The organism is Aliiroseovarius crassostreae (genome assembly GCF_049803815.1).
GTDB lineage: Bacteria > Pseudomonadota > Alphaproteobacteria > Rhodobacterales > Rhodobacteraceae > Aliiroseovarius > Aliiroseovarius crassostreae_A.
Genome location: NZ_JBNAGI010000001.1, coordinates 684,841 through 739,760 on the forward strand (window position 1 = coordinate 684,841; position 54,920 = coordinate 739,760).

Genomic DNA, 54,920 nt, shown 5'->3' on the forward strand with positions numbered 1-54,920 from the left:
TTCGAAAAGCTGGGGTGAGGGCCGCCCCGCGATCAACACGCGTAAACATCAAAAAACCCCGACCAATGGCCGGGGTTTTTATCTGTCGTCTGGTCGGCGCGATTACAGCTGCGCCAGCACCTCGTCCGAGGCTTCGAAGTTTGTGGTCACGCGTTGCACGTCGTCGTCATCTTCCAGCGCGTCCACCAGTTTCATCAGCTTCTGCATACTGTCCAGATCCAGCTCGGTGGTGATGTTGGGCTGCCAGATCAGCTTGGTCGATTCACTTTCGCCCAGAACCGCTTCCAGCGCGGTGGACACGTCGTTCAGGTCGGTATCGGCGCAGGTGATGCGGTGGTTTTCCTCGTCGCTTTCGCAATCTTCGGCCCCCGCTTCAATCGCGGCTTCCATCACCGTGTCTTCGTCGCCGACCGAGGCCGGATAGATCACCTCGCCCTTGCGGTCGAACATGAAGCCCACCGACCCGGTTTCGCCCAGGTTGCCGCCGTTTTTCGAAAAGGTCGAGCGCACGGTGGAGGCGGTGCGGTTCTTGTTGTCAGTCATGGCCTCGACAATCACCGCAACACCGTTCGGGCCATAGCCCTCATACCGGATCTCGTCATAGTTTTCGGCGTCGCCACCCTGCGATTTCTTGATCGCGCGATCGATCACATCCTTGGGCACCGATTGCGATTTCGCTTCTTTCACGGCCAGGCGCAGGCGCGGGTTTTTATCCGGGTCCGGGTCGCCCATCTTGGCGGCCACGGTGATCTCTTTTGCCAGTTTCGAGAAGAGTTTCGAGCGCAGCTTGTCCTGGCGACCTTTGCGGTGCTGGATGTTTGCCCATTTTGAGTGGCCCGCCATGGCGACCTCCGTAAATCATGCATGTCTGTATCAGTTGACGCGTTCAATACCCCATGCGGCGGGCGGGGGGCAAGGGGGGCATGGTCGCACAGGGATGGCCCCGGTCCTCAGGCCCTGCGCGCAAGGGCCTGACGGCGCTTCGCCGTCATCCGCCGCCCATCGCGAATGTTCAGCCCCATCAGGGTCAGGTTCATCCCACCGGCCAAGAGTTCGATCCCCTGCACCGTGTAGAACAGCGCGTCAAATTCCCCGGCATGGGCCTTGTGATCAAGGAAGAAAGCGGCGGGCAAGAGAACCCCCAGCCCGGCCAGCGCAATCACCGGCATCCGTTTCTGCTTGACCGCGATGATCGGCCCTTTGCGGGTTTTGCCCAGGGCCATGCCGGTGGCCCCCACGGTCGCCATTGCGGGGATCAACACGATCAGCCCGTAAAGCACAAAACGTTTGACCAAGGTGACGGTGTCATGGCCCGCGAACAGCTCGGTGATCAGGGTCGAGGACCAGAAGGTCAGGATGCAAAGGAAGGCGATGGTGCCTGCGGCGGCGTGCAATTTCGGTGTCATGACGGATCCTTTCCTATCGTGCACGATTCTTTTACATAGCTTGCTATATAATATTGCATAGCAGGCTATGTAAAGCTAAAACCCGTACATGCGGTTTCAAAAAGACATCTCGGCCGGCTATCTGGTCAATCACGTGGCGCGGCTGTTCGCCAAAGCCCTGCAACACCAGATCCGCGATCTGGGGCTGAGCGTGGGCCAGTTCCCGATCCTGTTGGAGCTGTGGGAACAGGACGGGCAAAGCCAGAAAGAGCTGGTGCAAAAGCTGGATCTGGAACAGGCCACGGTCGCCAACACGCTAAACCGCATGGAACGGGACGGGTTGTTGCGCCGGATGAAAGACCCCAGCGACGGGCGGGCGCAACGGATCTGGTTGACCGATCCGGCCAAGGCGCTGCGGGACCCGGCCTATGCGGCGGCCCACGCGGTCAACGCGCAGGCGCTTTCGGATTTGTCCGCCGACGAACAAGCGCAGTTTCTGGCGCTGACCCAGCGCGTTGTCACCCGGCTGCGTGAGGCATCCGATTAATCTGTTTTGGTTTTCCCGCGTGTCCGGTGAACCCCGCCCCCCCTTAGGCGCGCTCATCCTTGGGGGACCCCATCACCACATGGGTCACAATCTGGTGGACCTGCGGCAGGGTGCCGAGCTTTTCGGTGTGAAAGAGTTTGTAACTCGCCAGATCCTCGGTCTCGACCCGGAGCAGATATTCAACGGTGCCGGTGATATTGTGGCACTCGCGCACCTCGTCAAACCGGGTCATTGCCCGTTCAAACGCGTCCTGTGACGCCTTGGTGTGGTCATTCAGCCCGACGGTCACATAGGCGGCAAAGCCGTGGCCCATCGCCACCGGGTCCAGCACCGCGCGATAGCCTTTGATCACCCCTGCCCGTTCCAATTCCTGCACCCGGCGCAGGCAGGCGGAGGGCGACAGGCCCACGCGATCGGCAAGGTCGGTATTGGGCAGGCGACCATCGCGGGCGAGTTCACGCAATATTCTGCGGTTTATCTGATCAATCTTCGTCATCAGTTGCAAAGATAGCGCCATACTGCACAACTTTGCAATTCAGATGCGCGGGTTTTCCTCAACACTGATGTGGCACTCCAACAGCAAGGTCTTCCCCGTGAACTTCGACCTCTTTTCTGCCTTCCTCGCCTTCGCCTTTGTCTCGTCAATCACGCCGGGGCCAAACAACCTGATGCTGATGTCATCGGGCGCGAATTTCGGGTTTCACCGCACCATCCCGCATATGTTGGGCATCGGCATCGGGTTCACGGTGATGATTGTGCTGGTGGGCGCGGGGTTGATGCAGGTGTTTGACGCGGTTCCGGTCAGCTATCTGGTGCTGAAGGTATTGTCGGTCGCCTACCTTCTGTGGCTTGCCTGGAAAATCGCCCGCGCTGGCGAGCCGGGCCGGGGCAGCGCCGGGGCAAGGCCGATGACATTTTTACAGGCGGCGGCGTTTCAATGGGTCAACCCCAAGGCCTGGGCGATGGCGCTGACCGCGATTTCGGTCTATGCGCCGGACCGGTCGCTGCAGGCGGTGCTTCTGGTGGCGGTGATCTTTGGCGCGGTCAACCTGCCCAGCGTGTCGACCTGGACCCTTCTGGGCCAACAGATCCGCCGCGTTTTGACCAACCCCACGCGCCTCACCGCCTTCAACATCACCATGGCGGCGCTTCTGGTGGCATCGCTCTACCCGGTGCTTTTCGGCTAAGGTGTCACCTGCTGCCGCATTTTCCCCATGGTCAGAACTTCCCCCCGCGAGAAATGCGCAGTATCCCTAGGGCATGACCACAGATCAGATCATTCTTTTTTCGCTTTTCACCGCCGTCTTTGCCCTGCTGTTGTGGGGGAGGTTTCGATATGACCTTGTCGCCTTCAGCGCGCTGATGTTGGGGGTGGTTTTGGGGGTTGTGCCCACCAAAGACGCGTTTTCCGGCTTCGGGCATCCGGCCACCCTGGTGGTGGCGCTGGTCCTGGTGGTGTCGGCCGGGCTGGTGCGATCGGGGGCGGTGTTTCTGATCACCCGCACGCTTGTGGATGCCAGCCGGTCTTTGGGGGCGCATATCGCGCTGATGGGCGCGATTGGCGGCATCCTGTCGGCCTTTATGAACAACGTGGCGGCCCTTGCGCTTTTGATGCCGGTCGACATGCAAACCGCCAAAAAAGCCAAGCGTGCGCCGGGGTTATCGCTGATGCCGCTGAGTTTCGCGACCATCCTTGGCGGCATGGTCACCTTGATCGGCACGCCGCCCAACATCATCATCGCGTCGATACGTGGCGAAGCCCTGGGCGCGCCGTTTTCGATGTTTGATTTTGCCCCGGTGGGTGGGGTGACCGCCATTGCCGGCCTGATCTTTGTCGCCCTCATTGGCTGGCGCATGATCCCGCAGCCCGAGCTGGGCAAAGGGGGCGCTGACGTGATGGAGGGGTTTGGGCAATACGTGGCGGAACTGACCCTGCCGGACGACAGCAAGCATATCGGCAAACGCCTGAAAGAGCTGACAGAGGTGGCCGAGAAGAACGATGTCGCGATCCTGGGGCTTGTGCGCGGCGGCACCCGGCGCTACGGCACCCAGCGCAACACGATGTTGGAGGCGGGGGATGCGCTGGTCCTGGAGGCGCGGCCAGAGGCGCTGGACGAGTTTCGCGCGGCCCTCGGTCTGGCCTTTGCCGAAGACGCGCGTCAGGACAAGGTGACCGCCGAGGGGGCGGGTCTGTCGAGCATCGAAGTGGTGGTGCCGGACGGCGCGCGCATCGCGGGTAAGACGGCGCAGAGCATTGGCCTCAACTGGCGGCGCAACACGGTGCTGATGGGCATTTCACGCGCGGGCAAACGGATCACCAAACAGGTGCGCAAGACCCCCGTGCAGCCGGGCGATATCCTGCTGCTTCTGGTGCCTGCGGGCAAAGAGGGCGATGTCACCGACTGGCTGGGCTGCCTGCCCCTGGCAGAGCGGGGCCTGACGGTGACGCAGGACGAAAAGGTCTGGTGGGCCATTGGCATGTTTGCCGCCGCCGTGGCCGCGGCGAGCGTTGGCCTGATCTATCTGCCCGTGGCCCTGGGGCTGGTGGTGGTGGGGTATGCGCTGACCAAGATCCTGCCGATTTCCGAGATTTACGACCATATCGAATGGCCGGTTGTGGTGCTGTTGGGGTCAATGATCCCGCTCGGGGCGGCGCTGGAAACCTCGGGCGGCACCGAACTGATTGCCGGAACTCTGGTGGGGCTGACCGATGGCTTGCCCGCCTGGGCGGTGCTGACGGTTCTGATGATCGTCACCATGACGCTCTCGGATGTCCTGAACAACACCGCCACCACCATTGTCGCCGCCCCGGTGGGCATCCAGATGGCGCAGACCCTTGGCAAAAACCCCGATCCGTTCCTGATGGCGGTCGCGGTGGCGGCGAGCTGCGCGTTCCTCACCCCCATTGGCCACAAGAACAACACGCTGATCCTTGGGCCGGGCGGGTACAAATTTGGCGATTACTGGCGCATGGGCCTGCCTTTGGAGGTGTTGGTGGTGGCGGTTTCGATCCCGGCCATTCTGGTGTTCTGGCCACTTTGAGGGGGCTAGGGGTCTTAGGCACTCCCGCGCCTTTACGACCTGTCGGTCGACTGGCTTGGGGAACGCCATTCCGGCACAAACCCAAAAGGGACAGGCAACTCGCGTTTGAGCCGTAGGCGAAAGGCAGCGAATTGACTGCCCAATTTGCCGGAATGGCGTGGCCTCGCTTCGCTCGGCAAGACAGGGGCGTTGCCCCTCGGACTGCGTCCTCACCCCAGGATATTTCCGATTAGAAAATGAAGAGGAGGGCACCCTCTTTTCCTTGTTTCAAATATCCCGGGGTGAGCGAGCTTGCCTCGCGAGGGGCAGCGCCCCTTCAGGCTCACAACGTGAGCCACCGACGGCGCGGCGGAGCGCAGCGGATGCCGCCCCTGCCCCTGCCATTTGACCTGTGGATCTTATCCCGCCAGCCCTGTGGGGAGTGGGTGGCTGGTCAACCAGTCCTGCGCGGCAGCGGTGAGCCGTTCGCTCCAATTCTCGCGTGTCAGCCCCGGCACATGACGCTGCTGACCCGTCAGCTCCACCTCGCGGATCGCGTGTTTCAACCGGTAAAACACCTCCAGATCCGGTGTTTCGTGGTCAAACCACAGGCGCGAGACTTTCTTGAGTGCGGAGAAATCATCGCCATTTGTTGCCACAACATCACTGAGGTGACCATGGGCGAGCCAGCGCGTGGCAGCGGCCTCCCCCTCTGGCAGGGGCCAGGCAAAATCGCGGGCGATCTGGTCGATCAGGCCATTCAATTCAGCCCAATGCACAGGTGGGGTCAGCGCCGTCAGGGCGTAAAGCGCATCGCTTTCCCGCCGCGCATCCATCAGAGCCCAGCCCCACGGGATCGCCTCGGTGCTCATCTCGAAATTCAGCACGCGTTTTGCGAGGATTTCGGCCGTCTGGCGCGCCTGTGTCATGGTGATGTCAAAGCGGCCAGATGAACGGGATGATGGCCGAGGCCAGAACACCGATGGACAGGTTCAGCGGCACCCCTACCTTGAGGAAGTCTGAGAACTTGTAGCCCCCCGGACCGTAAACCAGCGTGTTGGTCTGATAGCCAATCGGCGTGGCAAAACTGGCCGACGCCGCAACCATCACCGCCACCACCAGCGGGCGCGCATCAAAGCCCAACGCATCGGCCAGACCGATGGCAATCGGTGTCACAACCACCGCAACCGCATTGTTGGACACCAGTTCCGTCAGCACCGATGTGAGCAGATAGATTGCCCAGACGATCAGGAAGGGCGGCAATTTGGCCAAAATCGGCGCCAACGCATTGGCGATCAGCGCCACCGCGCCAGAGCTTTCCAGTGCGGCCCCAATCCCAAGCATCGCAAAGATCAGCGCCAGAAGCCGCCCATCCACGGCGGCAAATGCCTCATCCGCATCAATACAGCGGGTGATCAGCACCAGCGCCACAGCCAGAACCGCCAGCAGAAAGATCGGCGCAACGCCAAGCCCGGCCAGCGCCACTAACGCCACGAGTGCAACGATGGCAACGGGCGCATGGCCGCGGCGGTATTCGCGTTCTGACGGGTGCGAGACATCCGCAAGATCCATTTCCTGCGCCAGGCGCGACAGGTCCTCGGGGGCGCCTTCCAGCAACAGCGTATCCCCCACTTTGACCACCAGCGTATCGAGCTGCCGGCCAATGTTTTGATTCTTACGATGCACCGCCAGCGGATAGACCCCAAAACGACGCCGCAGGCGCATCTTGCCCAGCATTTTGCCGACCATCTTGCAGCCCGGCGTGATCAGCACCTCAACCGTGGTGGTTTCCACCGCCGACACCTGATCAACCCGTTTCAGGCTTTTGTCTCGTTGCAGGGACAGAAGCTCGGTCATCGCGGTGCGCAGCACCACCCGATCCCCGACCTGAAGCGTGACCCCGGTCAGATCGCGGCGCAACGAGGCATCACCGCGAATAACGTCCACCAGCCGCACCCCTTCGCGTTTAAAAAGCTGCACCCCGGTGACTTCGCGGCCAATCAGATTTGACTCTGGCGGGATCACCGCCTCGGTAAAGAACTTTTTACGCGCCTTATCCCCGCCCAGCATCGCCGCCATCGAGGTGCGGTCGGGCAGGATATTGGGCGCGATGAAATAAAGATAAACCATGCCCCAGGCGACCAGAACAATGCCCAGCGGCGTGACCTCGAAAATCGAAAACGGTTCCATCCCATGGGCGCGCGCCACACCATCGACCAGCAGGTTGGTGGACGTCCCGATCAACGTCAGCGTGCCGCCCAGAATGGCGCCGTAGCTGAGCGGGATCAGCAGCTTCGACGCCGACTGGCCGATCTTTTTCGACAGCTGCACAAAAACCGGGATCATCACCACCACAACCGGCGTGTTCGACACGAAGGCCGAGGCGACAATGACAAAGCCCATCAGGGCGGCCAGGGCCTTCATCGGACTGCCCTCGGCCTGTTTCTCTGCAATTTGCGTGAACCATTTCAACGCCCCGGTCCGCACCAGCGCACCCATCACGATGAACATGCCTGCGATGGTCCAGGGGGCCGGGTTGGACAGCACGCCCAGCGCAGTTTCATAGGGCAGGATCCCGGTGACCAGCATCACCGCCACCCCGGCAATCGCCACCACTTCGGTCGGAAAAGTTTCGCGGATAAACAGCGCGAACATGCCCAGAACCACAAAAAGCGACAGGATCGCCTGTGTGGTCTGGCTCAACTCGAATAACCCCATACCCTGTCCTTATCCCGGTTCTTTTCAGGCGTCTTCACACCAGTTTTGCCCATTGCAGCCCATGGGGGCAAGCGTGACGTTCATTCCCGTGCGGTTTCGCGGGTAGTCGGGGGGCGTGGCGGAGGCACGGTTGCATCAGAAACAGCCCCAAAACCATCTCGGCAAGGGACAGGTACACCCAGCCGGAATACCGCGCGCCCCACAAATCCATGGCCCGGATCACATTAAACCCCGTGAGAAGAGAGCTGACCTAGGCAGCGCAGCTGACCCCGGCCCGCCCCGAGGAGCGCCAGAAACGCGGTCAGGCGCAACTGCAGCTCAACCGTCCAGCGGGGTGGATTGCGCCAACCGCCCGCCCTCGCGCACCATTTGCACGCGCGTCGCCAGACCGGTTCGGTCGTCGGTTTCCACATATAGGCCAGACAAGGTCGCTTCGCCCGCCGCCGGTTCGAACCGCCCCTTGGCCATACCGGTAATGAACCGGTTCAGCGGCTCGTCCTTTTTCATGCCGATGACGGAATTATAGTCGCCGCACATGCCCGCATCCGATTGGAACGCCGTGCCTTTGGGCAGGATCTGCGCGTCGCCTGTTGGCACATGGGTATGCGTGCCGACGACAACACTTGCGCGCCCGTCACACCAATGGCCCATACCCATCTTTTCCGAGGTCGCCTCGCAATGAATATCAACCAGCGCCGCCTGTACCGCGCCGCCGATCCGGTGCTTGTTCAGCACCAGATCAATGGCGGAAAACGGATCGTCAAAGGCGCGTTTCATGAAAACCTGCCCCAGAACCTGCGCCACCAGGATCTTGCGCCCGCGCGCATCGGTGAACACCCGCGCGCCCACGCCCGGCGCGCCCTTGGCAAAGTTCAGCGGCCGGATGATCCGCTTGTCCTGTTCGCAAAAGGTCAGCATGTCACGCTGGTCAAATGCATGATCGCCAAGGGTGATCACATCCACCCCCGCGTCAAACAGCGTCTTTGCGTGCCCGCCCGACAGCCCATGACCCGAGGTGGCGTTTTCGCCATTGGCCACAACAAAATCCAGCTTCCACGCCGCGCGCAGCTTTGCCAAACGTTCCGTCACCGCCCGGCGCCCGGCGCGGCCCATAATATCGCCAAGAAAGAGTATTTTCATGAAGGATAGCCCTAGGCGTCTTGCGCCAAAAGGGCAAGGGCGAAGCGGCAGAGCTGATGCTCCCGCCCATCGTTGATCCCTGCGGGATTGCCTCTGGTTGGGGGTGGCCTCGCTTCGCTCGGCAAGAAAAGGGGCGCTGCCCCTCGCGCTTTCGCGCTCACCCCGGGATGTTTAAAGACCAAAGATGACAGGCGTTCTATCTTTGGTCGTCAAGTATCCTGGGGGAGCCACGCCCGAAGGGTGGGGCGGGGGCAAAGCCCCGGCGGTCAGGCTCACGTCAGTGAGCCACCGACAGCGCGGCGGAGCGAAGCGGATGCCGCCCCTGCCCCATGTGTGAGGTCAGAAGCGGATCACGCCTTCATCGGTCACGATCATATCCAGTGGCTGGTCGGTGGGTTCCAGCGGCAGGTCTGTTGCCTCTTGGGCCGCATAGGCGTACCCGATCGCCAGGGTCGGACGCTTGGCACGCAGGCCTTCCAGCGTACGGTCGTAAAAGCCGCCACCATAGCCAAGCCGCCCGCCATTGCGGTCGAACGCCACAAGGGGGACAATCACCACTTCCGGGTCAAAAAACTCAAGCGTGGCGGGCACCTGCGCCCCAAACGGGCCTTCCACCAGATCACTGTCCGGGCGCCATTTGGCGAATTTCAGCGGCATCCCCTTCCCTTCGATATAGGGCACGCCAAGGGTGGACCACGCCGCCATCGCGGCCATGGCGGGCTGCGGATTGATTTCGGTCCGGATCGGCATATAGCCCGACATGGGTTTGCCTTTATGGGCAGTGAGTTCGCCAATCAGATGCGCCACCCCCAGCGCGGAGCGCGTTTCGCAATGGGCCTCTTTGCGGCGGGCAAATGCGGCTTTGCGAGCGGCCGCTTTCAATTCGGTCAGGTCGGTCATGTCGGATCCCATGGTCAGGAAGGGTCAGATAAGCATCACGGCAGCAAGGCCCAGGAACGCGAAGAAGCCAACCACATCCGTGACCGTGGTCACAAACGCGCCAGAGGCGAGCGCCGGGTCGATGTCCAACCGTTCCAATGCCACCGGGATCATAACCCCTGCCAGCCCGGCCACCACAAGGTTCACGACCATCGCAACGCCGATGACGACGCCCAGCAGCGGTGTGCCAAACCAGATCACACCAACGATGCCCATGACCACGGCAAAGATCACCCCGTTGACCAACCCCACAATCGCTTCGCGCCGGATCACGCGCCACACGTTCCCGGTGGTCAGGTCTTTGGTGGCCAGCGCGCGCACCGCCACGGTCAGCGATTGGGTGCCCGCATTTCCGCCCATCGAGGCGACAATCGGCATCAGGACCGCCAGCGCCACGAACTGCGCAATAACCGCATCGAACTGGGCAATCACCAGCGAGGCCATGATCGACGTCACCAGGTTCACGGCAAGCCAGGGGAAGCGCCGTTTGGTTGTTTCGATCACCCGGTCCGACAGCGAGCTTTCCTCACCCACACCGGCAAGCCGCAGAATGTCTTCTTCGTGTTCTTCGTCCAGGATCCCCATCGCGTCATCGATGGTGATCACGCCAACCAGACGGTCATCTTCATCCACCACCGGGGCGGAGATCAGGTGGTACTGGTTGAACGCATAGGCCACTTCGCCTTCGTCCTGCAGCACGGGGATGGTGCGGAAACTGTCTTCGATGATATCGGTCATCGCGGTTGCCCGCTTGCTGCCCATCAGGCGACCAAGGGTGACGTAACCGGTGGGTCGCATGCGCGGATCGACCAGAATCACGTGATAGAATTGCTCCGGCAGGTCGTCCTGATTGCGCAGGAAATCAATGGTTTGACCGACATTCCAATGTTCCGGCGCCACCACCAGTTCGCGTTGCATCAAACGGCCCGCGGATTCCTCGGGGTAGGACAGCGACTGTTCCACCACCACCCGGTCATCATCATCCAGCGCCTCAAGGGCGGCCTCGGTATGGGGCTCGTCGAGGTCTTCGATCAGGTCGACGACATCATCGGTTTCCAGCTCGCGCACCGCTTCGGCAAAGACCTCGGGCGCCATGTAGGAAATGATGTCTTCGCGCAGCCCCTCTTCGAGTTCGGTGAGCACTTCCCCATCAAACTCGCTGCCATACAGGCGCACAAACGCTTCGCGGTCATCCGACGACAGCTGTTCCATAAGGTCGGCGATATCGGCGGGGTGCAGCGGGGCCAGCGCCAGGGCCAGCGCGCCGGCATCTTCGGCATCCAATGCGGTTTTGACCGAGCCAAAGACGCCACGGTCCAGCCGGTAATCGCCATCCCCGGGCTGCACGTCATCTGTGGTCTGGTCATCCAACATCTGCTGCCCTCCTGCCGGTTTGGCCTGACCATAGGGCATGGGCGGGGGCAAGTGAACCAGCAAAGGGGGCAAAGCGGACCATTGCGGTGTTAATTTTTCGGGCGTAGGTTGGTGGGCGCCGATTGTTAACAATGGACATCATATTGGGAAGCGTGCCATGCAGCTGCTTTTGGGCCAGACCCTGAGTTTTACCGAGGACCCGTTCACCACCCGCCCGACCGAGGCGGTGACCCATCACGAAAGGGGTGCGGTGCTCGTGGAGGGCGGCAAGATCGCCGCGGTCGGCCCGGCCGATGATCTGCGCGCAGCCCACCCGGACGCCCACGTTCAGGATTACGGCAACGCTTTGATTTCACCGGGGTTTATCGACGCCCATGTGCATTATCCGCAGACCGCCATCATCGCGTCCTGGGGCAAGCGGTTGATTGACTGGCTGAACAGTTACACCTTTCCGGAAGAAAGCCGGTTTGGCGACCGGGCGCACGCGGATGACATTGCGAACACCTATTTCGACCTGGTGACCGCGGCGGGCACCACCACCACGGTCAGCTATTGCACCATCCATCCTGAAAGCGTCGACGCCTATTTCACCGCAGCACAGGCGCGCGGGATGCGGGTTCTGGGCGGCAAGACCTGTATGGATCGCAACGCGCCTGACACGTTGATCGACACGGCGCAGTCCGCCTATGACGACAGCAAGGCGCTTTTGGTCAAGTGGCATGGGGTGGACCGGTTGTCTTATGTGATCACGCCGCGATTTGCGCCGACCTCGACACCCGAACAGCTTGAGGCGCTTGGCGCGCTGTGGGCGGAACACCCCGAGGTGCTGATGCAGACCCATATCAGCGAACAGCACGAGGAGATTGCCTGGGTTCAGGATCTGTTTCCCAAAGCCCGCGATTATCTGGATGTGTATGAAAGCTTTGGACTGGCCCGCGACGGGGCGCTGTTTGGCCATGCCATCCACCTGACCGAACGCGAACGGGACCGGCTGCGCGAAATGGAGGCCAGCCTGATCCATTGCCCCACCTCAAATATGTTCATCGGATCGGGGTTGTTTGACATGTCAGGTCTGATGGCGTCAGGGCACCGCATCGGGCTGGCCACAGACACCGGCGGCGGGTCGAGCTTTTCGATGCTGCGCACCATGGCGGCGGCGTACGAGGTCGGGCAGCTGGCGGGCACCCCTCTGCATCCGGCGCAATTGTGGTGGCTGGCCACCGCAGGATCTGCGCGGGCCATCCAGATGGGCGATACCATCGGCACCCTTGCCCCGGGATATGAGGCGGATCTGACGGTGATTGACCTGGCCTCCACCCCGGCGATTGCCCAGCGTGCCGCGCGGGCGGAGGATCTGTGGCAGGCGTTGTTTCCCACCATCATGATGGGGGATGACCGGGCGATCCGCTCGGTCTGGGTCGGTGGGAAAAAGCTCATCTGAACCGGATCCCTCCCGCGCCTTTACGCCCTTCGGGCGACAGGCTTGGGGGTGGCCTCGCTTCGCTCGGCCTGTCATCAATACAGCGTTTCGGGGTTTGCCCCGGGAATAGGGGCTTTGCCCCCGGGCCTTCGGCCCTCCCCCAGGATATTTTCAACCAGAAAATGAGCCTATCCGTAGGGACGTGATCACGGCGCTCAGGCCCTGGAGAGGGTTTCCAGCGCGGCGGCGTGGATGTCGGCATTGGCGGCGGCGACCACGCGCCCGCCTTGATGCGCCGGGCCGCCCTGCCAGTTGGTCACGATGCCGCCCGCGGCCTGCACCACGGCCATTGGTCCCTGAATGTCATAGGCTTGCAACCCCGCCTCGACCACCAGATCCACTTGCCCGGCCGCAACCAGTGCATAGCCATAGCAATCCATACCATAGCGGGTCAGGCGGCACTGGGCCGCGAGATCGTGAAAGGCGGTTTGTTCGACGGTGTCACCGACTTCGGGGAAGGTGGTGAGGATTGTGGCCTCTGCCAGCGGGCGGGCCCCGCGGGTTTTCAGGCCACGACGCCCCAGCGGGCCATCCACCCAAGCGGCGCCGAAGCCGCCGAGGAACCGCTCTTTGATATAAGGCTGGTCAATCACGCCGAGTTTCGGGCCAGTGTCATCGCCCACCGCGATCAGCACGCCCCAGGTGGGGGTGCCGGAGATAAATCCTCGTGTGCCATCAATGGGATCCAAGACCCAGGTCAGGCCAGAGCGGCCCTGGGTGGTGCCAAACTCCTCACCCAGAATGCCATCATCGGGACGCAGTACAGCCAACAGCTCCCGCATGGCCTTTTCTGCCGCGCGGTCGCCTTCGGTGACGGGATCAAAACCTGCATCAAGCTTGTTATCGGCATCAAGCCCGTCGGCACGGAAATAGGGCAAGACAGCCAAACGCGCCGCATCAGCCAGGGCTTCTGCGACGCGTGTCAGGTCTTTGCGGGTCTCATCATTCAACATCGTCATCCCGGCCCTTCCAGCGTGATCTTATGATCCGATACGGGGACGGGCGGGGTGCGTCAAGCGGCACCCGCTCGGGATTGGGATCACGCGGCGTCGGACAGGACACGTGCCAGTTCAAACAGGCGACGGCGCTGGTTTTCCGGAATGGCGTAATAGCTGCGCACCAGTTCCAGGGCTTCTTTATCGGCCAGAATGTCGCTGGGAAGGTTCTGTTCCCCTTCTGCAGCGCTGTTTTCCAGCCCTTCGAAATAAAAGCCGATCGGCACCGACAAAGCGGCCGAGATATCCCAAAGGCGGGAGGCCGACACGCGGTTCATACCGGTTTCATATTTTTGAATTTGTTGAAATTTGATACCAACTTTTTCGGCCAGTTGCTGTTGGGTCATCCCCACCATCCAACGACGGTGACGAATACGTTTACCAACATGCACATCCACAGGATGTTTCATCGGCTTGCTCCTCGTTACTTAGATTGCGTATATTCAAGAACCATAATGCGGCCCACAACCACAACCTGTCTTTTTGGACAGAACGCTCAACTCGTGGCCTTGTTTGCGTGGGGTTGATACAGGGCCTGGATATGCAATCCATTGATATTTAATACCTATTCAGATGATTTCTATACTCTACTTTTGCGTGTTTTGCATTTTGCAAAACATCCCCCAGGGTGATCACCATTCAGTGAGCGCGCGCCCGATCCGGCAAATCCGAGTGGCAGATCAAATCTTCTCGCACCTGCAGCATTGATCCGATAGGATCCTGCCAAAACAGGTTCAGCATTGCAGGAGGGGACATGCGCGCCATTCAGATCACCGACCATACGGGACAGCCTCAGCTGGTACAGGTTCAGCCGCCCGCGCCTGCCAATGCCGGGCAGGTGCTGGTGGAGATCAAGGCCTGCGGGTTGAACTTTGCCGACCTCCTGATGTCACGCGGCAAATACCAGGAACGGCCCGACCTGCCGACCGTGCTGGGCATGGAGCCCGCAGGTGTGGTGCGTGCGGTTGGACCTGACGTGGATGGGTTTGCCGAAGGCGACCGGGTGGCGGTGTTTTCCGGCTTTGGTGGGTTGGCTGAGCGGGGTGTATTTGACGCAAACCGCTGTGTGCCCCTGCCTGATGGGATGAGTTTCATCGACGCCGCCGCCTTCCAGATCGCTTATGGCACCAGCCATCTGGCGCTGGACTACAAGGCGCGGTTGCAACCGGGTGAGACGCTATTGGTGCTGGGCGCTGCGGGTGGCGTCGGCCTGACCGCGGTTGAGATCGGCAAGCTGATGGGCGCCACTGTGATTGCCTGCGCACGCGGGGCCGAGAAGCTGGCGATCTGCAAAGAGGCCGGGGCCGACCATGTGATCGACAGCGACAGCGAAGACATTCGCGAAGTGGTGAAAACGCTGGGTGGCGCGGATGTGGTTTATGACGCGGTGGGTGGCGCGCAGGGCGAAGCGGCGTTTCGCGCGATGAACCCGGATGGGCGGTTCCTGTTCATCGGCTTTGCCTCGGGCGACATGCCCAATCTGAAACCCAACCACATGCTGGTGAAAAACATCACCGCGATCGGGCTTTACTGGGGCGGCTACCTGAAATTTGCCCCCGACGTGGTGGTGGACAGCCTGCGCCAGCTGTTTCAATGGCATGTCGACGGCAAGCTGAAACCCCATGTGGGCCAGACCTTCCCGCTGGAGCAAGCACTGGACGCGCTGGAGCTTTTGCGGGCGCGCAAATCAACCGGCAAGGTTGTTGTGACGATGGGGGAGGAGTGAGGATAAGTTGTTTTGTAGTCAGTGCGAGTCAACGTTGTGTTAGGGATGCAGTCTGAAAGGGGGCAAAAGTCAGTGATAAATTTACCTTTCTTGGCCGCAGCAGTCTTGGGCTTGTATTTGAGCGGTTTTCGGCTGCACCCGATATGGCCCTGGCGTCCCCCAATGTTTGTGGGTCTCACCGATCCATTGCTTGCACTCAATGATTTCTTTTGCGAGCTAGCCAAAATACCAACTCTTTCAGAACGCGTCGCAGATGATCACAATCCTCAAGATCTTATGGGGAGATTTGTTCAGCTTTTCCTGCGACACGATACAGACGGCTATTCAACGGAACAGAAAGCCGCGCGCTTTTTATACGCAGTAAACTCAATTGGCCTATTTGTGATGTTTGTGCTTCCAAATATCTTTCCACCTCAATAGGCTGCGCCCTTTCGGCCCGGAACTACTAGCCCTCTGGATCGATGCCCCCCTCACAAATCCAAAAACGCCGTGCGGATCAGCGCGAGCAGGTCGGTGGACGCCTGATCCTTGGTGCTTTCGGCGGCATACATGTTCACATTGGTGGTTTTGAGTTCGGGCAGTGCGCCGCCATGATCGATCACCTCCAGTTGGGCCGAGGTTGTGCCGTCGATCACGGCATGGACGGCAAGGTCGGCAGAAAGCGACGCCTCGATGGTGCGGGTCGAATCGCTCTCGACCGCCATTTCCCAGGCAATCCCCACATCATCCAGCGCCTTCTGTGCGCTGGTGCGAAAGATGCAACCATGCTGAAACGCCAGGCGCAGCGGGCGCATTTTCCACGCCAACCCATCGGGGGCACCAACCCAGACCAAAGGCAGGGTTGTCAGGGTTTCTCCGCCCCCATCCAGTGTGTCTTCCGTGGTCAGGATGATGTCACATTCGCCGCGCGCGAACATGGATTTCAACCGGCTGGTATAGGATGAAATCAGCTGCACCTTCATGCGCGGATATTCCGCGTGGAAGGTTTTCAGCACTTTGGGAATGGCCGGATAAACCACGTCTGACGGCACGCCCAGGACAATCTCGCCCTCATAGGCGTGGTCGGTGAGCCGCGAAAACACCTCGTCATTCAGGTTGAGCATCCGGCGGGCATAACCCAGAAGCTGCTCGCCATCCGCGGTCAGCGTCACCCCCCGGCCCGAGCGATCCAGAAGCGCGCGGCCCAGGCTTTCCTCAAGCCGCTTCAGTTGCATCGACACCGCAGATTGCGTGAGGTTCAACAGCCCCGCCGCCCGCGTCACCCCACCGGCATCCGCCACGGTGGCGAAGCTGCGCAAGGCGGTCATGTCCAGATTTCTCGGCATATCACACTCCTTGATATGTCATTCCATAAACATTCATTTCCATTATCTATCGCAATGAGTCATAACGATCAAGAAATGTGATGCTAACGGGTCAAATGATCCGTTTCAAGAAAGGAGTAGAGAAGATGTCTGCTGTAACCTGTACCAATGCCCCCACCCAAAAGCGCAGCTTCTCGTTGCTCGCTTGGATCTCTTACGTCCTGCAGATCCGCAGCGAACGCAAAGTGCTGGCCGACATGAGCGATACGCAGCTGAATGATATCGGCGTGACCCCGGCCCAGGCGCACCAGGAATCGCAAAAACCGATCTGGGACGTGCCGTCGCACTGGGTGTGCTAAGCAAATATCGCCCATAATTTCGGCATTTCGCCTTTGCCCCTGCACCCTTTCCCCCTGCACAGGGGAAAACCGAAACAGGGCGCGTGATATCAATGGTATAGGTGTTTCTGCCGGCCCTTGGGACACGTGTTAATCCAGAAACAATTTAACGCGTCAAACACACGCCAATCCCCTTGAAAAACCCGCCGCCCTTGCCGATATTGGGGTTAAGGGCGGTTTCCGTTTGGGGCTGCCGACATGAGATTTGTTGGAGGCAAATATGGCTGAATTTGACACGATTCGTTCCGGCGTCGGTACACGCGCCGCGATCGACGAAGGGCTGCGCGCCCATATGAACAAGGTGTATGGCACCATGTCAGTGGGTCTGTTGCTGACCGCCGGGGTTGCCTGGGCTGTTGGGTCAAACGACGCTCTGCTGTCGATTTTCCGCGATCCGGTGACCCTGTCGCCGAATATCCTCGGCTGGATCGTCATGTTCGCGCCGCTGATCATGGTCTTCGCATTTGGCGCCGCGATCAACCGCCTGTCGGCGGCTGGGGCCCAGACCTTCTTCTACCTGTTCTCGGCCGTGATGGGCCTGTCGATGGCATGGATCTTTGCTGCCTTCACCGGCATTTCCATCGCCCAGACCTTCCTGATCACCGCGATCGCCTTTGCGGGTCTCAGCCTCTATGGCTACACCACCAAGCGCGACCTTGGGCCGATGGGCACGTTCCTGATGATGGGTCTGATCGGCATTATCATCGCGTCGATCGTGAACATTTTCATCGGCTCGTCGATGATCCACTTCGCCGTATCGGTGATTGGCGTTCTGATCTTTGCCGGCCTGACCGCCTATGACACGCAGAAGATCAAGACCGAGTACCTGGCCCACGCCCATGCGATGGACAGCGAATGGCTGGCGAAATCGGCCATCATGGGGGCGCTCAGCCTCTATCTCGATTTCATCAACCTGTTCATGTTCCTGCTGCAGTTCCTCGGCAATCGCGAGTAAGCTGGACGTGACCTGACCGCGCCGGATCGCAAGATCCGCGCCGTTGATACGAAATTCACGAGGGCCGGTCACAACGACTGGCCCTTTTTTTGACCCACCTCTTTTGTGAGGCAAAATCATGTTTGCCATCCTGGAAACCATCGCCAAGCTGCTGCTCAGCCCGCTTCTGACGGCGCAGGCGCTGAAGGTGCGCAAAACCGCCCGCATCCTGCCCGAACCGAGGGGGCATCGCGCGGGAAGGTATGGGGCCGGGCCCGTGTTGAAACTGTTGATCGCCGGGGACAGTTCCGCTGCCGGGGTGGGGGCCCAACATCAAACCGAGGCCCTTTCAGGCCAGCTTGCCCATGCGCTGGGGGGGTCTTACACCGTTGACTGGAAATTGATCGCGCGCACCGGAAACACCACCCGCACCACCCTGCCCTTGCTGAAATCCCAAACGCCCGAACCTTTCGATGTGGCGCTGGTGGTGTTGGGGGTGAACGACATCACCAGCCAGATCCGGTTGCAAAAGCTGTTGCAACTGCGCACCGAACTCTATCGCCACCTGCGCGAAGACTGGGGCGCGCGGCGCGTGATTGTCGCGGGTATTCCGCCGCTGGGCCATTTTCCCCTGCTGCCACAGCCGTTGCGCTGGGTGCTGGGGCTGCAAGCCCGGCGATATGACCGGGCGCTGGAACGCCATGCCCGGGACCATGGGGCGGATTACATGCCCTTCGACCTGCCGATGACCGCCGAAATGTGGGCCGAAGACGGGTTTCACCCGGCCCCGAACACCTATTATGTCATGGGGCAGCGCGTGGCCCACCAGATCCTGCACCGCTGATCCGCAGACCGCAGACCGCAGACCGCAGACCGCAGACCGCAGACCGGTCGGCGGCGCCCCAAAACCCAAAAATCGCAACCCCAAAACGCAAAAAGCCGCCCCAGCGGGACGGCCTCTTCCGTAGGATGAGCAGATCTTACTTGATCTTGCCTTCCTTGTATTCCACGTGCTTGCGGGCAACGGGGTCATATTTGCGCACAACCATTTTCTCGGTCATGGTGCGTGCGTTTTTCTTGGTCACATAAAAGTGGCCGGTATCCGCAGTCGAGTTCAGGCGGATCTTGATCGTGGTCGGCTTCGCCATATCAATTGCTCCTCATCGGGCACGGGCGGGTGCCCGGGTGTATCTCTGGAACCCGCCTTTTAGCGCCCCCAGCCCGCGAGTCAACCGCAAAGCCCGGTACAATTCACGGAAAACCCGCCCCCTTCCTCATTTTCTGGGTAAAAATATCCCGGGGGAGGCTGAAAGCCGGGGGCAGCGCCCCCACCGAGCGAAGCGAGGCCACGCCCAAGGGCAATGACCAAAGGGAAGACGCCCGCGGGAGCCCCGGCCGGCGAGAATCAGGGTGTAAACGCGGACGGCCTGTAAGCCGGATTCTGTCCGGGTGCCGGATCTTGCGACCCCACACCCTGGATGACCATTCCTCTAGGCGGCCTGTTGCCAGGACGCTCAAGCTGCCAACCCGAATCTGCAAGGGCCAAGGCAGCCCCGGAACTTGCGTTCCTTGCGATCCCTATTTGGCATTGCTCCCGGTGGGGCTTGCCGTGCCGCCGCTGTTGCCAGAAGCGCGGTGGGCTCTTACCCCACCGTTTCACCGTGACCCGGACATGCCAGGCCGTCTGATCTCTGTGGCGCTTTCCCTGGGGTTGCCCCCGCCGGGCGTTACCCGGCACCGTTGCCTTATGGAGTCCGGACTTTCCTCGCGTCACGATGAGGCACGCCCCACCAGTCACCCGCGGTCATCCGGCCATCCGCGTGAGGGAGGGGATAGGAATATCGACGGGCCGGGTCAAGCCTGAACGCGGGAAAGGGGCGCAGCCCCTCGCAGCAATGACGGCTAGGGCTCCGCCCGTTTATCGGGCGAATTGATCCCCCGGACCAATTCCAAGAAGCCCTCAAACCCCGAGGTATTTAAAACAAGAAAAAGAGGCGGGCGGGTCAAACGGGCAGCGCTGAGAGGTCTTCCGGGGCAAGTGGACCTTTGGCCCAGGGACGATGGCGCAGGCGCACGGTGGCGAGCAATGTGTCGTCGTCTGTGTCAGCAGTGTATCCGGCAGCGCGGGCATGGACGCGGAAGGTTTCCCAGGTGGGTGGCTCTGCGGCGGGTGTTTTTCTGGTCGGGGCTGCAAGGCCTTGCCGGGCAAGCCGCGCCCAGTCAAAGCGCGGGCCGGGGTCGGCCTTGCGGCCCGGGGCCATGTCACTGTGGCCGATCACGCCTTCGGGTGGGATGGTCCAGCGGGCCATGATGCCCGGCATCAGCGCCTCAAGCGCTGCCATCTGCGGCTCAGAAAAGGGCGTGGTCCCGTCATTATCGAGTTCGATCCCGATCGAGCGCGAATTGATGTCGGTGTTTCCATCCCATTCGCCCGCGCCCGCGTGCCAGGCGCGCATCTCTTCGTCGACGAGCTGATACAGCGCGCCAGTGCGGCAGATCAGGTAATGGGCGGAGACTTCGAATTCCGGCGCGCATAACCGCTCCAACGCGGCCTTGGCGCTGCCCATCGCGGTGTAGTGCAGGACGATCAGCGTGGGGCGCAGCCCATCGCGCCGCGGCCCGAAATTGGGCGACGGGCGTGGAAAAACAGTCAGGGTGGTCATTTTACTCGGACGAGATATTCAGCGCCTCACCCGGCAGCGGCGCGGGGGGCACCGCGGGGGCGGTGGCGGGGGCCTCTGGTGTGCCGGTGATCCCGGCAGCGGCCAGATCCGCCGCGCTGACCGCGCCCGTGCTGCTGGGCACGGGGGTCGGGGCTGCACGCACATTGCGGAAGGGGGCCGGGTTCCAACCACAGGCGAAGCCGTCGCCATCCGGGTCAATGCCGTACCGGTCACGCTGCGGGCCTCCTGCATTTAGGAACGCCTCTTGCGCGATATCAGGCGAGCCATAGCTGGCGCAATTGCGATCAAATCGTTTCTGCCCGCCGAGGCTGAAGCGTTTATACTGCGACTCACCCACAGTGTTGGTGGTGGAGAGGGCGTAATCGACGATGGACACCCCTGCCCCTTTCGGGCGATCGGGCACAGCGGTGGGCTGCACCTGTTCGTATTGGGCACGGTTGCTGGCGATGCGGGCGGCATCGCTTTCGATGCTTTCACGCGCGGCCACGGCCTGGAAATCCTGCTCGTCCGAGATGCCGGTGCTGTTGGGCGCGGGGCTGGTTGGGGTGGGGGCAGCGGACGTTCCGTCAGCGGAAAGCGCCACCACCGCCCCGTTTTGCAGCGGCTGCGTCGACACGGTGCTGCCTTCGACCATCGCCGAAAGCGGCACGGTTGTATCAACCGGTTTGTTGGGCAGATGTGCCGCACTGTCAGGGATCCGCGTATCGACACAGGCGGTCAACGCCGCCATGGAAACCGTTACGATGACCAGACCAACATGTTTGCGCATCAGAGCCGTCCTTTTTTAAAGCGTTTCGGCATAAACTTGAGACACATGTTTATTCCGAAACGCCCACAACATTGATATCTCTTGCTGCGTTTCGACTTTCCTCTGCCTCAGATTAAAGTCGAAACGCTTTAGCGTCACATCCTGTGAGGGGCGGTATTTACCACCATTTCGAAGGCTTCGCCACAAACCCTGCGCGGGCCTCGACCTCATGAGCGATATTCAGCAGATCGCCTTCTTCCCACGGCCGACCAATCAGTTGCAGCCCCAGCGGCAAGCCCTGGGCATCCAGTCCGGCAGGGATCGAGATGCCGGGCAGGCCCGCAAGGTTCACGGTCACGGTGAAGACGTCATTGAGATACATCTTCACAGGATCGGCGTTTTCCATTTCGCCCAGGCCAAAGGCCGCCGACGGGGTCGCCGGGGTCAGGATCGCGTCAATACCGGCGGCAAAGACATCATCGAAGTCTTTCTTGATCAGCGCGCGCACGCGGCGGGCGCGGTTGTAATAGGCGTCATAGAAACCGGCGGACAGCACATAGGTGCCGACCATCACGCGGCGCTGCACCTCGGCCCCGAACCCTTCGGCGCGGGTCTTTTCATACATGTCGTTGATGCCGTCGCCCGCCTCCAGCGTGGCGCGGTGGCCGTATTTCACCCCGTCATAGCGCGCAAGGTTTGACGATGCCTCAGCCGGTGCAATCACGTAATACGCCGGCAGCGCGTATTTGGTGTGCGGCAGCGAGATATCGACAATCTCGGCGCCCGCATCGCGCAGCATGTCAGCCCCTTTGGCCCAGAGCGTTTCGATTTCCTCGGGCATCCCGTCCATGCGGTATTCTTTCGGGATGCCGATTTTCTTGCCCTTGATGTCGCCGGTCAGCATGGCCTCGAAATTCGGCACAGGCAGGTCGGCGCTGGTGCTGTCTTTCGCGTCATGGCCGCACATCGCTTCGAGCATGATCGCCGCGTCGCGCACTGATTTGGTCATCGGACCCGCCTGATCCAGCGACGAGGCAAAGGCCACCACCCCCCAGCGCGAGCAGCGCCCGTAGGTGGGTTTGATCCCGGTGATGCCGGTGAAAGCGGCGGGCTGGCGGATCGAGCCGCCGGTGTCGGTGCCGGTGGCGGCCAGACAGAGATCCGCGGCCACGGCAGAGGCCGACCCACCCGAGCTGCCGCCCGGCGTGAGTGCGGTGTCTTCATTGCCACGACGCCACGGGTTGACCGCGTTGCCGTAACAGGAGGTTTCGTTCGACGAGCCCATGGCAAATTCGTCCATGTTGAGCTTGCCCAGCATGACGGTGCCATTGTCCAGCAGGTTCTGCGAAACGGTCGATTCGTACTCGGGCGTGAAGCCGTCGAGGATCTTCGACGCGGCCTGCGAGGGCACGCCTTTGGTGCAGAAGAGATCCTTGATGCCCAGCGGGATGCCGCACATGTCCGGCGCGTCCCCGGCCTGAAGGCGGGCGTCCGCCGCCTTGGCCTGTTCGCGCGCCAGATCGGGGGTGTTGTGCACAAACGCGCCCAGCGCACCCGCGCCTTCGATCGCCGTCAGACAGGCGTCGGTCAGCTCTGCCGAGGTCAGGTCGCCCTTGCGCAGGGCGTCGCGGGCGTCGGCAATGGTCAGTTTGTTCAGCTCGGTCATTATTCCACCACCTTCGGCACGGCAAAGAACCCTTCGCGGGCATCGGGGGCGTTGGACAGCACCTTTTCGGGCATGCCCCCATCGGTCACCACATCTTCGCGGCGTTTCAGGCGCATCGGCGTGACCGAGGTCATCGGTTCGACGCCTTCGACATCGACTTCGTTCAGCTGTTCGATAAAGCCAAGGATGGCGTTGAAATTTTCGGCAAGCTCCGGCAGGCGGTCTTCTTCCACCTTGATCCGGGCCAGATGCGCAACCTTGCGCGCGGTTTCGATGTCGATCGACATGGGGGACCCCCGATGAGTTTCGCGAGATATTTGGCGACCCGTTTAGCCCGTGGGGGGCCAAGGGGCAAGCGCCTGCGACCTGTTAGACGGGTGACAGGGGCGGATTAGGCGTTAGTCTGGTCTGGCAGATCGGAGTTGGGAGGATATCATGAAGATCACATGGCTGGGCCATTCAGGCTTTCGGATTGAAATTGGCGACGCGGTTTTGCTGGTCGACCCCTGGCTGACCGGCAACCCGATGTTTCCCGAACACCGGCGCGACGAGGCCCTGCAGGGCGCGACCCATGTGCTGTTGACCCACGGCCATGGCGATCACGCGGGGGATGCGGTGGACATCTGCCGGACGCTCGAAATCCCCTGCGTGGGCATTTACGACCTGATGAGCTGGTGGGAAGGCAAGTATGAGATCCCGGTGGTGGGCTTCAACAAGGGCGGCACGGTGGATCTGCTGGGGGTCAAGGTGACCATGGTAAACGCGGCCCACAGCTCGTCCATGGCGGGGGCGAACGGGCCGATTTACACCGGTGGCGAAGCGGGCTTCATGATCGACGGCGGCGGCCATGTGACCTATGTGTCGGGTGACACGGATATCATGGCCGACATGGCGTGGATGGGGGATCTGCACAAACCCGATATCGGCATCCTATGCGCGGGCGGCCATTTCACCATGGATATGGCGCGTGCGGGATACGCGGCAAAGCGGTATTTTGATTTCAAGACGGTGATCCCCTGCCACTATCGCACCTTCCCGATCCTGGAGCAGTCGGCAGAGGCGTTGATAACGGCGTTGCCCGATGTGAATGTGGTGGAGCCCGAGGTGATGGGGGCAATCGAGATTTGAGGCAAGGGGGCTCCCGCGCCTTTGCGACCTGACGGTCGACAGTCTTGGGCGTAGCCTCGCTTCGCTCGGCAGGGGCGCTGCCCCTCGCCGCCTACGCGGCTCACCCCGAGGTATTTGGCGCAAGAAAAAGAGGAGGGCCATTCTTTTACCCCCAAAGATCCTGGGGGGAACGAGCCTCGTAGGGGACAGGTGGGGGATAGCGCCCCTGCTCGGTTTCACCGCCCGGAGACGGTCGTTATCAGGGCAGCAACCAGATTGCCGTGGCGGGAAGTAGGATGAGGGACAGCACCGTCTGCCAGGTCATCACATCCGCATAGAGGTCGGCGTCACCGCCCATCTGCCGCGCCACTACATAGCCGTTGGTGGCGCAGGACACACCGAAGACAAAGATTCCGGCCAGGGTTTCTTCGGGTGTAAGGCTGAAGATGGGCGCCAGAACAAGGAAGACCCCGGCGGTCAGCCCGGGGCGCAGCATGACCCCCAGCAGCGTGCGCCAATGGGGCAGCAACAGACGTTTAAGCGAGATCCCTGCCCCGATGGCAAGGATCCCAACGCCAAGCCCCGCCCGGCCAATCAGTTCCAACGTGTCATCAATCGGTTTCGGGAGAGCCAGACCGGACAAGTTGATCAGAAGCCCCAGCGCGCCGCCTTGCACCAGAGGGTTTTTCGCAATGTCGAGCGCGATTTTACGGGCAGAGGCCTTGCCCGGGCCAAACGCGGCCAGGACCGACACGTTCACCACATTCAAAGGCGCGACCAGCACCGCCATGGCCAGCGCGATCAGCGCCACGCCTTCGGGGCCCAGAAACAGCTCTGCCGCCGCAAGCCCGACAAACCCGTTCCAGCGCGTGGTCGATTGAAACAGCGTGGTGAAAGACGGGTTGGGCAACAGGCGTTGCGGCAACAGGCGCAGGGCAAGCACCACCCCGCCCGCAACGCTGACCGTGCACATCAGTGCCAGCGCAAAGGGCCCGACACTGGCCGCGCTGAAATCGACCTGCGAGATGATGCGCAGCAAGATTGCCGGGATCAGCAGGCGGAAGGACAGGGTTTCGATGGCGGGCCAATGTGCGCGCGGGATCGTCCCGGTTTGGACCAGCACGTAGCCGGTCATCAGGGTCAGAAGGATCGGCAGGATTGCCAGCGCCAGATCCATGCCTATCCCCGCCTGGCTTTGAAGAACCCGGTCAAAAGCGCCGCACATTCCGCCTCGGAAATACCCTCATAGACTTCCGGCACATGGTGGGACTGCGGATGGGCAAAGACACGCGGCCCCTGCGCAATGCCACCGGATTTCGGATCGGACGCGCCGTAGTAAAGCCGCCGAATGCGCGCGGCGGAAATCACCGCGGCGCACATCGGACAGGGTTCCAGCGTGACGTAAAGATCATGATCGGGCAGGCGTTCTGACCCGGCAGCGGCACAGGCCGCGCGAAGGGCCAGCATCTCTGCATGGGCCGAGGGGTCATTCAGCTCCCGCGTGCGATTGCCGGCCTGGGCGACGATCTGTCCGTCAGGCGACACCACCACAGCCCCCACCGGCACTTCGCCCCGCGCTTGGGCGGCGCGCGCTTCGGACAGGGCGATTTGCATATGGGGTGCGAAGGGTGTCATGGCGCCTTGATGCCCGCGAAATCCCGCTTTGCCAAGCCCCGCCCACGCCAATCAGTTGGCTCAGCGCCGATTTCCATCTGGCCCTTTCGGCCCGCGCGCGCTATGGCGGGGTATGAGCAAAGAACCCGAGAAAACCCCGGCCACGCTAAAATCCGGGCCAAAATCCGGCGACCGGATTGCCAAAGTGCTGGCGCGCGCCGGTGTCGCCAGCCGCCGCGACGCCGAACGCATGATCGAGGCCGGGCGCGTCAGTGTGAACGGCAAGGTGATCACCAGCCCCGCCCTGAATGTGACCGACAAGGACCGGATCATCGTGGATGGCAAACAGCTGTCTGACCCGGAACCCGCGCGCCTGTGGCTGTACCACAAGCCCACCGGCCTCGTGACCACGGCGAAGGACGAAAAGGGCCGCGAAACCGTGTTCGACGCCCTGCCCGAGGATCTGCCGCGCGTGATGAGCGTGGGACGGCTCGACCTCAATTCCGAGGGGCTGTTGCTCTTGACCAATGACGGCGAGATCAAGCGCAAGCTGGAACTGCCCTCGACCGGGTGGGTGCGCAAATATCGCGTGCGCGTCAAAGGCGCCCCGACCGACGATATGATCGCGCCCATTCGCAAGGGGATCACCATCGAAGGTGAACGGTTTCAGCCGATGACCGTGTCAATTGACCGGCAACAGGGATCAAACGCCTGGCTGACCGTGGCGCTGAAAGAGGGCAAAAACCGCGAAATCCGGCGCGCGATGGAGGCGGTCGGCCTGTCGGTCAACCGTCTGCTCCGGGTCAGCTACGGGCCGTTTCAACTGGGCACACTGAAGGCCGGAGAAGTTGAAGAAGTGCGCCGCCGCGTGCTGCGCGACCAGCTGGGGCTGGACTCCGAAACCGACCAGTCCGGCACGGCGAAACGCACGCCCGTCCGCAACCGCAAGGGCAAGGCCGCCGCGCTGAACCAGAAAACCGACCGCGCCAAAGAACGCGCCGATGCCCGCAGCGGGCGCCCGGTGTTCAAAGGCAAAGGCAGCGGGAAACCGGGCGGCACGCAAGGCGGCAGACCCGGCAGTCAATCCGGGGGCAAAACCGCGGGGAAACCCGGTGGCAAACCGTCCGCCAAAGCGGGTGGGAAACCAAGCGGGAAAGCTGGCGGTAAACCTTCTGGCAAACCGTCAGGACCGCGTGGACCGAAACGGTAAAGGGGCGCTGCCCCTCGCCGCCTGCGCGGCTCACCCCGGGATATTTGACGACCAAAGATGTGAGGCCGCGCTGCCTGTGTTCTATCTTGGGTCCGCAAATATCCCGGGGGAGGCGAAGCCGGGGGCAGCGCCCCCTACCACACTCTCAATCAAAACAATGACCCCTGATCGGGGCTCTCTTTGGGCGGTTTGGAGGACATTGTCTTCTTCGACACCTTTGATGGTTTGGAAGCGGGTTTGGAAGCGGCCGGTTTAGGGGGCGGCGGGGACCCATCCCCAGCGCCCTTCAATGCCAAACGCCCATCGGCAAATTCGATCTCCAGCGCCTGCGCCGCGCGGGCTGTGGCGGCGCTTGTGACCAATGCCCCATCCCCACGCACCACGGCATAGCCACGCTTTAGTGTTTCCGTATAGCCCAGCGTCTGGCGCATCCGCTCCAATGCAGTCAATCGATCGCGGTGGCGGCTGGTGTTGGCGTCAAAGGCGCGGGTCAGGCGGGTGGACAGCTCGGCCAGGTCGTCGGCGTGGCGCGCGGCGGACGCGCCGATCCGTTCGGTCGACAGCCGGGCCGCGACCCGCGCAAACTCGCGGCGTTTTTCCGCATTGGTGCGGGTCAGCGCCGGGGCCAGACGGTGGCCCAAGGTGGCCAGCCGGTCGCCCTTTTGCGTCATCATTCCGGTTAGGGTCTGGGGCCGCAGCCCCGCCGCCACCTGCGTCAGCTGCACCTTGCGGCTTTGCGCCACGTGTCTGAGCGCCGCGGGCAAAAGCGCCTCTGCCCGGTCCAACCGTTGACGCGGCGCATCCAGCAGCGCCTCTGGGCGCGGCAGCGCACGAGACAGATCGCGCAACCGCTGGCCACGTTGCGTCACCCCTTGCCCGATGGCGCGGGACAATCGCGCGCCGGCCTCATCCACCCAGGCCATCAGCTCCAGCCGCACCGGCACCGCGTGTTCGGCGGCGGCGGTGGGGGTGGGCGCGCGCAGGTCGGACACGTAGTCGATCAGCGTGGTGTCGGTTTCATGCCCCACCGCCGAGATCAGCGGGATGTGCGAGGCCGCCGCGGCGCGGGCCACCTCTTCTTCGTTGAACCCCCAGAGGTCTTCGATTGACCCACCGCCCCGGGCAACAATCAGCAGATCAGGCCGGGGCAGCGCACCACCCGGCGTCAGGCGATTGAACCCTTCGATGGCGCGCGCCACCTCGGGCGCGCAGGCCGCGCCCTGCACCGCCACCGGCCAGATCAACACCTTGCGGGGAAAGCGATCGCGCAGCCGGTGCAGGATATCGCGAATGACCGCCCCCGAGGGCGAGGTGATCACCCCAATGATCTCCGGCAGGAACGGGATTTTCTGTTTGCGGCCTTCGTCAAACAACCCCTCGGCGGCCAGTTTCTTCTTGCGCTTCTCCAGCATCGCCATCAGCGCGCCTTCGCCCGCCACGACCACGTCGTCCACGTTCATGTTGTATTTGGACTGGGCGCCAAAGGCGGTGAGCTTGCCGGTGACGATCACCTCCATCCCTTCTTCGGGCTGGACCGACAGCCGCGCCGCCTGCCCTTTCCAGGTGGTGCAGGCCAGCACGTTTCCATCATCCTTGATGTCGTAATAGAGGTGACCCGAGCGCGCCTTGAAGACCCGCCCCACCTCGCCGCGCACGCGGATCCGGCCAAAGGCGCCTTCGATGGTTTTCTTCACCGCGCCAGAAATTTCCGCCACGGAGTATTCGGGTGTGTTCTGGCCGGGAACGGGATCGTCGATCAGGTCGGACATGGGAATTCTCGCGCGCTCGTTTGGTTCCAGGTCAGACCTTAGCCGGGGTGTCGCAGGAGGGAAAGCGGTCAGTGACGGCGCGCCCCTTCCTGGTGCAATGCGCAATGTGATCTTTCCCCGGATGATAGCGCCGCAACAGACTTGTTTCGAAGGGCGATGGCCGTTATGCCCCCGGTAACAGACGCGACTTGAGGGGACAGCCATGAACATCCTTATTCTCGGCAGCGGCGGGCGTGAACATGCGCTGGCCTGGGCGGTGAAACAGAACCCGAAATGTGATCGGTTGATCTGTGCACCGGGCAATGCGGGGATGGCGGCGATTGCCGAATGCGCGTCGATCAATATCGAAGATGGCGGTGTTGTGGTGCAGTTCGCGCAGGAAAACAGCGTGGATTTCGTGATTGTCGGCCCCGAGGCCCCGTTGGCGGCGGGGGTCGCAGATCGTCTGCGCGAAGCGGGCATCAAAGTGTTTGGCCCGTCTGCCGAGGCGGCCAGGCTGGAAGCCTCGAAATCTTTCACCAAGGAAATCTGTGACGCGGCGGGCGCGCCGACGGCGGCCTATGGGCATTTTACCGATCCCGGGTCGGCCAAGGCCTATATCCGCAAGCAGGGCGCACCGATTGTGGTCAAGGCCGACGGGTTGGCCGCGGGCAAGGGCGTGATTGTGGCGATGGACGAACAGACCGCTCTGGACGCCATCGACGACATGTTTGGCGGGGCCTTTGGCGGCGCGGGCGCCGAAGTGGTGATCGAGGAGTTCATGGAGGGCGAAGAAGCGTCCTATTTCATTCTCTGCGACGGGAAAACCGCGCTGGCCGTGGGCACGGCGCAAGACCACAAGCGCGTGGGCGACGGCGACACCGGGCCGAATACCGGCGGCATGGGGGCCTATTCCCCCGCCCCGGTTCTGACCGACGAAATTGCCGCCAAGGCGATGGACGAGATCGTGATCCCCACCGTGGCCGAGATGGCCAAACGCGGCACGCCCTACCAAGGGGTGCTGTATGCGGGGCTGATGATCAAGGACGGTCAGCCGCGCCTTGTGGAATACAATGTGCGCTTTGGCGACCCGGAATGCCAGGTGCTGATGATGCGCCTTGGGGCGCAGGCGCTGGATCTGCTGTTGGCCTGTGCCGAAGAACGGCTGATCGACGCGCAGGTCAACTGGGCGGGTGACCACGCGATCACCGTGGTCTATGCCGCGAATGGCTATCCGGGATCTTACGAAAAAGGCACTGTGATCAAGGGGCTGGACGACCTGCCCGAGGACAGCAAGAACATGGTGTTTCACGCGGGCACCACCGAGAAAGACGGGGTGATCACCGCCACCGGGGGACGCGTTCTGAACGTGACCGCACGCGGTGACAGCCTGGCCGAGGCCCGCGACCGCGCCTATGCGATGCTGGACGGGATCGACTGGCCGGAGGGGTTCTACCGGTCGGATATCGGTTGGCGCGCCCTGTAAGCGGTCCCAGGACAAACAAGAGTTCACACCCCGCACCAGATGGTTGCGGGGTGTTTTTTTGTCAGGCCTGTTTTTTATCGTCAGGCTTAGGCCTCGCTGTCGCTCGGCGCTTTCGGTGGCTCACGTCGTGAGACATTTTTGTCCGCGCCGCTGCGCGTCGCGAAAGAGGGGCTTTGCCCCCGAGCCTTCGGCTCTCCCCCAGGATACTTACGGGCCAAAGATGGGATGCCGACAAAGCGTTCTTCTTTTTCTTGCCAAAAATACCTCGGGGTGAGCCGCACATGCGGCGAGGGGCAGCGCCCCTTCGGACGGATCAGTTTTGGCAGGACAAGGCGGATCGAATCGAGGCAGTTCCGTCAAATGGTGCAAGCGCACGGGAGGAGAGTTTTCCGCTGGCTAGCCGGGTCACCATGATGTTTTGCCAGCTCGCATCCACGGTGACCATCTGTGGCCCATCCCCGCAATCGCGAATGCCGCCGGTGATGAAATCCTGCCCGATCTTGTGGTTGGTCAATCCGGGTTTTGAGGCAATTTCGGTAAGGCTGGCACCATCTCCATCCCGTTCAAGCCGCCAAACGCGCAGGGTTTTGACCAGATGCGGGCGGTCGATATAGGCGATTTCAACGTGACCGTCGCCGTCGAGGTCCGCCGCCCCGATGGGGGCAAGCCAGCGAAAACGGGTCCCGATGAAGGGGGTTGCAGCGATTTTTCCCGTCTGGTCATAAATCGCCAGCTGCGCGCCCTTTTGGGCGTCACTTTCCACCACCAGCACTTCGGGGCTTTGGTCCCCGTCCAGGTCAACAAGACGCGGTGTCAGATCTTCAAACACGCGGTGGTCTGGCAGGGTCATCCGAATGAGCCGGGACGTGCCCCCGACATCCGTGGTGATCAGGAGTTGCCCCCATTCCAGATCATCCCCCAATACGCCATGTGGATATCGGGCGGTGGGGCCTGAAAATCGTGCCTCGGTGATGCGTTCTGCGACGGCGGCCTGCCCGGCCACGAGCGCCATCGCCAGCACCACGCCGCGCACGCCCCATCGCCACAGGCGGGCGGGCAGACGCGGCGCTTGTGCGCTCATCAGATCTGTTTTTCCGGCAGATGCACCACCAGACCGTCCAGCGCGTCGGTGACTTTCAGCTGACAGGTCAGGCGCGAGCGGTTGGGGTCGGGTTCATAAGCGAAGTCGAGCATATCCTCTTCCATCGCATCCTTGGCCGGCACTTTCTCGACCCAGGCTTCGTCCACATAGACGTGGCAGGTCGAACAGGCGCAGGCGCCGCCGCAATCGGCTTCGATGCCGGGCACATTGTTGTCGCGCGCGCCTTCCATCACGGTCAGGCCGGGGGCAACATCGACGACATGTTCGGTGCCGTTGTGCTCGATATAGGTGATCTTTGCCATCTGGCTCTCTCTCCAATTTGCTGTGGCGGATCTCGCGTCCGGATTATTCCTAATCTGCCCATATAAGTCACGCAACGCGGATTTGCGACTTAAGCGTAGAAAACGTCAGGAAACGCAGCATGATTGGCCCGGCGCGCGCCCGTCAGGCCGGTCGCAGCTTCTTGCCGGAGCTATGCCGCGGGCTATCATCCCAGGGTCAAACCCGCTAGGCTTCGCCCAACAGGCCGTGAACGCGGCAGATAACCAAGAGCAGTCATGACACGCACCATTCTTTCCCTGATGTCCGTCACCGCCCTGATTGCGATCCTGTCGGCCTGCACCCCGCACCCTGCCGCCACGAAACTGCCCGAAGGGGCAATCCTGATGAAACCCGGAGAGCGCCCGAAAGGGGGTCGCATCGGGGCCTGCTATGGCAAGGACATGACCCCTGCGGTCATCGATACGATCACCGAGACCAAACAGGTGGCCCCGGCCAGGTTCTCGCCCGATGGCAGCACCATCATCACCCCGCCACAATATGAAACCACCACCCGACAGGTGGTGCGTGCCGGGGGGCAGGTCTATTATTTCGAAGTCCCCTGCCCGCCTGCCTTCACGCCAGAGTTCATCGCATCCCTGCAACGTGCCCTGCAGGTGCGTGGGTTTTATTCGGGAGAGATCAACAGCCGGATGGATGCCCCTACCCGGGCCGCGATCCGGGCCTTCCAGCTGCCGGGGTTCAACAGCGATATCCTGACACTTGAAACTGCCCGCAAACTGGGGCTGGTCGCTTTTGCCCCACCACCGATCTACGAAGACAGTGACACGTAGAAAACTCCCGGCGAAAACCCCCGGCCTGACAACAGGTCGAGGGTTCACACAGATCCTGCTCCTGGCCCCACCAGAAGCCCTCTTCCGGGCGGATCTATCTTAGATCCAGGTTTTGATCTGCTGTGCAATCCACTGGGAAATCGGGTCAGTGCGCATGACCCAGGCGCCGATTTGTTCCACCTGTGATCCGGCAGACAGTTTCGCCACACGCTCGTCATAAATGGACGTGCCAAGCTGCACCATCAGGAACCCTTTGAACACAAGGAACAGGGCCAGCAGCATGGCCAGCCCGCGCACTGGAAATTTACGGTGAAGGGTGCGGCGCGATTTCGGGACCAGTATCCCTTCACGCTCGACCAACTGCACATAGCCGCGCGACAGCTTGCGATGCTGTTTTTCAATGGCGCGCGTGCGCTTGCTGAAATTCGCGTAGTTGGCATCAGCCATAATTCTACCCTCGTGTTGGCCCCCACCAACAATCGAACACGTTCAATTTATCAAAAAAAGGCAGATTTCGCGAGGAAACGGACTGTTTCCGCCACAATTCAGTCCAATTTGCGCAAAATCAGCGTGGTCCAGTCAACAATCTCGTCGCGCGACACCAGATTGAACCCGTTTTCGCGATAAACACGGATCACCTCGTCCGCCTGCGGGTTCAGAATACCGGACAGAATCGCATAGCCACCGGGGCGAATCGCCCCCGCCATATCCGGAGCCAGGCCAATCAGCGGACCTTTCAGAATATTGGCGAACACCAGGTCAAAAGGTGCCGCGGCGCGCAGGTCCGGCGCGTCGAACCCGGCGGCTTCCACGCAGGTTACACGCCCGTCAAGCCCGTTGGCCGCCACGTTGGCCCGCGCCACATCCACGGCCACCTCGTCGATATCCGAGGCCAGAACCGGGTTGGGCCAGATCTTGGCCGCGGCCATCGCCAGCACCGCAGTGCCACAGCCAATATCGGCGACGCTCTCGCCAACGAACCCTTCGCCTGCCAGCCGGTCCAACGCGCGCAGACAGCCCAGCGTCGTGCCATGGTGCCCGGTGCCAAAGGCCATGGCGGCGTCGATCAGCAAGCCGATCTTGCCCTTGGGCAGTTGATCCGCGTCATGGGTGCCATGCACAAAGAACTGTCCGGCCTCAACCGGGGCCAGCTCGCGTTTCACATGGGCGACCCAATCGGTTTCCGGCAGTTCGGATACGGTGAACTCCTTGGCATGGTGCATCGCGGCCAACAGCGCCAGCCCGGCGGCATCGGGTTCTTCGGTGAAATAACCGCCCACTTCCCACAGACCGCTGTCATCCTCGACCTCAAAGACGCCAACCCCGGTGGGTTCCGGCATCAGGTTTTCCATCGCAGCGCCCAGCGCTTCGGCGGCCTCTTGGCCAGAGAGGGTGGTCAGGGCGGTCCAGGTTGGCATGATCGGTCCTTTCGAATGACAGGACGGGCCTAGCCTTGGATCCGCGCCGGGTCAAGCGCTCCCGCCCCCCGCTGCCCCGAAGGGGCACCTTGGGTTGGGGGTGGCCTCGCTGCGCTCGGCAGGGGCTTTGCCCCCGAGCCTTCGGCTCTCCCCCAGGATATTTATGACCAGAAAATGGAGAGCCTGCTCACCTCTATTTTCTGGTCAATAATATCCCGGGGTGAGGGCGTAGCCCGAGGGGCAGAGCCCCTGTCTTGCCGAGCGAAGCGAGGCCACCGCCGCCAAAAGATCTCGGGCACAGCCCGGGGGCTTTTGGCGGCCGCCCTCCTGCGTCCTAGGCGCCGGTTCCAATCGGGCAGGTCACGCCGGTGCCACCGATCCCGCAATAGCCCCCTGGGTTTTTCGACAGGTATTGCTGGTGATAGGCCTCCGCCGGGTAAAACGCCCCGGCCATCTCGATCTCGGTCGTGATGTCCCCGTATCCCTGTGCGGCCAGCCGTGGGCCATATCCGGCGGCCGACGCGCGGGCCGCGGCCAGTTGCGCCTCGGTCGTCGCATAAATCGCCGAGCGGTATTGCGTGCCCCGGTCGTTGCCCTGCCGCATCCCCTGCGTCGGGTCATGGTTTTCCCAGAACACTTTCAACAAGGCGTCATAGCTGGTTTTTGCGGGGTCATAGACCACGCGCACCACTTCGGTGTGACCGGTCTGGCCGGTACAGAGTTCGTCATAGGTCGGGTTGGGCGTAAAGCCCCCCGCATTGCCCACCATGGTCAGCCAGACGCCGGGTTGCTGCCAGAAGATCCGTTCGACGCCCCAATAACACCCCATGCCAAATACCGCGACCTCGTGCCCCTCTGGCACCTCAAGCGTCAGCGGGCGGTGAAACACGTGGTGGGTGTCGCCAAAGACCAGCGTATCCTCACGCCCCGGCAGGGCGGTGGTGGCATCAACCATGACCTGTTTCTTCTTTTGTCCAAAGAGCATCGCGCGTCCTCCTTCTATACCCCGAAAAGGTGGGGCTACTCGGCCGGGTTGGCAAGGGGGCGGGCAAACACGGTCTCGTGACCTTTTTCCGGGTGGCGTGGGATCAACAGCGCAAGCCCGAGCGAGACGCAGGCCATGCCCGCCGCCAGCCCAAACACCGCGCCGGGCGAGACGACCCAGAGATAGCCCAAAAGCGCGGGCAGGAACACGGCGGCGATGTGGTTGATGGTAAAGGCCACGGCGGCGGTGGGGGCAATATCCTGCGGATCGGCGATCTTCTGAAAATAGGTTTTCAGCGCGAAGGCCAGCGCAAAGAACAGGTGGTCGAGGATGTAAAGCCCCATCGCCAGCATCACCCCCCAGCCAAAGAAATAGATCCCGCCATAGGCCAAGAACACGCCCACCAGCCCGACATATTCAAACACCAGCGCACGACGTTCGCCCCAGATGGCCACCGCTTTGCCCATCAGCGGTGCAAAGACCATGTTGGCCACATAGTTGATCAGAAAAAGCGCCGTCACCTCATGCACTTCAAAGCCAAAGCGTTCCACCATCATGAAGGCGGCAAAGACGATAAAGATCTGCCGCCGCGCGCCCGCCATAAATTGCAGCGCGTAATAAAGCCAATAGCGCCGGCGCAGCACAAAGGTTTTCAGCTGCGGCTCCGGGCTTTCGATCTTGGGGTAGGCAAACCAGCAGAACGCGGCAATCGCCAGCGTCAGGCCACCCGACAGCAGGTAGACAAAGTTGTAACTCAGCCCCAGGGTCTTCCAGGTCAACACCAGGAACCCATAAGCCAGAAGCGACGCGCCCGAGCCCACGGCGGTGATCCAGCCCAGCATCTGCGGCGCGCGTTTCTTGTCGATCCACTGCAGCTGCAACGACTGCGCCACCGTTTCATAATAGTGAAACCCGATCGAACTGAGCATGGTCACGATGAGCAGACCAGAGAAGGATGGGAACCAGGCGGTGATCGCCGTGGCCGCCCCCAGCAGCGCCAGCGCCCCCACCGCCAGCGTCTGTTCGCGCATGATCCAAAGCAGGGCAATCACGCCAATGGCCAGAAAGCCCGGGATCTCGCGCACCGTGTGCAGCCAGCCGATTTCGACCCCGGTGAACCCCGCCTCGCCAATCACGAAATTGTTCAAAAGCGCAAGCCAGGTGGAGAACGCCAGCGGCATGGCGGCGGTCATCAACAGCAGCAGAAAGATCGGACGGCGCCAGAACGGCAGCGCGCGGGTTTCTTCAAGGGTCAGGGTCGTGTGTCGCATGTCCCCGCCATACGCCTGTTTGATAGTTAACACCACAAGTAATACACATTCATTAAACATGTTTTGTTTATGATATAGGTCAAGGCGCGGGCTGCCCCCTGCGGGTAGAATCGTCGAAACCCTAACAAACCCGCCAGAACCCACCGCAAATCCGGAGGTCCAGCCTTGTTTGATATCGTTCCCCTGATGGATCGCATCGGCGAAAGCCCAACCGCCGCCCTGTTTGGCCTTCTGACCGGGCTGGTGTTTGGCGTGGCGGCGCAACGGTCGCGGTTTTGCCTGCGCGCGGCAACGGTGGAATTTGCCCGGCGCAGCATGTCGTCCAGCGTGGCGATCTGGCTGTTGACCTTTTCCACCGCGGTGGTCTGGGTGCAGGGCGCGGCGATGCTGGGGCTTTTGCGAACGGAAGACGCTCGGATGATGGCAGTGACCGGCAGCTGGTCGGGGGCCATTATCGGTGGTCTGATGTTTGGCGTCGGCATGGTGCTGGCGCGCGGCTGTTCGGGGCGGCTTTTGGTGCTCGCGTCCACCGGCAACCTGCGCTCGGTCATGTCCGGGATGCTGATGGCGATTGTGGCGCAGATGTCGCTGCATGGCTATCTGGCGGATATGCGCACCTGGCTGGCGTCCTTGTGGATGACCAAAGGCGGCACCAATGTGAACCTTTTGACGCTGGTGGGTCTGCCCGAATGGTTTGGCCTTGCGATGGGGTTGTGTACGGCGGTGTTGGCGCTGTTTTTGGCGCGGCGGTCCAACTTGGGCGCGCGGCGTCTGATCTTTGGATCGGGCGTTGGCTTTGCCGTGGCACTTGGCTGGGTTCTGACCTTTCAATTGTCGCAAGCCGCCTTTGACCCGGTCACGGTGACCTCGGCCACCTTCACCGGCCCCTCGGCCAACACGCTGATGTTTTTCCTGACGGCAGACCCAGTGTTGGAATTTGACGTGGGCCTGATCCCCGGCGTGGTGATCGGTGCCTTTGCGGCAAGTTACTTGTCGGGCGAGTTCAAGTTCCAGGGCTATGAAGGCGAAGCCGTGATGCGCCGGTCAATGACGGGCGCGGTGATGATGGGCTTTGGCGGCATGCTGGCGGGCGGCTGCGCAATTGGCGCAGGCGTAACCGGCGGGTCGATCTTTGTCGCCACCGCCTGGCTTGCGCTTTTGTGCATGTGGATCGGGGCGATGGTCACCGATTACCTGGTGGACCAGCCCAAAGGCGGCGGCGTGGCGCAGCCGGCGGAGTAAGAGGACAGAAGGGGCGCTGCCCCTCGCGAGACAAGCTCGCTCACCCCGGGATATTTCTGATTAGAAAATAAGCTGTCAGCACAAATTATTTCAGACTGACTTCGGCTTCGGTGGTGCCACGTCGGATGTGGTCAAAGTAAACCAGCTGTGTCGGGACCTTGCGCCCGATGCTACGCAGCTTGTGCAGGCCCGAGCGATAGACACCGAACTTGAAGCTGGGCGCGACATTTCGGTTCAGGTTGCGGCCGCGATGGTCATGGACCTTCCGGCCATCCACCCAGACCCGGATCATCCCATCCTGCTGCACCGACCAGATCGCTTGCACCTTGAGGTCAATCCAGCGGCCACGCAGGCGCGACGGTGGGGTGACGATCTTGATCACCATCGGTTTCGGCGGATCCATGTCATCCACCTGTTGCGTATTCGGGTTGTCCTGGCTCAATTCGAGCCCTTCTTTGAACAGGTTGAAGCCGAGGGTGATTTCGCCCGATCCCTTGGTGTCCTGAAACTGCGCCAGGATTGTGGTTGCAGGGTCAATCGACGGGGTGGATTTCGGGATAAACAAGGAAAACGCGTACCAGTATTCCTTGCCGGTTCTGATCTTGGAGCGGTCGACAATTTCGGACCGTTCACGCGAACCTTTGCAGTCGTTATAGCTCCGGTTGCCTTTGCACTGCCCATCTTTCACCTGAAAAGCCAGAGCCGTATCGCCACTGCGCACGGGGTGCGGGGCCGAAACCGATATGGCTTTGTTCTTGCGATTGGCGTGTTCAACCTTGAGGCCGGAGATATCCGTCGCCCCTGCGGTGTTTGCAGCAAGTCCCAACGCCAAAATGGCCCATAGAATCCGCGTCATGTTGCCCCCTAAAAAGAACTTGCGACATAATCTGTCGATGGGTGTCAGATTGGCGGGGGGAGGCGGCTTCCGTCAAGGGGGGCTACAAAGGTCGCCCCGCCTCAATAAAAACTCTGCGGGTCGATATCGACCTGGATGCGCAGGTCGCCTTTGACCGGGAACTGGGTCAGCCATTTGCGGATGGCGTTTTGAATGGGCGCGGTTTTGTCGGCCTTGATCAGCAGCCGCACCCGGTGGCGGCCGCGCACGCGGGCGATGGGGGCGGGCGCGGGGCCGTAAAGCTGCGCGCCGATCTCTTGCAGAGGCGCGGACCGGCGCGCCATGTCTGCGCCGAGGTCGAAGACGGCTTGAATGTCCGTACCTGAGAGCACAATCCCGGCCATGCGCCCGTAAGGCGGCACGCCCGCGTGGCGGCGCTCACCGGCTTCGGCGCTCCAGAATTTCTCTTCATCGCCTGACAGGATCGCGCGGATCACCGGGTGTTCGGGTTGGAAGGTTTGGAGGAGCGCGGTGCCGCGGGCCTCGGACCGCCCGGCGCGGCCTGCCACCTGCCGGATCAGTTGGAAGGAGCGTTCGGCGGCGCGCAGATCCGACCCTTGCAGACCCAAATCTGCGTCGACCACCCCCACCAGCGTCAGATGCGGAAAGTTGTGCCCTTTGGCGACCAGCTGCGTGCCGATGATAATGTCAGCCTCGCCCGCCGCGATCCGTTCAATCTCGGCCTTGAGCGCACGGGCGGAGCCAAAGAGGTCGGACGACAGCACGGCGATGCGCGCATCGGGGAAGGCCAAAGTGACCTCTTCCGCCAGCCGCTCGACCCCCGGGCCAACCGGGGCCAGCTTGCCTTCGACTTCGCATTCGGGGCAGACCTCTGGCATCGGTTTTGTTTCGCCGCACTGATGGCAGACGAGGCGCTTTTGAAACCGGTGTTCGACCATGCGCGCGTCGCAGTGGTCACAGCCGATCTGGTGGCCGCAGGCGCGGCAGATAGTGACGGGGGCATAGCCGCGCCGGTTGATGAACAGGAGCGATTGTTCGCCCTTGGCGATCCGCCGGGTGATCGCCCCTTTCAGGGTGGGAGAGATCCAGGAGTTCGACGGCAGGTCCTCGGCGCGCATATCAATGGCGCGCATGTCCGGCAGCACAGCGGGGCCGTAACGGCTGGTCAGTTCAATCCGCTGGTATTTCCCGGCCTCGCAATTGGCCCAGGTTTCAAGCGACGGCGTGGCTGAGGCCAGCACCACCTGCGCATCCACAATCGAGGCACGCAGCACCGCCATGTCGCGGGCGGAATACAGCACGCCATCTTCCTGTTTGTAGGAATTGTCATGTTCTTCATCGACAATGATCAGACCAAGGTCGCGAAACGGCAGGAACAGGGCGGACCGCGCCCCGACCACCAGCTGCGCTTCACCCTCACCGACCATGCGCCAGCAGCGCCGGCGTTCGGTCATGGTCACGCCGGAATGCCATTCGGCGGGGCGTGCGCCGAACCGCTCTTCGACACGTTTGAGAAATTCAGAGGTCAGCGCGATTTCCGGCAACAGCACCAGTGCCTGACGCCCTTTGCGCAGGCAGTCCGCCACCGCCTCCATATAAACTTCGGTCTTGCCCGCGCCCGTGACGCCGCGCAACAGCGTGGTGCCGTAGGTGCCGGACCGCACGCCCTCGCACAATTGGCGCGCGGCGGCGGCCTGATCTTCGGTCAGGGTTTTGCCGGGTTTCATGGGGTCGAGGAACGAATATGGCAGATCGCGCGGCGCGTCTTCTTCGCGCAGCGCGCCCAGTTTGACCATGCCCTTCACCACCGACGTGGACACATCGGCCAGCCCCGCGAGTTCGGATTGCGTGAACGCCGCCCCCGCATTGTCATCCATCGCCGCCAGCACCTTGGCGCGCGCATCGGTCAGCCGGTTGGGGCGAAACCCCGTGGCGCGCAACACTTTGCGCATCGAGGGCGGATCCATCAGGCCGGGCGCGCGGGTGGCCAGCCGCAGCATGTGGGTCATCGGCGTGATGGTGTAATCGCCGACGCGGGTCAGGAACTGCGCCATCTCCAACCGCATCGGGGCCACGTCGATCACCTTCGCAACCTTGCGCAGCTTGGACGCGTCAAAGCCCCCCTCGCCCGGGCCCCAGACCACCCCCAACACCTTGCGCGGACCCAGCGGCACCTCGACATAAGCGCCCTGCACGCACCCCCCTTCCGGGGCTTTGTAGGTCAGGATACGGTCCAGCGGTTGGGTGGTCAGCACCCCCACCCGTTCACCTTCCGCAAAATGGCGCACATCCATGCTCATGGGGATTTCCTGCCTTGTCCCGATTGCCGTGAGGGGTTTCTGCCCGTTCCTTTCTGCGCTATGAGAACGCCAAGAACAAGCCACCCGGGCCAGGTTCCGGGCCAAACCACCTTAAGGAAACGCGCATGAAATTCTTTGCCGATACCGCCGACATCGACGCCATCAAGGAACTTGCCGCCACCGGCATGTTGGACGGGGTCACCACCAACCCGTCGATCATCAAGAAATCGGGCCGTGACATTATCGAAGTGACCAAGGAAATCTGCACCATCACCGATGGTCCGGTTTCGGCCGAGGTGACCGCCACGGACGCAGAGACCATGATTGCCGAGGGCCGCAAACTGGCGCAGATCGCAGACAATATCGCGGTGAAAGTGCCGCTGACCTGGGACGGGCTGAAGGCCTGTAAAACCCTGTCGGACGAAGGCACCATGGTCAACGTGACCCTGTGTTTCTCGCCCAACCAGGCGCTGCTGGCGGCCAAAGCTGGCGCCACCTTCATCTCGCCCTTCATTGGCCGTCTGGATGATATTTCGCTCGATGGGATGGAGCTGATTGCCGATATCCGCACCATCTATGACAACTACGGGTTTGAAACGCAGATCCTGGCCGCGTCGATCCGCAATGTGAACCACATGAAGGATTGCGCCATTGTCGGCGCCGATGTGGCCACCGCGCCCCCGTCGGTCATTCAGGCGATGGCGAAACACGTGCTGACCGACAAGGGTCTGGACGCGTTCCTGGCGGATATCGCAGCAGCCGAGATCAAGATCCTGTAAGGGTAGCGCCCCATCTGGGGCAAAAAACATGTCGCGGTGGGGCCACGGCCCTGCCGCATTTACGTTATTTTAACCAAAAACATGCGGTAATCGCCGCGAACTTCGTGTATACACACGGGAAACTATAAAACAAAAATACCTGAGGCAGTGATGGCAACTTCTCTTTCCATTGCGGATGATTTGCGCGAGGCGTTGATCTCGCAACCCGAAGTTATTCTGGACGATCAAGACCTTATGAACGCTCTGATCGCGGCGAACGAACGCGCGATGGGGGCCAATATCGTGGACCTGCGCGGCATCGCGATGGAGCGGCTGGAGACACGGCTGGACCGGCTGGAAGACACCCATCGCTCGGTGATCGCAGCGGCTTATGAAAACCTTGCGGGCATGAACCTGATCCACCGCGCCGTGTTGCGGATGCTGGATCCGGCGGATTTCGAAGATTTCATGACCGATCTGGGTGGTGAAGTGGCCGAGATCCTGCGCGTGGATGCGGTGCGGCTGGTGCTGGAAACCGTACAAAGCGAGACGAACCCCGCGGTGCAGAAACTGGGCAAGGTGCTGGCCACCGCGCAGCCCGGGTTCATCGACGACTATCTTGGCGGGCCGCGCGACCAATCGGGGCGCACGGTGTTTCTGCGGCAAATTCAAGAACAAGAACCCGCGATCTACGGCGATAGCGGGTTCTGGGTCCGGTCAGAGGCCTGCATTCGCCTTGACCTTGGCCGTGGCCGCCTGCCCGGCATGTTGGTGATGGGGGCCGAAGACCCACATCAGTTCAAACCGGGCCAGGGCACGGATCTTCTGCAATTTTTCGGCGGGGTGTTTGAACGCGCCATGCGCCGCTGGTTGTCGTGAGCGGCGACGGGATCCTGATTTCCCCCGGCGCGCGTGATGCGCTGTCCAATTGGCTTGACCATCTGCGCGCCCTGGGCGGCGCGTCTGAAAACACACTGGCCGCCTATCAAAACGATCTGACCGGGTTTCTGGCCTTCATGGCGACGCATCTGGGCGGGTCACAAGGGCGGGCGGCGCTGGCGCGGGTGACCCTATCCGACATGCGCGCTTGGATGGCACATGAACGCGGACGCGGCGTGGCGGCGCGGTCTTTGGCGCGATCTTTGTCCGCGGTGAAAAGCTTCTATCGTTGGCTATCAGAGCGTGACGACTTTGACGCGACCGCCGTTTTGTCGGTGCGCAGCCCGAAGTTTTCCAAGAAACTGCCCCGCCCGCTGGCGCAGGATGCGGCGAAGGCGGTGCTGGATCTGGTCGGCGATCAGGCGCGGCAGGACTGGGTTGGCGCGCGTGACATCGCCGTGGTCACACTGCTTTACGGCTGCGGGCTGCGGATTTCCGAGGCCCTGTCGCTCACCTGTGCGGATGCCCCCCTGCCAGACATGCTGCGCATTCGCGGTAAGGGTGGTAAGGAACGGCTGGTGCCCGTGCTGCCCGCCGCACGTGACGCGGTCGAGGCCTATCGCCGGATCTGCCCGCACCCCGAAACCCCTGACGGTGCGCTGTTCAAAGCGGTGCGTGGTGGGGCGCTGGCCGCACGCGCCGTGCAAAAAGTGATGGAACGGACGCGGATGCAGCTGGGACTGCCCGCAACGGCCACCCCACACGCGATGCGCCACAGCTTTGCGACCCATCTTCTGAACGCCGGTGGTGATCTGCGCGCCATTCAAGAGCTGTTGGGGCACGCATCGCTTTCCACCACACAGGCCTATACCGCTGTCGACACGGCCCGCCTGATGGAGGTCTATGACGCCACCCATCCGCGCGCCGACCGCCGATCCTGAGCCGCCCCACGCTTTCCCCTTTCAACCTAAGGCAATTTCCGGCAAAAGGGCGCAATGGATATTCGGACAAAAGCCCTTCTTGTACATCTGCTCACCGCCACCGGTGCCGTTTTCGCCATGCTGGCCATGCTGGCCGCTGTGGATGAGGAATGGGGGCTGATGTTCATCTGGCTGGTGATCGCCTTTGCGGTGGACGGAATCGACGGGCCCCTGGCACGTCATTACGAGGTCAAGGTCAATGCCCCGCAATATGACGGCGTCTTGATGGATCTGATCATCGACTATCTGACCTATGTGTTCATCCCGGCCTATGCGCTGTTCAAATCGGGCCTGATGCCCGGCTGGACCGGCTGGGTGGCGATCATTGTGATCACCTTTACCTCTGTGGTCTATTTCGCCGACACGCGCATGAAAACAAAGGATAATTCCTTTTCCGGCTTCCCCGGGTGCTGGAACATGCTGATCATCGTGCTGTTTGCGACCGAACCGAGTTTCTGGCTGATGCTGGGCTTGATTGTGGCGCTTGCCGCCGCGATGTTCCTGCCGCTGAAATTCATCCATCCGACCCGCACCAAACGCTGGCGCATGGTGAGTTTTCCCGTTGCGTTGGCCTGGACGTTCTTTGCCGGCTGGGCCGCCTGGGTTGAATTCCATCCTGAAAGCTGGGCCCATTGGGGGTTGGTCGTCACATCGATCTACCTGCTGGTCGCTGGCATCGCCCAACAGATCATCCCCGAACGCGCATAGCCCAGCGCCTCTCGGGCATTGCTGCGCAATACCCTGACGGAGCGAAACTGCGTTTCACCTTTGAAAGCTGGGCCCATTGGGGGCTGGTCGTCACGTCGATCTAGCTGCTGGTCGCGGGCATCGCACAACAAATCATCCCCGAACGCGCATGATCCTGCCGGACAGCGCCCAAGACCCATCAGTCATCTTATCCTTTCGAATACCATGTCGCCAAACGCGAATTCATCATGTAAGATGCAACCTGATCACGAGATAAGACGCTTTTTGAAAGAGTACCAGCCGGAGAACCGCATGTGCCGCCTGTTTGTAGGAGCCGACAAGTCACTATGGGACAAGATCAGTCGCAGCTTTCGTGTTGATGGCGTCGACCTGACCTTGGATATCGAACGGTTCTATTGGGATGTGCTGGACCGCATTGCCCGACGAGATGGGATGAGCACCGGAGAGCTGATCAACACACTTTATTTCGAAGCCATCGAGGCCGATCACACCGAGGGCAGTTTCACTGCGTTTTTGCGGGTCTGCTGCGGACGATTTCTGGATCTGTTGCAACGCGGAGAGATCCCGGATGATGACACTCCGATCCGCGAGTTGGATGCGGACGCGATCCTGGAACGTGAAATGAACAAAACCCCAAATCTGCGCATTGTACACACTGCGTCCGGGGCCGATCAGGACTAGCTGATCAGAAAACGGGTGTCATTCCGCCCAGCGTTTCAACGCCTCTTCATCATTGACCTTGGCATCGACCCAGGAAGTGCCGCCCGCTCGCGTGAACTCCTTTTTCCAGAACGGCGCGCGAGATTTCAGGTAGTCCATCAGGAATTCGGCAGCTTCAAACGCGGCCACCCGGTGTTTGGCGGCGGTGGCCACCATCATGATCTGATCGCCGGGGCGCATGGCCCCGTGGCGGTGAATGACCAGGCAATCCGCCAGATCCCAACGCGCGGTCGCCGTATCCACCATGGCGGCAATCGCCTTTTGTGTCATGCCCGGGTAGTGTTCGATTTCCATCCGGTCGAGCGTGCCGTCATCGTCACGCACCACACCGGTAAAGCTGACCACGGCGCCCACATCATTTCGACCCCGGCCAAAGCCCTGCAATTCGGCAGACGGGTCAAATTCTTCGGTCTGCACGCGCACGGGCATATCAACCCCCGGTCATCGGCGGGAAAAAGGCCACTTCGCGCACGCCTTTCAGGGGGGCGTCGAAATCGGCCAGTTCCTGATCCAGCGCCACGCGCAGCGCCGACAGATCCTTGAACGCCTCGGCGTAACGCGGTTCGCGCGCGCGCAGCTCGTCCACCAGTTCGGCCACGGTGCTGGCTTCGGTCGCCACCTGTTCGCGGGGTTCCCCCACGCGTTCACGCACCCAGGCGAAATACATTACGTCAATCATCGCACATCCTCCTTCAGATGTGGCAGCGCCTTGCGGAAGTAATCCAGGCCGGTGATCAGGGTCAGGAACCCGGCAATCCACAAAAGCAAAAGCCCCACGCGCCCGGACCAGATCATGCCATTGTAATGATCCCGCAGACCGTTCACGTCTTCGACCTCGCCTAACATGATCTGATCGACCATGATTTGATCCATGCCAAACGACCCCATCACAAGGTGGTGTTCAAAGATACCGCGTGAAAACAGAACGGCAATCGCCACCATCTGCGCGGTTGTCTTCCATTTCGCCAGCTGCGTGACCTTCAACGTGCCGGCCGTGTCGCCCAGAAACTCGCGCAGGCCGGACACAAACACCTCGCGAAACAGGATCACGGTCGCGGGCAGGACCAACCACGGGATCCAGTAGACATCGGAATAGCCGACGATGACCATCAGCGCGATCACCACCATGGCCTTGTCGGCGATCGGGTCAAGCATCGCGCCCAGCTTGCTTTCCTGCTTCCAGGCGCGCGCCAGATAGCCATCCAGCCAATCGGTCACCGCTGCGCCAAGAAACAGGAACAGCGCAAGCCAATCTGCAAGCGGGCGCGAAAAATACAGGAACATGATCGCCACTGCCGGGGCCGCCAGCAAACGCGCAATGGTCAGGATATTCGGGATCGTCCATTTCATGGCTTAACCCTTACCGCGTCAGGCCCGGTCATGGAAGAAGCCATAAATGGTTTCCGCCAGACTTTCTGAAATCCCGTCAACAGCTTTGAGATCCTCAAGCCCCGCGCGGCTGACCGCCTTGGCCGATCCGAAATGCGCCAGAAGCGCGCGTTTGCGGGCTGCGCCCACGCCGGGCACGCCATCCAGCGGGGTGGCGCCTTGGGCCTTGGCGCGTTTCGCGCGGTGGGTGCCGATGGCAAAGCGGTGCGCTTCGTCACGCAGACGTTGGATAAAGTAAAGAACAGGGTCATTTCGTTTTAACGCGAAGGGACGTTGATTCCGTCGATGAAACTCTTCTTTTCCGTGGTCACGGTCCACGCCTTTGGCCACACCAACCATGGGGATGTCGGTCACGCCCAACTCTTGCATAATCTCATGCACGGCACTGACCTGCCCGGCCCCACCATCGATCAGCAAAAGATCCGGCCACAGCCCGTCTTCACGATCCGGGTCTTCCTTCAACAGCCGCTTGAACCGGCGGGTCAGCATCTCTTTCATCATACCGAAATCATCCCCCGGGGTCAGATCCTGGCCCTTGATGTCGAACTTTCGGTACTGGCTTTTCATAAAGCCCTCGGGACCTGCCACAACCATCGCGCCCACCGCATGGGCCCCTTGGATATGGGAGTTATCATAGACCTCGATCCGTTGCGGGGGGCCGTCCAGATCAAACGCCTCGGCAAGGCCCTGAAGCAACCGCGCCTGGGTGGCGCTTTCCGCCATCTTGCGGCCCAGGCTTTCGCGTGCATTGCGCTGCGCGCCGGCCACCAGTTCGGATTTTTCACCCCGGAGCGGCACGGCGATTTCCACCTTGCGACCGAGTTTTTCCGACAGGGCCTCTTGCATCAGGTCCTGATCTTCCAGCGGATCGGACAGCAGGATCAGGCGCGGCGGGTCTTTTTGGTCATAGAACTGACCCACAAAGGCCTGCAGCACCTCGCCCGCGCTGACCACATCCTTGCCATTTCCGACGCGCGGATAAAAATCACGGTTGCCCCAGTTCTGATGCGCGCGGATGAAAAAGACCTGCACACAGGCCTGCCCGCCCTCCAAATGCAGCGCAATGACATCCGCCTCGCTGACCCCCTGCGGGTTGATCCCCTGCGACTGCTGCACCTGGGTCAGAGCGGCGATCCGGTCGCGCAGGGCGGCGGCACGTTCAAACTCCATCGCGTCGGATGCGATTTGCATCTCTTTCGCCAATCCGGCCTGAATATTGCTGCTGCGCCCGGACAGGAACGCATCGGCATCCTTGATCAGCGCCTGATACGCCTCGCGCGAAATCCGACCCACACATGGCCCCGCACATCGTTTGATCTGATATTGCAGACAAGGGCGGGTGCGGGTGGAAAAATCAATGTCGGAGCAATTGCGCAGCAGGAAGACACGTTGCAGATGCTGCAATGTCCGGTTGACCGCCGCCGAAGAGGCAAACGGCCCGTAGAACCGCCCCTTCCCCTTGCGCGATCCACGATGTTTCTTGATCTGCGGAAAATCGTGATCGGTCACCAGAATATATGGGAAGCTCTTGTCGTCGCGCAGCAAGACGTTGAAATGCGGCTTTAACTGTTTGATCAGGTTCTGCTCCAAAAGGAGTGCTTCGGTCTCCGTTTTGGTGGTCAGAAACATCATCGACGCGGTCTGGCTGATCATCCGCGCGATGCGGGCCGTATGGCCGGTTGGTTTGGCATAGTTCGAGACGCGTTTCTTCAGGTTGCGCGCCTTGCCGACATACAACACCCGCCCCTTTTCATCGAGCATCCGGTACACCCCCGGCGCCCCGTCCAGCAGGCGCAGATAGGACTGAATCACCTGATGCCCTGTGGGCACCGGTTCCGATGTGGCGTCGGCTTTGTCGCTCGGCAGATCTGTGCTCATTGACGTGTTTCCCGATTCTCTTCTTGGCTGCAATCTTACCGGGTAGGTGGCAAGAGAAAACATGCCCACAAAAACTGTGGATAAGTCTGAGGATTTATCCGCATGGTACAGGATTTTCCCTTGTTTTCGGCCCCGTTCGTTGATTTGCCTAATTTTTAGGCACTATTGCAAGACCTTGTTTTTAAAGGATAAAAATATGTACATTTTGTAAACTCATGATTTCATTGCAAAAAACATGATTAACCTTAGGGAAGAACTGAACAGGTGTACAACTTTACGCGGATTGGTCAGATCCGGGGGGATGTCAGGGGGTTTGCCCTTCCACCCCGCGAACATCCGGGGTCTTCCATCCCAGGTGCTGACCGCCATCCACGGCAATGATCTGCCCGGTCACGGAAGGCGCGTTCAAGAGATACGAGAAGGCCGCCACGATATCCTCTGCCCCGGCCCCTCGGCCCAAAACAGTGCCCGCGCGCTGACCTGCAAAATGTGCCTCGGACTGGCGGTGACCGATCAGGGTTGGCCCTGGCGCGATGGCGTTCACCCGCACATGGGGCGCAAGCCCTTGTGCCGCCGTTTGGGTCAGGGTCCACAGCCCCGCTTTGGCCAGCGTATAGGTCATGAATTCCGGTGTCAGTTTCTTGACCCTTTGATCTACCATATTGACCACAAGAGCCTGCGCCTTGGGTTCTTCATTTTCATCGATCACCGCGTCCGGTGCCTGATCTGCAAAAGCCTGGATCATGAAAAACGGCGCCCGCAGGTTGGAATTGATGTGGCGATCCCACCCGTCCTGCGTGGCGGTGTGGATATTGTCATACTCGAAAACGGACGCATTGTTCACCAGGACCGTCAACGCCCCCCCCAGCGCGTCCGCGGCCTGTGGCACCAGAGCTTCGGCGGCCGACATATCCAGAAGATCCGCCTGCAGGGTCACGGCGTTCTGCCCCAGATCGCGGATCATCGCAGCGGTTTCCTCGGCCCCATCCGCGGATGAGGCGTAATGCACCGCAACGTCATATCCCTGACGGGCGAGCTCCAGCGCCATGGCGCGGCCCAGCCGGGCCCCCGCGCCCGTGACCAAAGCCCGTTTGTCCGATGCGGATTTTACCATGATGCTCTCCTTCGCGGTGCGCCCCTTAGTGGATCAGCACCACCGAAACATAGACCAGATAGAGCAGCGTCAGAACCCCGCCCCAGATCCGGCCCATATGCCATTTCCAGAAGACGAAGGGCGCCAGCATGGCTGACACGGCCAGCATGACCCAGATGTCAAATTGCAGGATACCCGGTTCCACCGGGATCGGCCCCACCAGAGAGGCCACGCCGATGATGGCCAGAAGGTTGAACATATTCGACCCGATCACATTGCCCAGCGCCACATCCGCCTGATTGCGCAGGGCGGCCATAACGGTGGTGGCAAGTTCCGGCAGCGACGTGCCCAGCGCCACAAGGGTCAGCCCGATCACGGTTTCCGACACGCCCACTTCGCGGGCGATGTTGGTGGCGGCATCCACCAGCAGGTCCGCGCCCAGCGGCAGGCCGATCAACCCCAACAGAAGGAACATGATGACCTTCCACCAGGCCATATCCGGGTCGGCCCCTTCGACCTCTTCTTCGTCCTCATCGACGCAATCCACGGCCTCGCCCGCCTTGCAGGCGCGACGGTGGCCCATGGCGTCGCCAAAGGCCGAGAACAGGATCAGACCAAGCGCCGCCAGCAGCACAAGCCCCTGCACCCAGGTGATCACATTGTTGAACGAGAAGAAGCACAAAGCCGCAAAAAGGACCGATGCCGCCATCATCTGCTTATAGCTTTTGCGCGTGTCGCAGCTGCCGGTCGACAGGCCCCGCATCAGGGCAGGCACGCCCAGCACCAAAAGGATATTGGCGGTGTTGGACCCCACCACGTTGCCCAAGGCCAGCCCCGGCACCCCTTCCATGATTGCCTGCACCGAAATCAACAGCTCTGGCGCCGAAGTGCCAAAGGCCACGATGGTCAGCGATACAATCAGCGCAGGCACGCCAAGGCGCAGCGACAGGTTGACTGCGCCGCGCACCAGACTGTCGCCCGCCAAAAGAAGAATAAGCAGGCCAAGGGCCGCAAGTATCAGATCCAAGGCCTAGCCCCTTCCCCTACAGTCACATCCGTTTTTCCGGGCCGATTTGCCCAGAAGAAACCGCCCGCAGCGGGGGCATTTCATCGCGTCCACCTGTTTTTGGCCCGGGTAGCGCAGCTTGCCAAACATGGCCAGCACGCCCATGGCGACCAGAAACAGGACAACAATCTTGATCACCATCTAAAGACCAAAGCGCGCAAACTCGGCCCGCTCCTCGATCTGGGTGATGGCATCATTCACAACATTCAGGCCAAAGCGCGACAGGATCCCGCGCCGCCCGCCATAGACGCGAAAGCGCACCTTGTCGCCAAAGCGGTCTTTCATGGTGGGCACCAGATGGCCGATCCCATCGGCCAGCCCCTTTTCCACCGCTTTGCGGCCCAGCCAGATTTCGCCGGTAAAGAGATCTTCGCCCTCGGGCAGTTTGCCCGCCCGCCGGGTTTCCACATGGGTTTTGAAATTGACGTGGATGTCGTCCAGCAGGTCCTTGAGGCGCTCCACATCCTCGGGGTTTTCCGGGCGGAACGGATCGAGCTGTGATTTCGACTTGCCCGCGGTATAAACCCGGCGATCCACGCCCAGTTTTTCGATCAGCCCGGTCAGGCCAAAGCCCGCGGATATCACCCCAATCGACCCAAGGATCGAGCTCTCGTCCACCAGGATTTCATCGGCAGCGGTCGCCAGCCAATAGCCCCCCGACGCGGCCACATCTTCGACAAACGCCACAACAGGCACGTCTTTTTCGGCCGACAGGCGGCGAATGCGCGCGGCGATCAGGCTGGATTGCACGGGCGATCCGCCGGGCGAATTGATCACCAGCGCGACGGCCTTGGGTTTGCCCTTTCGAAAGGCGCGCTCAATCGCCGGGGCCAGGGTGGCGTCATTCAGCTGGCCGCGATTGCCCGACGCAATCATGCCCTGTAGGCGGATCACCGCAACCGTCGGCGGTCGTTTCATGAAGGGGATCAGGTTTACCATGGGGGTGATGTAGTCTGCCTTAGGTCCGGTCTCAAGGGTCACGACGGGGCATTTCTCCCCGTTGTGACAAGCGTGTCATCAGGACACGGTCAGCTGCGCAGCCGCCACCCGGTGCGGAAGATCCATCCGATGGCCAAAAGGCAGGCGGTCATGAAGCCGCCGATCGCCACCACCGACCAGACAACCGACACATCCGCCACGTCAAAAAACGCCCATCGGAAGCCCGAGATCAGGTACACGACCGGGTTAAACAGCGTGATCGTCTGCCAGACCGGTGGCAACATCGAGATCGAGTAGAACGATCCCCCCAGAAACACCAAGGGGGTGATCACCAGAAGCGGCACCAGTTGCAGCTGTTCGAAATTGCCGGCCCAGATGCCAATGATGAACCCCAACAGCGCAAAACTGAGGCAGGTCATGACAAGAAAGGTCAGCATCCAGACCGGGTGCGCGATGGTCAGATCGACAAAGAAATGCGCCGTGGCAAGGATGATCAACCCGATCATCAGCGCCTTGGTCGCCGCCGCCCCGACATATCCAATCACGATCTCGATGAAAGACACAGGGGCCGAGAGGAGTTCATAAACCGTGCCGATAAACTTCGGGAAATAGATCCCGAAGCTCGCGTTGGTGGTGGCCTGCGTCAGCACCGTCAGCATGATCAGACCGGGCACGATGAAGGCACCGTAGCTGACCCCCTCCACCTGGTCGATGCGCGACCCGATGGCCGCGCCGAACACCACGAAATAGAGCGAGGTGGACAGGACCGGCGAAATCACCGACTGCGCCAGCGTGCGAAATGTGCGGGCCATTTCAAAACGATAGATGGCCTTGATGGCGTTCCAGTTCATGCCCCATTCTCCTTCACGAGGTCGACGAAGATCTCTTCGAGCGAGCTTTGCTTGGTCGACAGATCCACCATATGCAGGCCAGCTGCGCGCAGGTCAGCCAGAAGACCGGTGATCCCGGTGCTGTTGGCCTGGGTGTCGTAGGTGTAGACCAGATGACCGTTTTCCAGCGTAACGCCCTTCTCGGCCAGCGACTGCGGAAGGTCTTCAATCGGGTCGGACAGTTCGATCTGCAATTCCTTTCGGCCCAGCCGTTTGATCAGCGCGTCTTTCTCCTCGATCAACAGGATTTCCCCGCTGGAAATCACCCCAATCCGGTCGGCCATCGCCTCGGCCTCTTCGATGTAATGGGTGGTGAGGATGATGGTCACGCCGGTCTCTTTCAGCCGGGCGACAATCTCCCACATATCCTTGCGCAATTCGACGTCGACGCCCGCGGTGGGTTCATCCAGAAACAGAATACGCGGGTCATGGCACAGCGCCTTGGCGATCAGCACCCGGCGCTTCATACCGCCCGACAGGGTCATGATCCGGTTGTCTTTCTTGTCATGCAGGCTGAGCAGTTTCAGGATCTCTTCGATCCGCGCATCATCACGCGGCTTGCCAAACAGCCCACGCGAAAACCGCACCGAGTTCATCACCGTTTCAAACGGTTCCAGATTAATCTCCTGCGGCACCAGCCCAATCAGGTCGCGGGCGGCCCGGAAATCACGCGCATGGTCATGCCCGCCCACCGTGATGGTGCCGGACGTGGCCGTCGCAATGCCGCAAACAATTGAAATCAGGGTGGTTTTACCGGCGCCATTCGGGCCAAGCAGGGCCAGGATCTCGCCTTCTTGGATCGACAGATCCACACCTTTCAGGGCCTGATGCCCACCGTCATAGGTCTTGGTCAACCCGCTGACCTTCAAGATCTCGGTCATGGTCCCTCCTGTCTTCCCCATCTGCCCGTCTTTGTGCGCGGGCCAAAGGCTTCAAATAAGCAATCCGGCGGCACCTTCAAGGCGCAAAAGCTGAACTTTTGTCTCCACCCCGCCCGCGCCGGAAAATCCAGTGAGTTTTCCGCCCGCGCCCATGACCCGATGACAAGGGATAATGATCGGGATCGGATTGCCACCGCAGGCGTTGCCCACAGCCTGGGCAGAGTTACCGGTGATCTTGGCGATCTCGCCATAGGTCCGCGTCTCACCATAAGGGATTGCCGTCATGGCATCACAAACCACGCGCTGGAAATCTGATCCCTTCACCCGCAGCGGCAGATCAAACCGCGTCAGCCGCCCGTCGAAATAGGCAGAGAGCTGCGCGCGGGCTTCTTGCAAAAGAGGGCTGTCACCCACCTGCGCGGCGTGCCCCCACCCAAGCCGTACAATCGCGCGCTCGTCTTCGGTGACAAAAAGCGGCCCGACCGGCGAGGAAATAGAGATCAAATTCATCCTGCCACCCTGCCCCATCGTCCCCGCTCAGACAATCCGAAGCCTGCGCATTTGGGGCGTCGCCCCCGAGCCTGCGGCTCTCCCCCAGGATATTTTTGACCAGAAAATGAGGGGACACCTGAAAGCGGCCGTTTTTTCTTGTCTCAAATATCCCGGGGTAAGCGGCGCAGCCGTGAGGGGCAGCGCCCCTGATCACGCGCAGCCCAGCGGCGCAATACCACAAAAAAGGGCGCGCCGCGGCGCGCCCTTTCGAAAGATACCTAGTGGGGTCAGTCCAGCGCGTCGTCGCAGCGCCCACAGGTGCCGGCGTGATCGTGGCTCCCCACATCCGGCAGGATCTTCCAACAGCGCTGGCATTTCTCGCCTGATGCTTTTTCAAACACCACCCCCACGCCTTCAACTTCCGGCAGGCGGAAGGCCTCGGCGGGCAGCGGGTCACCGGTCAGCACGATCTGCGAGGTGATGGCCACATCTTCAAACGTCACGGTTTTCAGCGCCTCCAGCACATCGGCGTCCCGCACATGCACCACAGGCGCGGCTTCCAGCGAGGCGCCGATCACCTTGTCGCGACGCTGCACCTCCAGCGCGGCGGTGACCACACGGCGCACGCGGCGGATGCCAGCCCATTTTGCGGCCAGCGGTTCATCCAGCCAATCGGCCGGCGTGTCCGGCAGGTCGACCATATGGACCGAGCTGTCATCCCCCGGGAACCGTTCCAGCCAGACCTCTTCCATGGTGAAACACAGCACCGGCGCAAGCCAGGTGGTCAAGCGGTGGAACAGGATGTCCAGCACGGTGCGCGCCGCACGGCGGTTCAGACTGTCTTCGCCGTCGCAGTAAAGCGCGTCTTTGCGGATGTCGAAATAGAAGCTCGACAGATCCACGGTGGCAAAGTTGAACACGGCCGAGAACACGCCCTGGAAGTCAAAGGTTTTGTACCCTTCGCGCACGGTGTGATCGAGTTCCGCCAGACGGTGCAGCACCCAGCGCTCGAGCTCGGGCATATCGGGCACATCCACGCGCTCGGCCGCGTCAAACCCATGCAGGTTGCCCAGCATGAAACGCATCGTGTTGCGCAGGCGGCGATAGCTGTCAGCCACACCCTTCAGGATCTCGTCGCCGATGCGCAGATCGACCGAGTAATCCGATTGCGCGACCCACAGGCGCAGAATGTCCGCGCCATATTGCTTGATCACCTGTTCCGGCGCGATGGTGTTGCCCAGCGATTTGGACATCTTCATGCCCTTCGCATCCAGTGTGAACCCGTGGGTGATCACGTTCTTATACGGCGCACGGCCTTTGGTGCCGCAGGCTTGCAGCAGCGACGAGTGGAACCAGCCGCGGTGCTGGTCGGTGCCTTCCAGATAGACATCCGCGATGCCATCTTCGGTGCCATCTTCGCGGTCGCGCAGCACAAAGGAATGGGTCGACCCACTGTCGAACCACACGTCGAGCACATCGAAGACCTGTTCATACTCCGACGGGTCGGCGGCATTGCCGATAAAGGCTTCTTTCGCGCCCTGTTTATACCAGGCATCCGCCCCCTCGGCCTCAAACGCGGCGGCGATGCGCGCGTTCACCTCTGCGTCGCGCAGCAGGAAATCCGGGTCCGTTGGCAGCGCGCCCTTTTTCACGAAACAGGTCAGTGGCACACCCCAGGCACGCTGACGCGACAGCACCCAGTCGGGGCGCGCTTCGATCATCGAATAGAGGCGGTTG

Annotated in this window: 58 protein-coding genes and 1 other RNA gene (2 of these 59 only partly in view); 19 read left to right on the top strand and 40 right to left on the bottom strand. The window is 61.5% G+C overall.

Translation table 11 applies throughout. The features are described 5' to 3' along the window. A protein-coding gene (locus ACP15V_RS03290; protein ID WP_424942251.1) for a tryptophanase crosses the window boundary here: on the top strand, positions 1 to 18 show its 3' portion. 1,350 nt of this gene lie to the left of the window's left edge; only the last 18 of its 1,368 coding nucleotides appear in the window; the start codon falls outside the window, past its left edge; its stop codon occupies positions 16 to 18. 84 nt (positions 19 to 102) lie between these two features. On the opposite strand, the gene ACP15V_RS03295 is transcribed toward ACP15V_RS03290, so the two are convergent. Next, positions 103 to 843, bottom strand: coding sequence for a YebC/PmpR family DNA-binding transcriptional regulator (locus tag ACP15V_RS03295; protein ID WP_424942252.1), 741 nt, complete (start codon positions 841 to 843; stop codon positions 103 to 105). A gap of 107 nt (positions 844 to 950) precedes the next feature. Further along, positions 951 to 1,406, bottom strand: a complete 456-nt coding sequence (locus ACP15V_RS03300) for a hypothetical protein (protein WP_424942253.1) — start codon at positions 1,404 to 1,406, stop codon at positions 951 to 953. 88 nt (positions 1,407 to 1,494) lie between these two features. Here ACP15V_RS03300 and ACP15V_RS03305 point away from each other — a divergent pair, with 88 nt between their 5' ends. Beyond that, complete coding sequence (locus ACP15V_RS03305; protein ID WP_424942254.1) at positions 1,495 to 1,932, top strand: MarR family winged helix-turn-helix transcriptional regulator; 438 nt, start codon at positions 1,495 to 1,497, stop codon at positions 1,930 to 1,932. A 43-nt stretch (positions 1,933 to 1,975) separates the two neighbouring features. On the opposite strand, the gene ACP15V_RS03310 is transcribed toward ACP15V_RS03305, so the two are convergent. Then, positions 1,976 to 2,428 carry an Lrp/AsnC family transcriptional regulator gene (locus ACP15V_RS03310; protein WP_424942255.1) on the bottom strand — a complete coding sequence of 151 codons (453 nt, stop codon included), beginning with the start codon at positions 2,426 to 2,428 and terminating at the stop codon, positions 1,976 to 1,978. Positions 2,429 to 2,495: 67 nt separating this feature from the next. On the opposite strand from ACP15V_RS03310, the gene ACP15V_RS03315 reads away from it, so the two are divergent. Beyond that, on the top strand, positions 2,496 to 3,119 hold the full coding sequence (locus tag ACP15V_RS03315) for a LysE family translocator (protein WP_424942256.1): 624 nt from the start codon (positions 2,496 to 2,498) through the stop codon (positions 3,117 to 3,119). 73 nt (positions 3,120 to 3,192) lie between these two features. Beyond that, positions 3,193 to 4,974, top strand: a complete 1,782-nt coding sequence (locus ACP15V_RS03320) for an SLC13 family permease (protein WP_424942257.1) — start codon at positions 3,193 to 3,195, stop codon at positions 4,972 to 4,974. A 398-nt stretch (positions 4,975 to 5,372) separates the two neighbouring features. Here the strand turns inward: ACP15V_RS03320 and ACP15V_RS03325 are convergent, their stop codons facing one another. The 5 genes from ACP15V_RS03325 to mgtE form a co-directional block, all read right to left on the bottom strand. Then, a complete protein-coding gene (locus tag ACP15V_RS03325; protein ID WP_424942258.1) occupies positions 5,373 to 5,882 on the bottom strand; it encodes a hypothetical protein in 510 nt (169 codons plus the stop codon). 7 nt (positions 5,883 to 5,889) lie between these two features. Further along, positions 5,890 to 7,671, bottom strand: coding sequence for an SLC13 family permease (locus ACP15V_RS03330; protein WP_424942259.1), 1,782 nt, complete (start codon positions 7,669 to 7,671; stop codon positions 5,890 to 5,892). 318 nt (positions 7,672 to 7,989) lie between these two features. Next, a complete protein-coding gene (locus ACP15V_RS03335; protein WP_424942260.1) occupies positions 7,990 to 8,811 on the bottom strand; it encodes a TIGR00282 family metallophosphoesterase in 822 nt (273 codons plus the stop codon). A gap of 339 nt (positions 8,812 to 9,150) precedes the next feature. Next, complete coding sequence (locus tag ACP15V_RS03340) at positions 9,151 to 9,711, bottom strand: 5-formyltetrahydrofolate cyclo-ligase (protein WP_424942261.1); 561 nt, start codon at positions 9,709 to 9,711, stop codon at positions 9,151 to 9,153. Positions 9,712 to 9,735: 24 nt separating this feature from the next. After that, positions 9,736 to 11,124, bottom strand: coding sequence for a magnesium transporter (gene mgtE, locus ACP15V_RS03345; protein WP_424942262.1), 1,389 nt, complete (start codon positions 11,122 to 11,124; stop codon positions 9,736 to 9,738). A gap of 157 nt (positions 11,125 to 11,281) precedes the next feature. On the opposite strand from mgtE, the gene guaD reads away from it, so the two are divergent. Further along, complete coding sequence (guaD, locus tag ACP15V_RS03350) at positions 11,282 to 12,565, top strand: guanine deaminase (RefSeq protein WP_424942263.1); 1,284 nt, start codon at positions 11,282 to 11,284, stop codon at positions 12,563 to 12,565. A 194-nt stretch (positions 12,566 to 12,759) separates the two neighbouring features. On the opposite strand, the gene ACP15V_RS03355 is transcribed toward guaD, so the two are convergent. After that, entirely contained in the window at positions 12,760 to 13,563 is an 804-nt protein-coding gene (locus ACP15V_RS03355; protein ID WP_424942264.1) for an inositol monophosphatase family protein, read from the bottom strand. A gap of 80 nt (positions 13,564 to 13,643) precedes the next feature. Further along, on the bottom strand, positions 13,644 to 14,009 hold the full coding sequence (locus ACP15V_RS03360; RefSeq protein ID WP_424942265.1) for a helix-turn-helix domain-containing protein: 366 nt from the start codon (positions 14,007 to 14,009) through the stop codon (positions 13,644 to 13,646). A 344-nt stretch (positions 14,010 to 14,353) separates the two neighbouring features. On the opposite strand from ACP15V_RS03360, the gene ACP15V_RS03365 reads away from it, so the two are divergent. After that, the gene (locus ACP15V_RS03365) at positions 14,354 to 15,325 is read left to right on the top strand and encodes an NADPH:quinone oxidoreductase family protein (RefSeq protein ID WP_424942266.1); all 972 of its coding nucleotides are present in this window, start codon (positions 14,354 to 14,356) and stop codon (positions 15,323 to 15,325) included. A 470-nt stretch (positions 15,326 to 15,795) separates the two neighbouring features. Here ACP15V_RS03365 and ACP15V_RS03370 read toward each other — a convergent pair whose 3' ends face one another. Beyond that, positions 15,796 to 16,650, bottom strand: coding sequence for a LysR family transcriptional regulator (locus ACP15V_RS03370; RefSeq protein WP_424942267.1), 855 nt, complete (start codon positions 16,648 to 16,650; stop codon positions 15,796 to 15,798). Positions 16,651 to 16,775: 125 nt separating this feature from the next. On the opposite strand from ACP15V_RS03370, the gene ACP15V_RS03375 reads away from it, so the two are divergent. The 3 genes from ACP15V_RS03375 (at position 16,776) to ACP15V_RS03385 (ending at position 18,805) form a co-directional block, all read left to right on the top strand. Next, complete coding sequence (locus tag ACP15V_RS03375) at positions 16,776 to 16,988, top strand: DUF1127 domain-containing protein (RefSeq protein WP_424942268.1); 213 nt, start codon at positions 16,776 to 16,778, stop codon at positions 16,986 to 16,988. Positions 16,989 to 17,247: 259 nt separating this feature from the next. Beyond that, complete coding sequence (locus ACP15V_RS03380; protein ID WP_424942269.1) at positions 17,248 to 17,982, top strand: Bax inhibitor-1/YccA family protein; 735 nt, start codon at positions 17,248 to 17,250, stop codon at positions 17,980 to 17,982. A gap of 118 nt (positions 17,983 to 18,100) precedes the next feature. Next, positions 18,101 to 18,805 (top strand): SGNH/GDSL hydrolase family protein, encoded by a 705-nt coding sequence (locus ACP15V_RS03385; RefSeq protein ID WP_424942270.1) that lies wholly within the window; start codon positions 18,101 to 18,103, stop codon positions 18,803 to 18,805. Between the two features lie 136 nt (positions 18,806 to 18,941). On the opposite strand, the gene rpmG is transcribed toward ACP15V_RS03385, so the two are convergent. The 6 genes from rpmG to gatC all read right to left on the bottom strand — a co-directional run bounded on the left by rpmG (position 18,942) and on the right by gatC (position 23,346). Then, positions 18,942 to 19,109, bottom strand: coding sequence for a 50S ribosomal protein L33 (rpmG, locus tag ACP15V_RS03390; protein WP_012179442.1), 168 nt, complete (start codon positions 19,107 to 19,109; stop codon positions 18,942 to 18,944). Between the two features lie 266 nt (positions 19,110 to 19,375). Beyond that, positions 19,376 to 19,781: RNase P RNA component class A (gene rnpB, locus ACP15V_RS03395), an RNA gene on the bottom strand. Positions 19,782 to 19,964: 183 nt separating this feature from the next. Continuing rightward, positions 19,965 to 20,624, bottom strand: coding sequence for an N-acetylmuramoyl-L-alanine amidase (locus tag ACP15V_RS03400; protein ID WP_424942271.1), 660 nt, complete (start codon positions 20,622 to 20,624; stop codon positions 19,965 to 19,967). 1 nt (position 20,625) lies between these two features. Further along, the gene (locus tag ACP15V_RS03405; protein ID WP_424942272.1) at positions 20,626 to 21,414 is read right to left on the bottom strand and encodes a hypothetical protein; all 789 of its coding nucleotides are present in this window, start codon (positions 21,412 to 21,414) and stop codon (positions 20,626 to 20,628) included. Positions 21,415 to 21,571: 157 nt separating this feature from the next. Next, on the bottom strand, positions 21,572 to 23,059 hold the full coding sequence (gatA, locus tag ACP15V_RS03410) for an Asp-tRNA(Asn)/Glu-tRNA(Gln) amidotransferase subunit GatA (protein WP_424942273.1): 1,488 nt from the start codon (positions 23,057 to 23,059) through the stop codon (positions 21,572 to 21,574). Next, positions 23,059 to 23,346, bottom strand: a complete 288-nt coding sequence (gene gatC, locus ACP15V_RS03415; RefSeq protein ID WP_424942274.1) for an Asp-tRNA(Asn)/Glu-tRNA(Gln) amidotransferase subunit GatC — start codon at positions 23,344 to 23,346, stop codon at positions 23,059 to 23,061. Before gatC ends, gatA begins: the two co-directional genes overlap by 1 nt. A gap of 148 nt (positions 23,347 to 23,494) precedes the next feature. On the opposite strand from gatC, the gene ACP15V_RS03420 reads away from it, so the two are divergent. Next, positions 23,495 to 24,187 (top strand): metal-dependent hydrolase, encoded by a 693-nt coding sequence (locus ACP15V_RS03420; RefSeq protein WP_424942275.1) that lies wholly within the window; start codon positions 23,495 to 23,497, stop codon positions 24,185 to 24,187. A 238-nt stretch (positions 24,188 to 24,425) separates the two neighbouring features. Here ACP15V_RS03420 and ACP15V_RS03425 read toward each other — a convergent pair whose 3' ends face one another. After that, entirely contained in the window at positions 24,426 to 25,343 is a 918-nt protein-coding gene (locus tag ACP15V_RS03425; protein ID WP_424942276.1) for an AEC family transporter, read from the bottom strand. 2 nt (positions 25,344 to 25,345) lie between these two features. Beyond that, a complete protein-coding gene (locus ACP15V_RS03430) occupies positions 25,346 to 25,801 on the bottom strand; it encodes a nucleoside deaminase (protein WP_424942277.1) in 456 nt (151 codons plus the stop codon). Positions 25,802 to 25,913: 112 nt separating this feature from the next. On the opposite strand from ACP15V_RS03430, the gene ACP15V_RS03435 reads away from it, so the two are divergent. Beyond that, positions 25,914 to 26,990 (top strand): pseudouridine synthase, encoded by a 1,077-nt coding sequence (locus tag ACP15V_RS03435; RefSeq protein WP_424942278.1) that lies wholly within the window; start codon positions 25,914 to 25,916, stop codon positions 26,988 to 26,990. 149 nt (positions 26,991 to 27,139) lie between these two features. Here ACP15V_RS03435 and xseA read toward each other — a convergent pair whose 3' ends face one another. Beyond that, positions 27,140 to 28,759, bottom strand: coding sequence for an exodeoxyribonuclease VII large subunit (gene xseA, locus ACP15V_RS03440; protein ID WP_424942279.1), 1,620 nt, complete (start codon positions 28,757 to 28,759; stop codon positions 27,140 to 27,142). Positions 28,760 to 28,961: 202 nt separating this feature from the next. On the opposite strand from xseA, the gene purD reads away from it, so the two are divergent. Next, a complete protein-coding gene (gene purD, locus ACP15V_RS03445) occupies positions 28,962 to 30,224 on the top strand; it encodes a phosphoribosylamine--glycine ligase (RefSeq protein WP_424942280.1) in 1,263 nt (420 codons plus the stop codon). A gap of 313 nt (positions 30,225 to 30,537) precedes the next feature. Here the strand turns inward: purD and ACP15V_RS03450 are convergent, their stop codons facing one another. Both ACP15V_RS03450 and ACP15V_RS03455 read right to left on the bottom strand, forming a co-directional pair. Further along, the gene (locus tag ACP15V_RS03450; RefSeq protein WP_424942281.1) at positions 30,538 to 31,305 is read right to left on the bottom strand and encodes an FG-GAP repeat domain-containing protein; all 768 of its coding nucleotides are present in this window, start codon (positions 31,303 to 31,305) and stop codon (positions 30,538 to 30,540) included. Next, complete coding sequence (locus tag ACP15V_RS03455) at positions 31,305 to 31,628, bottom strand: 2Fe-2S iron-sulfur cluster-binding protein (protein ID WP_424942282.1); 324 nt, start codon at positions 31,626 to 31,628, stop codon at positions 31,305 to 31,307. The genes ACP15V_RS03450 and ACP15V_RS03455 overlap by 1 nt, the downstream gene beginning before the upstream one ends. A gap of 255 nt (positions 31,629 to 31,883) precedes the next feature. Here ACP15V_RS03455 and ACP15V_RS03460 point away from each other — a divergent pair, with 255 nt between their 5' ends. Next, positions 31,884 to 32,438, top strand: coding sequence for a peptidoglycan-binding domain-containing protein (locus tag ACP15V_RS03460; protein ID WP_424942283.1), 555 nt, complete (start codon positions 31,884 to 31,886; stop codon positions 32,436 to 32,438). 99 nt (positions 32,439 to 32,537) lie between these two features. On the opposite strand, the gene ACP15V_RS03465 is transcribed toward ACP15V_RS03460, so the two are convergent. The 4 genes from ACP15V_RS03465 to ACP15V_RS03480 form a co-directional block, all read right to left on the bottom strand. Beyond that, positions 32,538 to 32,885: a hypothetical protein gene (locus tag ACP15V_RS03465; RefSeq protein ID WP_424942284.1), complete on the bottom strand. Its 348-nt coding sequence runs from the start codon at positions 32,883 to 32,885 to the stop codon at positions 32,538 to 32,540. Between the two features lie 98 nt (positions 32,886 to 32,983). Continuing rightward, a complete protein-coding gene (locus tag ACP15V_RS03470) occupies positions 32,984 to 33,856 on the bottom strand; it encodes a 50S ribosomal protein L11 methyltransferase (protein ID WP_424942285.1) in 873 nt (290 codons plus the stop codon). Between the two features lie 334 nt (positions 33,857 to 34,190). Next, positions 34,191 to 34,841, bottom strand: a complete 651-nt coding sequence (gene msrA / locus ACP15V_RS03475; protein WP_424942286.1) for a peptide-methionine (S)-S-oxide reductase MsrA — start codon at positions 34,839 to 34,841, stop codon at positions 34,191 to 34,193. Positions 34,842 to 34,876: 35 nt separating this feature from the next. Next, positions 34,877 to 36,112 carry an MFS transporter gene (locus ACP15V_RS03480; RefSeq protein ID WP_424942287.1) on the bottom strand — a complete coding sequence of 412 codons (1,236 nt, stop codon included), beginning with the start codon at positions 36,110 to 36,112 and terminating at the stop codon, positions 34,877 to 34,879. Positions 36,113 to 36,298: 186 nt separating this feature from the next. Between ACP15V_RS03480 and ACP15V_RS03485 the strand changes: the two genes are divergently transcribed. Further along, the gene (locus ACP15V_RS03485; protein WP_424942717.1) at positions 36,299 to 37,354 is read left to right on the top strand and encodes a YeeE/YedE family protein; all 1,056 of its coding nucleotides are present in this window, start codon (positions 36,299 to 36,301) and stop codon (positions 37,352 to 37,354) included. 85 nt (positions 37,355 to 37,439) lie between these two features. On the opposite strand, the gene ACP15V_RS03490 is transcribed toward ACP15V_RS03485, so the two are convergent. Both ACP15V_RS03490 and ACP15V_RS03495 read right to left on the bottom strand, forming a co-directional pair. After that, entirely contained in the window at positions 37,440 to 38,210 is a 771-nt protein-coding gene (locus ACP15V_RS03490) for a polysaccharide lyase (RefSeq protein WP_424942288.1), read from the bottom strand. Between the two features lie 101 nt (positions 38,211 to 38,311). Further along, complete coding sequence (locus ACP15V_RS03495; RefSeq protein WP_424942289.1) at positions 38,312 to 40,510, bottom strand: primosomal protein N'; 2,199 nt, start codon at positions 40,508 to 40,510, stop codon at positions 38,312 to 38,314. A gap of 125 nt (positions 40,511 to 40,635) precedes the next feature. Here ACP15V_RS03495 and fsa point away from each other — a divergent pair, with 125 nt between their 5' ends. From fsa to ACP15V_RS03520, 5 genes are all read left to right on the top strand, one after another. Further along, entirely contained in the window at positions 40,636 to 41,289 is a 654-nt protein-coding gene (gene fsa, locus ACP15V_RS03500; RefSeq protein ID WP_424942290.1) for a fructose-6-phosphate aldolase, read from the top strand. 150 nt (positions 41,290 to 41,439) lie between these two features. Further along, positions 41,440 to 42,147 carry a DUF484 family protein gene (locus ACP15V_RS03505; protein WP_424942291.1) on the top strand — a complete coding sequence of 236 codons (708 nt, stop codon included), beginning with the start codon at positions 41,440 to 41,442 and terminating at the stop codon, positions 42,145 to 42,147. Further along, positions 42,144 to 43,088: a tyrosine recombinase XerC gene (locus ACP15V_RS03510; protein WP_424942292.1), complete on the top strand. Its 945-nt coding sequence runs from the start codon at positions 42,144 to 42,146 to the stop codon at positions 43,086 to 43,088. Before ACP15V_RS03505 ends, ACP15V_RS03510 begins: the two co-directional genes overlap by 4 nt. Positions 43,089 to 43,142: 54 nt before the next feature. Further along, positions 43,143 to 43,835: a CDP-alcohol phosphatidyltransferase family protein gene (locus ACP15V_RS03515; RefSeq protein WP_424942293.1), complete on the top strand. Its 693-nt coding sequence runs from the start codon at positions 43,143 to 43,145 to the stop codon at positions 43,833 to 43,835. A 291-nt stretch (positions 43,836 to 44,126) separates the two neighbouring features. Beyond that, positions 44,127 to 44,516: a ribbon-helix-helix domain-containing protein gene (locus tag ACP15V_RS03520; RefSeq protein WP_424942294.1), complete on the top strand. Its 390-nt coding sequence runs from the start codon at positions 44,127 to 44,129 to the stop codon at positions 44,514 to 44,516. Positions 44,517 to 44,534: 18 nt separating this feature from the next. Here ACP15V_RS03520 and ACP15V_RS03525 read toward each other — a convergent pair whose 3' ends face one another. From ACP15V_RS03525 to ileS, 12 genes are all read right to left on the bottom strand, one after another. Next, the gene (locus ACP15V_RS03525; protein WP_424942295.1) at positions 44,535 to 44,984 is read right to left on the bottom strand and encodes a molybdenum cofactor biosynthesis protein MoaE; all 450 of its coding nucleotides are present in this window, start codon (positions 44,982 to 44,984) and stop codon (positions 44,535 to 44,537) included. Between the two features lies 1 nt (position 44,985). Then, entirely contained in the window at positions 44,986 to 45,234 is a 249-nt protein-coding gene (gene moaD, locus ACP15V_RS03530) for a molybdopterin converting factor subunit 1 (RefSeq protein WP_424942296.1), read from the bottom strand. After that, a complete protein-coding gene (pgsA, locus tag ACP15V_RS03535) occupies positions 45,231 to 45,905 on the bottom strand; it encodes a CDP-diacylglycerol--glycerol-3-phosphate 3-phosphatidyltransferase (protein ID WP_424942297.1) in 675 nt (224 codons plus the stop codon). Before pgsA ends, moaD begins: the two co-directional genes overlap by 4 nt. An 18-nt stretch (positions 45,906 to 45,923) precedes the next feature. Then, complete coding sequence (uvrC, locus tag ACP15V_RS03540; RefSeq protein ID WP_424942298.1) at positions 45,924 to 47,822, bottom strand: excinuclease ABC subunit UvrC; 1,899 nt, start codon at positions 47,820 to 47,822, stop codon at positions 45,924 to 45,926. Between the two features lie 304 nt (positions 47,823 to 48,126). Beyond that, positions 48,127 to 48,936 carry an SDR family oxidoreductase gene (locus ACP15V_RS03545; protein WP_424942299.1) on the bottom strand — a complete coding sequence of 270 codons (810 nt, stop codon included), beginning with the start codon at positions 48,934 to 48,936 and terminating at the stop codon, positions 48,127 to 48,129. 25 nt (positions 48,937 to 48,961) lie between these two features. Next, entirely contained in the window at positions 48,962 to 49,942 is a 981-nt protein-coding gene (locus ACP15V_RS03550) for a calcium/sodium antiporter (protein WP_424942300.1), read from the bottom strand. Between the two features lie 3 nt (positions 49,943 to 49,945). Further along, positions 49,946 to 50,122 (bottom strand): hypothetical protein, encoded by a 177-nt coding sequence (locus ACP15V_RS03555; protein ID WP_424942301.1) that lies wholly within the window; start codon positions 50,120 to 50,122, stop codon positions 49,946 to 49,948. Next, entirely contained in the window at positions 50,123 to 50,920 is a 798-nt protein-coding gene (locus tag ACP15V_RS03560) for a S49 family peptidase (RefSeq protein WP_424942302.1), read from the bottom strand. Between the two features lie 89 nt (positions 50,921 to 51,009). Continuing rightward, complete coding sequence (locus tag ACP15V_RS03565) at positions 51,010 to 51,771, bottom strand: ABC transporter permease (RefSeq protein ID WP_424942303.1); 762 nt, start codon at positions 51,769 to 51,771, stop codon at positions 51,010 to 51,012. Next, positions 51,768 to 52,691 (bottom strand): ABC transporter ATP-binding protein, encoded by a 924-nt coding sequence (locus ACP15V_RS03570; RefSeq protein ID WP_424942304.1) that lies wholly within the window; start codon positions 52,689 to 52,691, stop codon positions 51,768 to 51,770. Before ACP15V_RS03570 ends, ACP15V_RS03565 begins: the two co-directional genes overlap by 4 nt. Positions 52,692 to 52,742: 51 nt before the next feature. After that, complete coding sequence (locus tag ACP15V_RS03575; RefSeq protein ID WP_424942305.1) at positions 52,743 to 53,201, bottom strand: methylated-DNA--[protein]-cysteine S-methyltransferase; 459 nt, start codon at positions 53,199 to 53,201, stop codon at positions 52,743 to 52,745. A 269-nt stretch (positions 53,202 to 53,470) separates the two neighbouring features. Beyond that, positions 53,471 to 54,920 carry the final stretch of an isoleucine--tRNA ligase gene (gene ileS, locus ACP15V_RS03580; protein ID WP_424942306.1) on the bottom strand. It continues 1,475 nt past the right edge of the window, so the window shows 1,450 of its 2,925 coding nt (coding positions 1,476–2,925); its start codon lies off the right edge, out of view; it ends in the stop codon at positions 53,471 to 53,473.

Excerpts from the sequence above, each read along its gene's own strand:
- ACP15V_RS03295 (WP_424942252.1), bottom strand. The coding sequence starts at position 843 with ATGGCGGGCCACTCAAAATGGGCAAACATCCAGCACCGCAAAGGTCGC.
- ACP15V_RS03300 (WP_424942253.1), bottom strand. The coding sequence starts at position 1,406 with ATGACACCGAAATTGCACGCCGCCGCAGGCACCATCGCCTTCCTTTGC.
- ACP15V_RS03305 (WP_424942254.1), top strand. The coding sequence starts at position 1,495 with ATGCGGTTTCAAAAAGACATCTCGGCCGGCTATCTGGTCAATCACGTG.
- ACP15V_RS03310 (WP_424942255.1), bottom strand. The coding sequence starts at position 2,428 with ATGACGAAGATTGATCAGATAAACCGCAGAATATTGCGTGAACTCGCC.
- ACP15V_RS03315 (WP_424942256.1), top strand. The coding sequence starts at position 2,496 with ATGTGGCACTCCAACAGCAAGGTCTTCCCCGTGAACTTCGACCTCTTT.
- ACP15V_RS03320 (WP_424942257.1), top strand. The coding sequence starts at position 3,193 with ATGACCACAGATCAGATCATTCTTTTTTCGCTTTTCACCGCCGTCTTT.
- ACP15V_RS03325 (WP_424942258.1), bottom strand. The coding sequence starts at position 5,882 with ATGACACAGGCGCGCCAGACGGCCGAAATCCTCGCAAAACGCGTGCTG.
- ACP15V_RS03330 (WP_424942259.1), bottom strand. The coding sequence starts at position 7,671 with ATGGGGTTATTCGAGTTGAGCCAGACCACACAGGCGATCCTGTCGCTT.
- ACP15V_RS03335 (WP_424942260.1), bottom strand. The coding sequence starts at position 8,811 with ATGAAAATACTCTTTCTTGGCGATATTATGGGCCGCGCCGGGCGCCGG.
- ACP15V_RS03340 (WP_424942261.1), bottom strand. The coding sequence starts at position 9,711 with ATGACCGACCTGACCGAATTGAAAGCGGCCGCTCGCAAAGCCGCATTT.
- mgtE (WP_424942262.1), bottom strand. The coding sequence starts at position 11,124 with ATGTTGGATGACCAGACCACAGATGACGTGCAGCCCGGGGATGGCGAT.
- guaD (WP_424942263.1), top strand. The coding sequence starts at position 11,282 with ATGCAGCTGCTTTTGGGCCAGACCCTGAGTTTTACCGAGGACCCGTTC.
- ACP15V_RS03355 (WP_424942264.1), bottom strand. The coding sequence starts at position 13,563 with ATGACGATGTTGAATGATGAGACCCGCAAAGACCTGACACGCGTCGCA.
- ACP15V_RS03360 (WP_424942265.1), bottom strand. The coding sequence starts at position 14,009 with ATGAAACATCCTGTGGATGTGCATGTTGGTAAACGTATTCGTCACCGT.
- ACP15V_RS03365 (WP_424942266.1), top strand. The coding sequence starts at position 14,354 with ATGCGCGCCATTCAGATCACCGACCATACGGGACAGCCTCAGCTGGTA.
- ACP15V_RS03370 (WP_424942267.1), bottom strand. The coding sequence starts at position 16,650 with ATGCCGAGAAATCTGGACATGACCGCCTTGCGCAGCTTCGCCACCGTG.
- ACP15V_RS03375 (WP_424942268.1), top strand. The coding sequence starts at position 16,776 with ATGTCTGCTGTAACCTGTACCAATGCCCCCACCCAAAAGCGCAGCTTC.
- ACP15V_RS03380 (WP_424942269.1), top strand. The coding sequence starts at position 17,248 with ATGGCTGAATTTGACACGATTCGTTCCGGCGTCGGTACACGCGCCGCG.
- ACP15V_RS03385 (WP_424942270.1), top strand. The coding sequence starts at position 18,101 with ATGTTTGCCATCCTGGAAACCATCGCCAAGCTGCTGCTCAGCCCGCTT.
- rpmG (WP_012179442.1), bottom strand. The coding sequence starts at position 19,109 with ATGGCGAAGCCGACCACGATCAAGATCCGCCTGAACTCGACTGCGGAT.
- ACP15V_RS03400 (WP_424942271.1), bottom strand. The coding sequence starts at position 20,624 with ATGACCACCCTGACTGTTTTTCCACGCCCGTCGCCCAATTTCGGGCCG.
- ACP15V_RS03405 (WP_424942272.1), bottom strand. The coding sequence starts at position 21,414 with ATGCGCAAACATGTTGGTCTGGTCATCGTAACGGTTTCCATGGCGGCG.
- gatA (WP_424942273.1), bottom strand. The coding sequence starts at position 23,059 with ATGACCGAGCTGAACAAACTGACCATTGCCGACGCCCGCGACGCCCTG.
- gatC (WP_424942274.1), bottom strand. The coding sequence starts at position 23,346 with ATGTCGATCGACATCGAAACCGCGCGCAAGGTTGCGCATCTGGCCCGG.
- ACP15V_RS03420 (WP_424942275.1), top strand. The coding sequence starts at position 23,495 with ATGAAGATCACATGGCTGGGCCATTCAGGCTTTCGGATTGAAATTGGC.
- ACP15V_RS03425 (WP_424942276.1), bottom strand. The coding sequence starts at position 25,343 with ATGGATCTGGCGCTGGCAATCCTGCCGATCCTTCTGACCCTGATGACC.
- ACP15V_RS03430 (WP_424942277.1), bottom strand. The coding sequence starts at position 25,801 with ATGACACCCTTCGCACCCCATATGCAAATCGCCCTGTCCGAAGCGCGC.
- ACP15V_RS03435 (WP_424942278.1), top strand. The coding sequence starts at position 25,914 with ATGAGCAAAGAACCCGAGAAAACCCCGGCCACGCTAAAATCCGGGCCA.
- xseA (WP_424942279.1), bottom strand. The coding sequence starts at position 28,759 with ATGTCCGACCTGATCGACGATCCCGTTCCCGGCCAGAACACACCCGAA.
- purD (WP_424942280.1), top strand. The coding sequence starts at position 28,962 with ATGAACATCCTTATTCTCGGCAGCGGCGGGCGTGAACATGCGCTGGCC.
- ACP15V_RS03450 (WP_424942281.1), bottom strand. The coding sequence starts at position 31,305 with ATGAGCGCACAAGCGCCGCGTCTGCCCGCCCGCCTGTGGCGATGGGGC.
- ACP15V_RS03455 (WP_424942282.1), bottom strand. The coding sequence starts at position 31,628 with ATGGCAAAGATCACCTATATCGAGCACAACGGCACCGAACATGTCGTC.
- ACP15V_RS03460 (WP_424942283.1), top strand. The coding sequence starts at position 31,884 with ATGACACGCACCATTCTTTCCCTGATGTCCGTCACCGCCCTGATTGCG.
- ACP15V_RS03465 (WP_424942284.1), bottom strand. The coding sequence starts at position 32,885 with ATGGCTGATGCCAACTACGCGAATTTCAGCAAGCGCACGCGCGCCATT.
- ACP15V_RS03470 (WP_424942285.1), bottom strand. The coding sequence starts at position 33,856 with ATGCCAACCTGGACCGCCCTGACCACCCTCTCTGGCCAAGAGGCCGCC.
- msrA (WP_424942286.1), bottom strand. The coding sequence starts at position 34,841 with ATGCTCTTTGGACAAAAGAAGAAACAGGTCATGGTTGATGCCACCACC.
- ACP15V_RS03480 (WP_424942287.1), bottom strand. The coding sequence starts at position 36,112 with ATGCGACACACGACCCTGACCCTTGAAGAAACCCGCGCGCTGCCGTTC.
- ACP15V_RS03485 (WP_424942717.1), top strand. The coding sequence starts at position 36,299 with ATGGATCGCATCGGCGAAAGCCCAACCGCCGCCCTGTTTGGCCTTCTG.
- ACP15V_RS03490 (WP_424942288.1), bottom strand. The coding sequence starts at position 38,210 with ATGACGCGGATTCTATGGGCCATTTTGGCGTTGGGACTTGCTGCAAAC.
- ACP15V_RS03495 (WP_424942289.1), bottom strand. The coding sequence starts at position 40,510 with ATGAGCATGGATGTGCGCCATTTTGCGGAAGGTGAACGGGTGGGGGTG.
- fsa (WP_424942290.1), top strand. The coding sequence starts at position 40,636 with ATGAAATTCTTTGCCGATACCGCCGACATCGACGCCATCAAGGAACTT.
- ACP15V_RS03505 (WP_424942291.1), top strand. The coding sequence starts at position 41,440 with ATGGCAACTTCTCTTTCCATTGCGGATGATTTGCGCGAGGCGTTGATC.
- ACP15V_RS03515 (WP_424942293.1), top strand. The coding sequence starts at position 43,143 with ATGGATATTCGGACAAAAGCCCTTCTTGTACATCTGCTCACCGCCACC.
- ACP15V_RS03520 (WP_424942294.1), top strand. The coding sequence starts at position 44,127 with ATGTGCCGCCTGTTTGTAGGAGCCGACAAGTCACTATGGGACAAGATC.
- ACP15V_RS03525 (WP_424942295.1), bottom strand. The coding sequence starts at position 44,984 with ATGCCCGTGCGCGTGCAGACCGAAGAATTTGACCCGTCTGCCGAATTG.
- moaD (WP_424942296.1), bottom strand. The coding sequence starts at position 45,234 with ATGATTGACGTAATGTATTTCGCCTGGGTGCGTGAACGCGTGGGGGAA.
- pgsA (WP_424942297.1), bottom strand. The coding sequence starts at position 45,905 with ATGAAATGGACGATCCCGAATATCCTGACCATTGCGCGTTTGCTGGCG.
- uvrC (WP_424942298.1), bottom strand. The coding sequence starts at position 47,822 with ATGAGCACAGATCTGCCGAGCGACAAAGCCGACGCCACATCGGAACCG.
- ACP15V_RS03545 (WP_424942299.1), bottom strand. The coding sequence starts at position 48,936 with ATGGTAAAATCCGCATCGGACAAACGGGCTTTGGTCACGGGCGCGGGG.
- ACP15V_RS03555 (WP_424942301.1), bottom strand. The coding sequence starts at position 50,122 with ATGGTGATCAAGATTGTTGTCCTGTTTCTGGTCGCCATGGGCGTGCTG.
- ACP15V_RS03560 (WP_424942302.1), bottom strand. The coding sequence starts at position 50,920 with ATGGTAAACCTGATCCCCTTCATGAAACGACCGCCGACGGTTGCGGTG.
- ACP15V_RS03565 (WP_424942303.1), bottom strand. The coding sequence starts at position 51,771 with ATGAACTGGAACGCCATCAAGGCCATCTATCGTTTTGAAATGGCCCGC.
- ACP15V_RS03570 (WP_424942304.1), bottom strand. The coding sequence starts at position 52,691 with ATGACCGAGATCTTGAAGGTCAGCGGGTTGACCAAGACCTATGACGGT.
- ACP15V_RS03575 (WP_424942305.1), bottom strand. The coding sequence starts at position 53,201 with ATGAATTTGATCTCTATTTCCTCGCCGGTCGGGCCGCTTTTTGTCACC.